Raw genomic sequence first — 56,967 nt, forward strand, 5'->3', positions numbered from 1 at the left:
ACCGTTGGCTCGGACAAGCCGGCGGCGCCCCGCCGGGCGATTCCCGCCGGCCCGATTCCGTCAGGGCGTCTGCCCGACCGCCGGCTTGCCTTTGCGCTCCGAGGGAGACGCGCCGGTCAGCCGCTTGAACATTCGGCTGAAGTAGTAAGGATCGTCTATGCCTACTCGTCTGGCCACCTCCTTGACTTTAATCGGTGAGCGCTGCAGCAACTCCAGCGCGCGCTCGACGCGCAGCCCCATCATATATTCGAAGGGGGAGCGCCCCGTATATTTCTTGAATACCCGCGAATAATGCTCCGGAGTCAGCCCGGCCAGAGCGGCAAGCTGGTTCCTCGTCATTTTCTCCTGCAGATGACCTTTCATATAGACGATAGTGGCTTCGATCGTGTCACGCGTTACAGCTCTTCTCATAACGGCACATCGCCTCCTTCCCCCACTCGTTATCATTGATAATCATTATCAATAAAATTGTAGTGGAATCCGGACCTTTTTGCAAATAAAAAGGCCTCGCCCAGCCTCCCGGACCCGTTGGCCGAGAACCCGACGAGCGCCAGGAAGAAACGATCCGGAATCGCCAGACTTACCTCCTCCAGCACGGCCTTCTCCCGGCTTCAGAGGGTTAACGCCTGTCCCCGGCTTATAGAAGCCTCTTTCGACGATAAGTTCCGTTCGAATCTTCCAGCTCCTCCTCCAGAAACTGCACCAGCCGTTGGAGGAGCTCCAGCGTGCTCCAGCTGAAATGATGCTCCAGCTGCTCAACCTCCTCCTGAACGCGGTGCTCGGGGACGCCGATCCGCAGCAGAAACCGCTCCAGCAGACGATGCCGGTCCAGAAGCTGCTTGCCGACCCGCGCCCCCTTCCCCGTCAAGGCGATCCGCCCGTATTTCTCATACTCGATATAGCCGGATTCCCCCAGCTTCTGCGCCATTTTGGAGGCGGCAGACGGATGAACGGACAACGCGTCGGCCACGTCCGACACTCTCGTATACCCTTTTTCGCGCGACAAAATATAGATTTGCTCCAGGTGATCCTCCATGCCGGGCGTTGTCATCTCGTCCCCTCCGTTTAATTCGATGTCAAGGTCGGTCTCATCCGCTTCGCGATCAGTCCGTGCTTGGGCGAAGCCACGAAGCTGATCATAAAGACCAGTCCGGTCGAGAACGCCATCGAGCCCGAGATCGACGTATCCAGCCACACGGCGATGTAATAGCCTGCAACGGCGGACAGAACGCCGAACAATCCGCTGAGCGCCATCATGACGGCCAGTCTGTCGGTCCACAAGTAAGCCGCGGCCGCGGGCGTGATCAGCATAGCGACCACCATGATGGCGCCTACCGCGTCGAACGCCGCAACCGTCGTCACCGACACGAGTCCCATGAACACATAATGCATCAGAACGACCGGAATGCCGAGGCTGGCCGCAAGCGCCGGATCGAACGAGGTGATTTTCCACTCCTTGTAGAACCCGACGATGGCGACCAGAACGAAGATCAGCACGATGGATAGCATGAATACCGCTTCCGGCACTTGGCCGAACCCGGGCAAATCGATTTTCTCCCAGGGAATAAACGTAATCTCCCCCATCAGCGTATGCTGGACATCCAGGTGCGCGTTGCCCACCTTGGTCGCAATCAATACGACGCCGATCGCAAACAGCGAAGTGAAGACGACGCCGATGGAAGCCTCCTGCTGCACCCCGAGCGAGTGCAGCCACTGTATCAGCACCGCCGTCAGCAGGCCGGCGACGATCGCGCCGATCAGCATGTGCACGCCGCTAAGCTCGCGCGTGACCAGATACGCTGTGACGATGCCGAGCAATACCGTATGACTGATGGCGTCCGCCATCATGGCCATTCTGCGCAGCACCAGCAGGGAGCCGACCAGACCGCAAGAAATTCCGACTAGCGAAGCCGTCAACAGGATCCAACCGGCATAGCTCATGCCGAATTCCCCCTTTCCAACGCATTCTGCCGGCGAGCGGGCGGCTTGCTCAGCTGTCTGCGCTGCCGATACTGCTGAATTCCCGTCACCAGCAGCCCTTTGCGAATGCCGAACGCCAGAGACACGGCGAATAGCGCGGACGCCGCGATGACGATGAACGGGCCGGTCGGCCAGCCTTTGCCGTAAGCGCTGAGCAAGGTGCCGATGACGCCGGAGCCGCCGCCGAAGACCGCCGAGAGAACCACCATCCACCGAAAGGAGTTCGTCCAGTATCTGGCGCTGACCGCCGGGGTAATTAACAGAGCGGCCATCAGAATGACGCCGACGGCCTGAATGCCGATCACGATGACCAGCACAAGGCAGAATACGTACAGGCCGTTCATCCAGCGGCTCGACAATCCGAGCCCCTTGGCGAAGGACGCGTCGAACAAAAACAGCTTCCACTCCTTAAAGCCGACTGCGGCAATGGCTAGCACCAGCAGCGCAAGGCCCGACATGATCCAGACGTCCTTGCCGACCATGGAAGCCGCCTGCCCGAAAATAAAGCTGTCGAGCCCGCTCTGGCTCGCCCCGGCCATCCGGTTGACGAAGGTAAGGAGCATAATGCCGAGACCGAAAAACACCGACAAGATGATGCCCATCGCCGCATCTTCCTTAACGCGCGTAGACGACCGGATCCAGTGAATGAGCAGAGCGCCGACCAGCGAGCTGGCGGCGGCTCCGACGATCATGACGGGCAAGTTCTTCACGCCCATTAAGGCAAAGCCGATAATGACGCCCGGCAAAGCGGCGTGGGACAACGCGTCGCTCATCAGGCTCTGCCTTTTCCAGTAAGCGAAGCAGCCGACGATGCCGGCCGCCGTCCCCAGAATTAGCGTGCTAAGCAGCACCCATTGCGCATTGTGCGACAAGCCGAGCATCATCCGGACTTCCCTCCCCTCCAGCGCAGCGATCCGCCATAAGTCCGATAAATATTGGCCTCGGTAAAGATGGCCTCCGTCGGGCCATGGGCGATGACCGTCCGATTCAGCAGCAGCACATGGTCGAAATAATCCTCCACCGTCTGCAGATCGTGATGGACGACGAGCACCGTTCTGCCCCGGCTCTTCAGCAGGTTCAGCGTCGCCATAATCGCTCTTTCGGTCGCGGCGTCCACCCCGGCCAGCGGTTCGTCCAGGAAATACAGATCGGCGTCCATGACCAGCGCGCGGGCCAGAAACACCCGCTGCTGCTGGCCGCCGGACAGCTGGCTGATCTGCCGCGAGGCGTAATCGGCCATCCCCATCTCCGCCAGCGCCTCCATCGCCTTCTGGCGGTGCTCGCGGCGGGGCCGCCTCAGCCATCCGATCTGGCCGTAAAGCCCCATCAGAACGACGTCAAGCGCATGGGTGGGAAAATCCCAGTCCACCGAGCCGCGCTGAGGCACATAGCCGATTCGCGATTTGACCTGCCGGTAAGGCGAGCCGAAGAACGTCACCTTGCCGGCAAGGCGGGGATGCAGCTCGAGGATCGCCTTGAGCAGAGTCGATTTTCCGGCACCGTTCGGACCGACAATGCTGGTCATCGTCCCGGGCTGAACATCGAAAATCACGTTGTCCAATACTTTGTTTTTCCGATACGAGGCCGACAAGCCATCCACGCTCAACACCGGGAGCATCGCCGTCACTCTCCTTCCGGACTCAACGCTTGATAAATCGTGTTCACATTGTGGCTGTACATGCCCAGATAGGTGCCTTCCGGCGTGCCGGCATCGCCCATGGCGTCGGAGAACAGCTCTCCGCCGACCTTGACGTCCAAGCCTTGCTTATTCGCCCCTTCGATGACGGCGTTGATTGACGCCGGGTTAATGCTGCTCTCCACGAATACGGCCGGAACCTGATACTCCACCAGAAGCTTGACCGTGTCGTCGATATCGGACAGCCCGACTTCGTCCTCCGTGCTAAGCCCCTGCAGGCCGACGACCTCGATGTCGTGCATGCGGCCGAAATACCCGAACGCGTCGTGAGCCGTAATCAGTACGCGCTTCTCTTTCGGAATTTGCGACAGCTTTTCCGCGGCTTCTCCCTTCAGTTCATCCATTTTTTTGAAATACGCCTCTTTATTCGTTTCGAAATAGTCCGCATCCTCGGGCGCAGCTTTTTTCAGCTCTTCCGTCGCGGCATTCAGCGCCTGCTTCCACAGATCGATATCGAACCAGACGTGCGGGTCCGTCGCGCCTTCCTCGTCCAGCAGCAGCTTCTCCGCCGGAATCGACTCGCTGATGGCCAGCACCGGCCTCGATTTGCCGATCTCCTCGAAGACCTTCAGCATGTTCGCTTCCAGATGCAGCCCGCTGTAGAAAATGACGTCGCCGTTCTCCAGCTTGCCGATGTCGCCTTGGGTCGCATTGTACAGATGCGGGTCGACGCCCGGTCCCATTAAGCTTTGCACGTCAACCCGGTCGCCGCCGATGACGGAAATCGGCTCGGCGATCTGAGCGATAGTTGTGATCACGTTTAACTTCTCTCCGCTCTCTTCGCTGCCGCCCGACGGCGCGCTCGGCTGATTGTCCGAGCCGCACCCGGACAGCCACACGGCAAGCGCCAGCAACCCGGCCCCCAAAATCGACCCTTTTGCTTGAAATGCCATTCTCTCCATCTTGTTCTCCTCCCGAATCCGTTCCATGATAATGATTCACTCAACCAAAAGTTTTTCCGTAAGGCAAAACTAATGGATATGTTTAAAATAGTTTCAATCATGGCCGGATGTCAAGAGGTTTTTGATTTTTTCTCCTCGAAACCAGCGGGAATATTCACAAGAGAATCAAATAATGACTGAAATATAAAGGATAATTGAGAGTTTTGATTTCGGTAACTAAAGTTTACCTATGGAAACTTTTTTAATGACGTGATCGATATCTGACGTGTCGGCTCCGGGGTTTGTCCCGAAACGGCCGGTTTCCCTTCCGGCGCTGAGACTCCTGTATGAGGATAAAAGTGTTGGGACGGGGAAACATTAAGGTCAACCTGATGATCCCGGGAGGCTGCCATGTTCTACGCCGTCGGCTTCGCGCTGTTGTTCGCCGGATTAACCTGCATCAATATTCTTTTTTCGTACCAAAGCAAGCATATCGATCCCCATTTCGGTTCCACCCTCAAGTTCCAACTGCTGATGCTGCCTCTCTTTTTGGCGGCCAATCTGTGCATCGGGTACGGGATCAAATTCGGAGTCAAAGCTGCGCATCAGCTGGGGTACGTGCTCGTCGCCGCCAAATGCATGGAGGTTTTCATCTCCGTATGGATGGGCTACTGGTTTATGAAGGAAATCCCTACCTGGAAAACCTGGGTGGGCCTTGGGGTCATTGCGGTCGGAGTCGTCCTGGTGAAGCAAAAGTGAGGTGGCGTTTGGGGGAGAGCCGGCATTCGTCGGCTGGCGCGAGGGATGACGAGCCCCTCCCCCGTCCTGCGCAGTCGCGCGATGCGGGAGAGGGGCCGAGGGGTCTACTCTTGTTGTCCTACCTTGTATACGCGATCGCATACGCGGCGGATCAGGGACTCTTCATGGCTGACGACCAGGACGCCAATGGACCGGCTTTTGCAAATGCTCAGAAACGTATGCCAAATCTGCGCCTGCGTAATGGCGTCCAGCATCGTCGTCATCTCGTCGGCGATAATATATCGGGTAGCCGGATTCAGCGAGCGAACGATGCAGAAGCGCTGCTTCTCCCCTCCCGAAAGCTCGACGGGCCAGCGGTCCAGCCACTCCTTGCGGATCTCGAAAGCGTCCAGAACGTCCTCCGAAGGGATATAGGATTCTTGCAGCACGTCCTTCATGCGCCATTTCGGATTCATCGCTTTCTCCGGGTGCTGATAGATCATCTGAACCGGACGAAAGCCATGCTGCATCATCGGCTTGCCGTCGAGCAGCACGCGACCGGCTCTCGGCTTCACGTATCCCGCCAGCATTCGGGCGAGCGTCGTTTTTCCGCATCCGCTGTAGCCGGACAACCCCAGCACTTCGCCCGGGGCGAGGCTGATGTCGATCTCTTTCAGAATCCAGCGGTCCTTGCGATAATAATAGCCCAACTGCTCACCCGCTAACGCCATGCTCCCCGCCCTCCCTTGTCTGAAATTCCAGATCGAAATCGTTGTGCGGCAAAGCTCGCCACAATCTGCGCGTATATTCGGTTTGAAGCCGCTCGCCGGCGCCTTCGAATGCGTCCGCGGCGGCGATCTCGACCGTCGTTCCGTCCTTGATGACCGCCACCCGGTCGGCGATATCGAGAGCGGACACGATATCGTGAGTAATCAGCATCACTCCCGCCCCTTCGGCGGCAAACCGTTTCAGCTGGCGCAAAATCTCCGCCAGCGCCTCCGGGTGAATGCCGGGCGTCGGCTCGTCGGCGATGACGAGCTTTACGCCTTCCCGAACGCTTGTGGCGAACAGCACTCTGCGGAGCATCCCGCCCGACAGCTCGAACGGAAAAAGCTGTCCGTCGCTAATGCGGAGTCCGTACTGCTCAAACAGCTTCTCCTGATCGGCCTTCGCCCGCTTGGGATCCAATCCGATCTGTACCTGGCGTCCGACCCGCATCAACGGATCCAGAAAATTGACCGATTGCGGAATAAACGATATTTCCCGCCCTCGAAGCTGCTCCTTCCGCCGCTCGGTCAATTCCTCCCCGCGGTAGACGATGCTGCCGCTGCAGATCGCATTGCCCGGCAGTATGCCCAGCACCGCGTGCGCGAGCAGACTTTTCCCGGAGCCGCTGGCTCCGACGACGGCCACAATTTCGCCCTCTCCGATTTCCACATGCATGCCGGCGATCGGCTGAACGATTCGCTTGCGCGTGCCTTTCACATACTGGGAAAACCCGATGGACAGATTCTCCACTTTTAATAGCGCGTTTTTATGAATATCCCGCATAGCGTCCTCCTCATTCGTGGGAGCTGACCGGCTCCGCCAACACCCGAAACTGTTCGCCGATGCTGTCGAAGCTTTTCACAACTGTCACGAGCAGCAGGCCGGGGAAAACGACCAGCCACCATTTTCCGGTCGAAATATGGTTCATCGCTTCCGACAAAATGATGCCTACGGCCGGCGTCTGCGGAGACAGACCGAAGCCTAGAAAGGTCAATGCCGCCTCATGCAGGATGATGTGCGGAAACATGAGCAGAAAGCCGATCAGCACTTGCGGCATAATGGCCGGAATCATATGCTTTCTGGCCACGTACCAGGCGGATTTGCCATAGCTTCTGGAAATCTGGATATACTCGGCGTTCCTGATTTGAAGCACCTCCGACCGAACGACTCGCGCAAGAGCCGTCCAATGCGTCAGCGAAATGCCAAGCACGATGCCGTAGATGCCTCCGCCGGCGATAAAGCAGATCAGAACCATAAAAACCAGATGAGGCATGCCGATAAACAGGTCAATTACCCAGGAAATGACGGCGTCGACCGCTTTCCCGAACGTGGCCGCGCAGATGCCCATCACGACGGCGATCAGCACGCTGATCAGCGATGTAAACGCGCCGATCGCCAGCGATAGGCGCAGTCCCTTGATCGTTCTCGTAAACATATCCCTGCCGAGCCAGTCCGTTCCGAACAGATGGGTCAAACTGGGCGCCATGTTTTTGCCGCCGGCTCCGAGACGAAGATTCTCGTTGCTGAGCGTAAAGCTGAGCAGCAGCAGCAAACCGAGAAAGCCCAGCGAAATCGCCATCGTCAACATCATTTTTTGGCGGACATTCCAGCCCTCCCGCACGTTTTGCAATTATGCCGCCTCCCTTGTTCTCGGATCGACGGCTTTGCCCAGCACGTCCGCTATGAGATTTCCGGCAAATACGAACAGGGAGCTGATCAGAATAATGCCGACCATGAGAGGAAGATCACCCTTCAATCCTGCCGTCGTCAACGTGCTGCCTAGTCCCGGATAAGCGAATACCTGCTCCGCCAGCATCGAGCCTCCGAATAATTCTCCGAAGTAAGCAAACTGAAGAGCGACCGCCGGCAGAATCGAATTGCGCAGCCCGTGATGCTTGAAGATTTGCCATCTGCTCTCTCCTCTGGCCTTGGCGAACAGCACATACTCCGTATTCAAAATATCGATCATTTTCTCGCGCGTGTGCATGGCGACGTTAGCCACGCCCAAAATGCTTAGCGTCGCGGCCGGCAGAACGAAATGATGCAGCCGGTCTATCCATCGAACGTCGCTCTCCATTACGCCGGCCGGAGCGGCCAGGCCTACGGGAAACCACTTCAGCCATACCGCAAATACGATCAGCAAAATAAGCCCCATCCAGAATATCGGAGTGGACACGAGCGTATAGCTGTACCACTTGATCCATTTGTCGATTCGTTTTCCGCGATTCATGGCGGCAACGGCGCCCAGCGCATAGCCGATGACGCCCGACAGCACCCAGGCCGTGCCCATTAATGCCAACGAGGTGAGGAAGCGGCTTTGGATGATCTCGATGACCGGAACGCGATACAGCAAGGAGGTGCCGAAATTGCCTTCCAGCAGCGCCCCCGCCCATGATAAGTATTTCTCCGTCAAGCTCTGATCGACGCCCCAATAGGCTTTGAACTTCTCGATCTGCTCCGGCGAAGCCGAGCCGTCCCCTCCGACGTAGGCGTTCACGGGGTCGATCGGGGACAGATGGATAAGCAAAAACGTTAAGACGGATAGTCCAAACAATAAGGTCAACACTCGAATGACGCGAATGGCAAGGCTAGTAACCAAGCGAATCCTCCTTCGGCAGCTAACTATTGATCCCAGGTCCATTCGGCAATATTGCCGAACAATGCCCACTCGTGACCGTGCGAATGAACCGGCTGCTTGCCGAGGTTCAGCTTTTCATCGGCCAAATACAAATGATCGACGCGAACCAGCCAGACGATCGGCGCGTCGCCGATGCCGCTGAAGCCCGTCTTGCCGTCCCATTGCGCCAATTTCCAATAGTTGTTGGCTTCTTCCTGGGTCGTGGCCGTCAGCGCCTTGTCCAAATACTCGTCGACCTTGTCGTTGCGGTAATTGGACATGTTATGATAGCTCGTATCGATCACCTTGGAGGAATTCATCGTATACAGCTGATGAGGATGGTGTCTTCCGCCTCCCCAGGCGACGGCGGCCGTTTTGCCTTTAACGTATATCTCGTCCCAAGTCGCGCCGATGAGGTGAATCCGGATGCCGAGCTCGCGAGCCTGATCGGCAACGGCCAGCGACAGATCGGTCCGGAGCTGATCGTTGGAGCTGTAGTACATGTCGAATTCCGCCCTGCGACCGTTCTTTTCCACCACTCCGTCCCCGTCCGCATCCGTCCAGCCGCCGCGGGCCAGCAGAGCTTTCGCTCCTTCCACGTCGCCGTCCTCGACTACGGTTTCCTCGTTAAACCATGGCATATTGTCGCACAGGCAATACGCCTTTTTGCCGTAGCCGCCAATCGCCATGTCGAGCAGCTTCTGACGATCCAGTCCGATGTTCAGCGCCTGCCGGATAGCCGGGTCAGCCGTGACGTCGTTCCCGACCTCGACGTCCTTGTCGTTCGTTTTTCCCTTGCCTCCGCCAGGCACGGTCGGAAACATGATTCCCCGGGAATCGATGCTTTCGTAGGCGAGAAGCTTCATGCCGGGAACCTTCTGCTCGGCGAACGTAGGCGGCACATAGACCAGATCGGCCTGGCCGGCCTTCGCGGCGGCAAGGGCTCCGTCCTCCTCGAGCAGCAGGAACGTCAGCTTTTTGAACTGCGGCTTGGCGCCGTACCAGTACGGGTTCGCCTCCATAATGATCTGCTGGCCGTCGCTGTATTGAACGACTTTGTACGGCCCGGAGCCGATCGGGTCGCTGGAATACCGGTCGTCATAATGGGCCTTGGGCACGATCCCGATCTCGGTAAGCTGGCTGACGAAGGTGGAACGCGGCTCCTTGAGCCGGATGACGACGGTATCGCCGTCCGCGATCTCGACGGATTGAACGAAGGACAGATCAAATTTGATGCCGTCTTCCTTCAGCATCTCGTATGTAAACTTGACATCCTCGGCCGTCACGGGCTCTCCGTTGGAGAACTTGACATCGTCCCGAAGAGGGAACGTCCAGGTCAGCGCATCTTCGCTGACGGAATAAGATTGAGCGAGATCCCCGATAAAGTTCAACTCGGCATCGATCGTTAACAGCGAGCTGTGCGTCAACCGAATCTGGGCGTGCGTCCCCCAGCCCTTCTTCGGATCGAACATCCCGACATCGACCTTTCCTACGGCCAGCACCAGTTCCTCCTTCGCGCCCTCCTGTTGCGCCTTGGAGGACTCTCCTTCATCCCCCGTCTTTCCCGAGTCGCAGGCGGCCATCAGCAGCATGAGCAGCAGCGATGTCGACATGACCGACCAAACCTTCCTGTTTCTCCGCTTTTTACGTTCGATGTTCATATGATCCTCCGTCAATAATAGTAATTATTACGATATAATTATCTAATTGTAATGATTACGATTATCAAAGTCAATTGCTTTTTCATCGTGACGGCATGATCGTCGCGGCTGCGATAAGAAAAAGAGCTGCCTCCTCGGTGAACCGAGAGAAGGCAGCTCTTCTTCAAGTCAGTCTCGCAAAAGGATGTCGTTATCCCCTTCGGTCAGTTCCCGCTCGGCGCTCCGTCCTTCCGCGAGCCTCAGAGACAGCCGGGCGCTCATGCCCGCTGGAATCGTCGCGCGCACGCGCACTCCGCCTTCTTCCCGATCCCAGCGGGCATAGACCGGCCCGAACGGCGTCCGAACCCGCGCTTCGGCGTACGTCAGGCTTTCTGGCAAATACGGCCGAATCACTGTGCGCGCAAATCCCGGCGCCTCGGAGCGAATGCCGACGACGTATTCCTGAAGCAGCCTGCCCGGATATCCGTTCCAAGCATGGGAATGGCTTTCGATATCTTCCCAGCCCTCCCACAACGTTTTCGACCCTTGGGCAATCATATGCCCCCAGCCGGGGTACTCCCTGCGGTCGAGCAGCGCAAACGCTTCGGCTTCCCGGCCGTTGTCGAACAGCATGCGCAGCAGCGGCAGCGACAGCACCGTCCGGCACTCCCACCGTTGCTCCGCCACGGATGCGACAGCCGCTGCGCGATCCTCGGCCGGAACGAGGCCCGCGTGCAGTGCGAGCGCCGTCACGCCCTGGTGGGTCTCGGACGATTCCGAGCTGTCGCGAAAACGCTTCTTCTCCGCATCGTACAGAAGCGAAACGATCCGCTCGCTGAGACGGTCGGCATGCGCCGCATACGCCTCGCTCTCGTCCGCGCGCCCGATTAAGCCGGCCGCCCGGCTGACCGCCCTGAGCGCAACAACCAGCTTGATCTGCTGCACCGTCAGAAAGGCCCCCTTGTGCTCGACCGAAGGATACGGCCAATCGCTAATGTGCCAGCCTTTGTCCAGCGGGACCAGCCCGGCGTCCGAATCCCGGATGCCGACGAAGTAGTCGACCATACGGCGGGCCGTTCCGTAGAACTCCCTCAGTACGCCTTCGTCTCCGGAAGCCTCGTACGTCTTCCACATCAGCGTGGCGTAATGAAGATCCCACTCCGGGATTTGCAGATGGAAGTCCGGATGCCCGTAGTTGGTCGGGGCTACGAACGGAAACGTGCCGTCCGGAAGCTGCGCGTCCGCGAAATCGGCCAGCGTCTTCTCCAGGACGCCGACTGCGTCGAAATTGTACAGAAGCGTCTCCGCCTGCAGATCCGTGTCCGCAATGTACTGCGCCTGCTCCCGGTGCGGGCAGTCGACGGTCTGGCCGAGCGTATTGTTTTTCTGCGTGCGGATGCAGGCGGCGTAAAGCTCGTTCAGATGGCCGTCCGAGCAAGAAAATTGGCCGACCTGCGCCATATCCGTATACGCCCAGCAGACGGTCACTTCCCCTTCCGCGATCTCGCGCGGATACCCCGTCACTTCCACATAACGGAAAGCCTTGTACGAAAAGTCCGGCTGCCACGTTTCCAGCTCGTCCCCGCGAATCGTGTATTCGTCATAATAGTTGTCGGAGCGCTCATTCGCAACGTTGTGCTTGACCCGCCCGCTCTCGTCCAGATCCTCCGAATAGCGCAGCCGGACCGTCGCGCCCGCGATTCCCCGCAGCGCCAGCTTCGGCCATCCCGATACGACGGCGCCCGCGTCGAAGACCTGAGCGAATTCCGCGGCCCCTCCTTGCGGTCGAGGCAGCTTGACGCACGCGATCTCCTCCGCGATCGCGCCCTCGGGAATGCGCTGCGCCTCCATCGGCCAGTCGTCGCGCCCGATCCGGGCCGGCTTCGCCCTCGCCGCTGCCCCCTCCTTCCGCCAGCCCGCATAGCGCCACCGCGGATCCCACTTCCGCGCGTCGTAAGCCTCGATCGCTGACACTCTGCGATTTTGCTGATAGGAGGTGCCCGGCGCGTGGGGCATTTCCTTCATCGTCTGCCAGGACGAGTTCGTTTTCACGATCTCCGCGCTGCCGTCCGCGTACACGAGATGAAGCTGCAGCCGGAAGCCAGGAAGCCCGTCGTAATAGTTCTGGCCGCTTCCGCCCAGATAATGGGCGTCCGCCGTCAAGCAGTTCGGGCCGGTCTGCAGCAGCTCCGAGACGTTGTAGGCCAAATACGCTTTGCGCTTCTCCGGATGGGTCGGCGCGGGAGAGACGCAGCCGCCAAGCTTCGTCCCGTTCACGTACACCTTGGCTGTATGGTGCGCGGAGTAATACAGGATCGCCCGCTCCAGCGGACCGCGGACGCGGAATTCCTTGCGGAAATAAGCGAAATCGTTGACGCGGACTCGCCGCGACCTCCATATCCAGTCCGCTTCCCATACCGTCTCAAGCTCATTTGATGCCTCCTCAAGCGCCATCGGGCGCTTGTCCCTCTTCCCCTCGCGTTTCGTCATTTCTTCCGTCCTCCTCTATGCCTTTTTTCCAGATTAGCATGCTTTTTTTCTTTATTTGTAGGGGGGCTAATCGGTTATTAATAGGGCAATCGCATCCTTATTGGCACACCAGCAAAAACGCCTTCGGCGTTCTCCAGACGAAGAATCGCGTTTTTGTCGGAGGTGATTCAGAAAAGAATGGACGGGGAACGCCAAGGTCCAGGCTTCGGCTGCGGATGGTCGATCCTGGAGCGCGGCTTCGTCTCGGAACGAAGGAGAACCGATTTTTTCCCGGCGATAACGCAAAACGGCCCGGAGAAAGCCCCGAGGCCGTTTTGCGTCTTTTTATGACAGAAGTCCCGAATGCCGCAGCAGTCGCAGCAGCAGCACCGCCGTCTCCGCTCTGGAGATTTCGTCTTTCGGCGCCAGCTCCGTCTCGCTTCTGCCGGACACGATGCCCGCTTTCAGCACGGCAGCGACGCCAGGGCGCGCCCAGGCCCCGACTTGGGAGGAGTCGCGGTAGTCCGCCAGTTCCCGTTCGATCTCGGAGGCGGCGAAGTCCGTCCGAACTCCCGCTGCGCTCATCGCTCTGGCGATCAGAGTCATCGCCTCCTCGCGGGTGATGCGGTCCGACGGCCTGAAATTCCCGCCGCCTGCACCGTTAACCAATCCGTACGAATAGGCGACCGACACCGCTTCGGAATACCAGGCCCCTTGGCCGACATCCCGGAAAACCGGCTGCCCGGCTTCGGATTGCATGAGGCCTAACGCACGAACCAGGACGGCTGCGAACTCCGCGCGGGTTATGCTGCGATTCGGCTCGAACCGGTCATCGCCGACGCCGTCGATAACGAGCCGCGATCCCAGTTCATGGATGGCGCTCCGCGCCCAGTGATTTTCCGTGTCCGCGAACGTCCTGACGCTTTCGACCACCAGGAACGTGCCGTTGTACAGGCTGTTGATGCGGGCGTAAGCGATGCCGTCCCTGACGACGATCGAAGTCGGCACCGGAACGAAGGCGCCGTCCGGGCGAACCGCAACCGCGGTCATCCCGGCTCTGCCTCTTTCTGCCGGGAGGGCGATCCATTTCTCCGCATACCCGTCCAGATGGATCGCTTCCACCGTTTGGCCGCCGCTTGATGCGGTGATCGTAAATTTGATCGGCTTGGCTGCCGGCCGGTAACCGGCTTGAAGGGCGGCTTGCTCGATCCGGCCTTCCGTTTCCTTGGACGGCGCAGCGACGGTCATTTTGACGTTAAGGTCTTGAAGGCTGTCTTGCGCGTCCAACTGCGCCGCCAGCCGCTCCAAGCCGATCAGAGCCGCAGGCAGCGTGTACGAGCCTTTCTCCGTCTCGATGACAAGAACGTCGTCTCTGGCTTCCAGCTTCTTCAACGTCTGGCCGCTCAAGGACAGAACCGCGATATCGGTGTCGGAAGGGAACGGAACGATCATTTGAGCGCGGCGTTCCGTCAGAGCGAGCGCTCTCTCCGTCTTGCCGTCATCCAGCGTGATCGTCGTGACCCTCCGCAAGCCCTCTTCCGTCGTGACCGCGGTCGCGATCGCCTCGGACTTGCCGTTAAGGGCGATCGCAAAGTCGGCAGTCCCGGGCTGAACCGGTCCTGTCGGCTCTATCGGCCCAGGCTCAGCAGGATCGGCCGGAGGAGTCGGTCCCGGATTGCCGCTGCCCGATGACGGACTGTACGGCGTGACGGAAGGGGACACCGCCGATTCCGGTCCGCTGCCTGCCCGGTTGACCGCCCTCACCGTAAACGTGTAGGCCGTGCCGTTCGTCAAGCCTCCGACGGAGATCGTCGTTCCCGTGCCCGTCTTCTGGATGCCTCCGGGATTTGCGGTCACCACGTATTGCAATATCGGACTTCCGCCGTCATTGTGTGGAGGAGCGAAGCTGACGGTCGCCATCCCGTTGCCGGCCGCGGCCGTTACGCCGGTCGGAGCCCCCGGGACGCCGATCGGCGTCGCGCTCGCCTCGTTCGACACCGTCGGAACGCCGTTCGGCGTTTCGGCTTGAACTGTAAAGTAGTAGAGCGTTCCGTTCGTCAATCCCGTCACTTCATGCCGATACACCGAGCTGGCGACCGTGACGACCGGCTGGTCGTACAGGCCGGAGACGGTGCTGGCATACACGGAGTAGCTCACCGATTCGGCCGCCGGAGCCCAAGCCAGACGAACGTAGCCGTCCCCGGGAACGGCCGAGGTGATGAGCGGCGCCGTTCCCGCTCCCCCGCCCGAAAGCGTGCGTGCCTCCGCGATGGAGGTTCGGGTTACTTCTCCCATGTCGTTGACGAGCTGCGCATACCACCCATACGACGTATCGGGCGTTAAGCCCTCCCAGACGTGAACGGCTTCTCCGGACGAAAGCCGGCCCGTCCCGATACTGAGATTCGTATAGACGTCGACCTTCAGACTTGTCGTGGACAGCGTCTTCGCGTTCGTATCGAACGGTACGTCCAGCTCGTAGATGTCCTGAGAGCTGGCCGTCACGCCGACGTCGTACGCTGCCAGCTTCGGACTGTCGAAATAATTAAAATCGTTCAGATAAGGAGAATAGGCGTTCATATAGACCTTGTCGTTGTCCAGGTCGAAATAGATCATTTTCAAATATTGCAGACCGCCCTCGGCCGCTCCCTGATAGTCCGTACAGATTTGATACACCTTGCGCTCCTGGATGCCGTCCCCGTCGTCGTCGAAGCCGTCGATCTTAATGGCGGCGCCGAAGTAGTGGCCGTTCAGAACTGCGAAGACGTTCGGATTTTTGGCTACGACTTCCTTCTGGACAAGCTCGCCGGTATAATCCAAGGTTCCGCCCTGCTTCAAATAGCGGTGCAGGGCAAGAATAGCTTTCCTTTCGGGATATTTCGCCAGCACCTCGTTCATCCAGTCGATCTCGTCCTGATAGACGTCCCAGCTCGCATACACGATAATAAAGTCCTGTCCGCCTGCGGAAATCAAATCGTAGTGTCCCAGGTTGTTGCGGTAGGAGCCTCCGTAATAACTGTTGTCCCGATAACGATGCTCGCCGAAGTACTGCCAGTAGCTGTCGTACTCTTCATTGCCGGAAGCCACATCGTGGTTCCCGGCCAGTACGCCGTTCGGCATGCCGGCTTCGTCCAGTATTCTCTGGGCCGCGTCCGCGATCTGCCACTGCTCGTCCCGGTCCCACTCGTCCACCAGATCTCCCGTGTTGATCGTATAGCGGATATCGAAGCGTTCGCGGTTGTCCAGAATCCAGCGGTTCATCTCCGTGTAATGGGACGGCCAGCTCTCAACATAGTATTGCTGGTCCGTGATCCAGGCGAAGCTGAAATCGTACCGGTCCGGCACCCCCGTTCCGTCCCATTCGTAAGCGCCGGTTCCGCTCGGATCGGCTCCGCCGACCGGCGAGCGCTGTCGATCCGCGGAAGGGTGACTGCCCTCGCTGCGATTTTGCACCAGCAGCATCGCTTTGCCGTTCTGAACGTAATCCCCGGCCTTAAAGACGACCTCGATTCGTCCCTGGCTCTCTTCGGCAACGGGCTCCCACCGATCCGTCGCCCTATTCAGCAGGAACATCCGCAAAGTCCCGTTCGCGTCGCTGCCGCCTTCCCAGACCGCCTCGACGAGATCCTCGTCCGTCACTTCCCCGGTCTCGATCTCGAACAATTGATAGGGCAAACCCTTGCCGCTGATCGAGATCAGGCTGTCGGCGCCGCCCGCCGCTAGCGGATAATCGCCGGCGCCGGAATAGACTCGGATGCCGCCGTTCTGGACGGACAATCTTCTCGCCTGCTTGAACTCTACGCTCTCGTGCCGCTCCGCGGTTCCCTCCGCCCGAACCGACAGGCTGACCGAAGTGCTTGTGCTTGGCCCCGCCTCTCCGACGGTAACGCTCGGAGCCGAGACGTCGACGTGGAAGTTGACGGACTTCCGGGCGGCATGTCCCGCATGATCCGTATAAAGAACCTCCAGCGTGTACGCGCCGCTCGTCAGATCTCGGCCCGAGATCGCGTACGGAAGCGGAATGCTTCTGCCGTTCAGGGTCGCCTCGGTTCCGGCGGCGTCGATCCCGCTTCCTTCATCGTGAGCCGACGGGGATACGACGTCGCCGCTTCTCAGCGTCTGCCCTTCGCCGATGCCCGGATCGACAACGGGAGCGGCATTGTCCACCGTTACGACTACATGCTTGGATCCGGACGCGGCAACCGCGCTTATCGTATGCTCTCCGTCGGCAAGCTGCCTCGTATCCCAGCGCATGCCTTTCGCCTTCAGCTTTTCCTTGGGAATCGTAAAATGAACGTCCAGCGTCGAAGCGCTGTCGCCGATGACGTACGCATTGTTGTACGCAATGCCGTTGTCCGGGTACAGGAACGTGCCGTCCGGCAAGTACAAAGCCATCTGGCTCATCGTGAAGGGAGCGTAGACGCCGGATGCCTCGAAGGGACTTCCCTCCGTGCCCGCCCGCAGCGTGACGGTCACCTCGTAATCTCCGTCCGCTTTCGGCGTAAAGCGCGAGCTGTCGATTCGAGCCGCTTTCTGATGTACGTTCGCCCAGCTCGACAGCAGCTTGATGACGTCTCCGCCGACGGTGATCGCGTTTTTGTAGTAGGAGGTCAGCCCCTCCGCCCTGTAGGCGAAAAAAGCGTCTCCGTCCAGCGCCGGCTCTGCGGCCTGCTCCTGTCCGTCGATCAGAATACGGAGCTCCGCGCTCTCGTCCTCCGCAGCCGACGCTTTCAGGTTGAGCGTGCCGCTTACGATCCGGCCGGTCTCGACGTTCAGCTCGACTCCGTCCGCAGCCGGACTTCTCCGAATGAGAACCGTATACTCCGCCGTATCGTAATGGCGGAACGCATTGTAGGCGCGGATGTAGAAGCTCACCCGGTCATGACCCAGAAACTCGCTGGCCGGAATCGAGGTGATCAGCTGCTTGGGAATGCGCTGCCTTTTCTCCATCTTGACCCTGTACGTCGGTTCGTCGTCGAACTTGTAATACGTTTCAATCGTATGAACGCCCGTCCCGGTATCGTACAGATCGAAGGCGACGTTCAAAGCTTCTCCCTCGTCGATCGAGGGCGGAATCTCGTCTCTGGGCTTCAGCACCATCGTGCTCGGATCGTCCGGGAAGCCTCCGTAATAATCGAACGGAACTCTTTCGGAGGGAACCTGCCAAGGAGCGACCGTTCCCGGGGTCGGGGGGCCGTCGATATCGGCTTTGGCCATGCGAATGCCGTTGTCCCGGCTGTACGTATAATGGATCGAGGCCGTTCTCGACGTATCGTCCAGTTCGTCCTCATGGTACGTCGCGACGACGATCGGATTCTCGTAGACGTTCCCGAGCTTGATCGTTCTCTCGACATCCGGACTCATCCCGGAATAGTCGACTTTAATAATCGACTTGTTCTCCTCCAGATTTACGCCGTAGTGCTGGTTGAATTGCTCGACTGTTTTGCCGTCGTTGTTAATCCAGACGACCAGCGTCCGCCCCGATTCGATCGGCAGCGAGCTCGCGTTCAGCGTCCAGTGCCGGTAGGACAACCCGGACGGATACTCGTAAAACACGTTATTAAAAGCAAAATTGATCGTCTTGTCGGAATTGTTGTAAAACTCCAAGTAATTGTAGCCGGTGTCCTCGGTTTTCAGCTCGGTCATCAGCACCTGGGGCTGCTTCGCCGGGTCGTAGACATAGTCGACCCGGGCGGTCTGAACCGCAGACTGCGCCGACTTGGTGTCGTTGTGGGCTTCGATGTACCAGCTCAGCGTCTCCCCCCCAGAGCTGGGCGCGCGGGACGGTCGCCCCGAACGTCGTGCCGCCTTGATGGCTCATCGGAATTTTGCGGTAGTTGGTCGCATCGCTTTGCTTGAGGAAAAGGAACGCCCGGGTCGCGTCGACGATGTCTGCCGACAGTGTGAACGGCTCTCCGGCCGCAAGCTCCTCCTTGGCCGACAGACTGCCGAAGACCGGCGTATTCGGGATCGGGGGCGGCGTATGCTGCTCCGCCGCGACCGCTCCGGGCGAGGGATCGGCCTTGGCTTTGTAGGGGAGCATGCTCACGCCTTCGGGGGGCATCCGGAACTCGATGCATTGGCCGTCGGCGGAATCCGTCGCCGGCGTAAAGGCGGCTTCGGCGACCAGATTGCCGCTCTTGTCCTTGATCCGGAAGCTTCCATTATATGTATTATAGAACCCCAGGCTGGAGGTCGTATTGATCATGTACACCGGAACGCTGTCGTCCAGTTGGAAAACGCTGCGGAAATCCTCGATCGTCGGAGTCTCCCCGGACGTCGCCTTGCTGTAGCGAGTCGCCAGGAACCCCCACAGCACGACGCTGCCATGGGCGGGAACGATGACGTCTCCCGTCGACTGGTATAGAGGCAGGCTGTATTCCCTGTTGGCTGAATTTCGAAAATGGTAAAGGTCGTAATTCGCTGAAAAATTGACCGGGTTGTCGGTAGGATTATAGATTTCGACGAATTCCATGACGTCAAAATTAGAGACGCCGGCGGGCACCCAATGGGAGCGGTCGATATCGTCGATATAAGCTTCCGTGATGATCAGCTCCATCGCGGCCGATTGAACCGTCGAGGCTTCTGCCGCCCGCATCTCCCCCGTCCAGGACAAAGCCGGAAGCCATAAAGACGAAGCCAAGAGCAGCTTCCAGGCTCTTGCCAGGGCGCTCTTCCAGTTAGCAACCAAGTCGTTCATCTCCTTCTGTCGGATAAAATGTTCATCTGCGTGCGAGGTCGGCTGGCTGGCTCCTTGAGCGCACCGCCGACTTCTGAGCATGTGGATACGAACAGTCGTTCAATCATGTTGGTGCAGACCGGCAACGAGTTCGGCGATAGAGGCGGCATGAACGTCCCGCGAGACCGCCGAAGAAGTCGCCCTGCCCGCTCGCCCCCCGCTTGCGCAGGCGATAAGCGGGCAGCGCAAAAAAGCGGCTGTCCGTCAACTGAAATTCCGTTTATGGACAGCCCCCGACTCTCTTGCTTGGGATGCGGCGCTTGCTATGGCCGAACACCCGTCTACTTCCTCGGCCGCTCGCCTATTGCCGAGACGTTTGTTCGTCGTTGTATATTTTTGTTGCCTGCTCGATCCAATCGTTACCGCCTTCAGCCAGGTACTTCTTCTTGAAGTCCTCGTACAGCTGATCGACATTTCCTTTCGCCAGGATCGCTTTCGTGCGGAACTCTTTTTCCATGTCCTTCAGAATCGTGCCCCGGTCGATTTCGATCTGCGGCATCTTGTAAATATGCGCCTCTTCAATAAGATGCTCTTCGGCCAACTGTCTGCCCTGCTTGGTCTGGTCGTTAAACAGCGCCTCTCTCATCCCGTTCATTCTGTTCAGAAGCACGGAATACATATAGCCGCCGACGTCTCTCAGCTTCACGGCATCCTCGTAAGGAGAAATCCACTGGAACTCGCCGTTCTCGTATTTGTACTGGGAGCCTTCGATTCCCGCCCAGGTCAGGGTGTCGCCCTCTTCGCTGACGAGGAAGTCGAGCATCTTCATGGCCGCCTCCGGATCCTTGGCCTTGCTGGAGATCACCGTGTACAGATTGCTGTCCGCCACGTTGGGATTCAGGTATCCGCCGTGCCCGTCCGGTCCTTTGATAACCGCGTACTCAAATTCGGGAGCCGGCGATTCGACGTATCGGCTCAGCCAGTTTTGCGTAATGCCGTCGGCATTGAAATTGTAGGCGCCTACCTTGCCGTTCCACAGCTTCTGGAACGATTGCAAAGTCGGAACGGTGGCGAACTCCGGATCGATCAGACCTTCGTGATAAAGCTTGTTGAGATATTTAACGGCGTCCAAATAACCCGGAGCGAGCATCCAAGGCGTCACCTTGCCGTCGACGAGCACCTGTCTGCCCATCGGAACGTTGTAGGCTCCGAAAATGTGCGCCCACGTCTGATCGACCTGGATCGCCAGCCCTACGCCGATCGTATCCTTCTGACCGTTATTGTCCGGATCGTCGTTGACGAAGGCTCTGAGAACGTTTTCATACTCCTCCAGATTCGTCGGCATAGGCAGCTTCAGACGGTCCAGCCAATCCTTGCGAATCGCCAGCGCGCTGCCCGGCACGAAACCTTCCGGAATGCCGTATGCCTTGCCGTCGACGTACGCGCCGCCTTTCAGGTAGTCCCCTCTGTTTTCTTTAATGTTGGGAGCATGCTGCTCGATCAGCTCGTCCAGGGGAAGAATCGCTCCGTTCGTAATCAATTCCTGGATTTTCGTCCTGCCTACCGTGAAAATATCCGGCGCCTGACCCGAGACCAGCAGCGTGTTCAGCCGCGTCTCGTAATCGTCGTTGCCTACCGTTTGGACTTGCAGGTTAATGCCCGAGCGCTTGCGGATTTCTTCGATCACCGGATTGTCCTCCGGAAAATCGGTCGTCTTGGACAGCAGCGCCGTCACGGTCGGGGGAGCGGACGAGGCCGCCGGCTCCGCCTCCTCCTTGCTGTTCGAGCCGCTGCAGGCCGTTACCAGCAGCGCGGTCGCAAGCACGTAGGCGAAAGGAACGCCGATTCGAGAAACTTTTCTTTTTTTCATGCGGAACCCTCCTTGAGTTTGACCAATCCATTCCATTCGGTTCATGCTCTTCCATTCGAATCGAAAGCTAGCCCTTTACCGCTCCGATTAACACCCCCTTAACGAAGTACTTCTGCAGGAACGGATATGTCAGCAGCATCGGAAGCATCGTGGCGATGATCGTCGCCATCTTGACCGACTCCTCCGAGATGTTGGTCACGACCGCCGCGTCGTTCATCGAGCGGGTCGACTCCATCGCGCTGAAGTTCATCATCGTCCTCAGGAACAAGGTCAGCACTTGCTTGTCTTGCGAGTGGATGTACAGCACCGCGTCGAAGAACGCGTTCCAGTGCCATACGCCGTAGAACAGCGCGATCGCCGCGATGACGGGCATCGACACCGGCAGAATGATCGACACCAGCGTGCGCATCGGCGAAGCTCCGTCGATGTTGGCCGACTCTTCCAATTCGGGCGGAATGCTCTGGAAGTAGTTTTTCATGATGAAAAAGTTCCAGGCGCTGATCGCTGACGGAAGAATCAGAGCCCACAGCGTATCGACCAGCCCGAACGAGTTCACCAGCAAATACGTCGGAATCATGCCGCCGCTGAACAGCATCGTGAAGAAAATGATCAGCGTAAGGGGCGTTCTCCCGATAAATCTGCGAATGGAGAGTGGATACGCCAGCATAGCCGTTAGCAGAATATTGACGAACGTGCCCACGAAGAGCCGGAATAGAGAATTGGAATAGGCCTGAAAAATCATCGAATTCCTGAACAGCATCAAGTAGGAGTCAAATGAAAACCCTTTCGGAAACAGGAACAGGCCGCCGCTCATCGCTTTCTTCGGATCGCTGATCGAATACATCAGCACATGCCAGAACGGGTACAGGGTAAGTAGCGTAAACACGAGCAGCGCCGCATATAGAATCCACCGTCCCCAGTTCAGGCCGCCTCCGGTTGTCATTTTTCGTTCCCCCTTAGATTAGTCCGCTGTCTTTGTCTATTTTTTTGGCGATATAGTTGGTCAGGAGGACGAGCGTCAGTCCGACCAGCGACTTGAACAGCCCGGAGGCGACGGCCAAGTCGTATTTGGCGTCTTCGAAAGCGAGCTTGTACAGATAGGTGTCCAGAATCTCGCTGACCTGGTAAACGGCCGGATTATACAGCGCATACACCTGCTCCAGTCCGACGTTCAAGAAGTTCCCCACATGGAAGATGAGCAGGATGACGATCGTTGTCCGCAGCCCCGGGAGCGTAATGTGCCAGAGCTGTCTCAGCTTGCCGGCTCCGTCCGCCTTGGCCGCCTCGTACAGGTGGGGATCGATCGTGACGATCGTGGCCAAGTACAGAATGGTCCCGAAGCCCGCCTCCTTCCAGATGCTCGACAGAATCAGCACCCCGCGGAAATGCTCCGTGCTGCCCATCAGGTTCGCGACAGCGCCGTCGTAGCCGAGCCACGAGGCGATCTCCTTCACGACGCCCGTCGTGGGAGACAGGATGGCGTACAAAATGCTGCCGATGACGATCCAGGAGACGAAGTGCGGCAAGTAGATGACGGTCTGAATAAAGCGCCTGTAGCCGGAGTGCACCACCTCGTGAATGAGAAGTGCCAGCAGGATCGGCGCCGGAAAGACGAAGATCAGCTGATAGAATCCGATGATGACCGTATTGGCCAGCGCTCTCCGGAAGCCGGACATGTCGAACAAGGTGCGGAAGTTATCGAAGCCCACCCAGTCGCTGGCGAAAATCCCTTGATAAATGTTGTAGTGCTTAAACGCGACCACCAGGCCGTACATCGGACCGTAGTGGAAGACGAGGAAAAACAGAATTCCCGGAACCGCCATCATATAGAGCAGCTTGTCCTTCTTCAGCCGCTCGAGGACCGACCGCCAGACGGACGGCCGATCCGCAGTCGCATGAGGCGAGCCGCTCGACGAAACTTGCAAAATGATCCCTCCTTAACCGCAAACAACGATCAGCTCGACATCAAGGCGAGCAAATCCAGCTTGGCTCCTTCGCTGTGCAGATGTATGACTTTCTCCAGCGCCTCGGCGTCCTGATTTTGAAGCGCTTCGATGATTTTCCAGTGCTGGCTGACGATGTTGTCTACGCGATTGTCGCCGTAGCCGAATTTTTTGCGCAGCGAACTGATCAGTCCCACGTACTTCTCGTAAATCTGCAGCGCCTCCGGGTTGTTGCTGCTGGCGTAGATCGCCGTATGGAATTCCCGGTCCAGTTGAACGATCTCGTCCGCCCGAATGCCGCTCTGGATCATGGCCTCCATCTGACCGTTGATTTCCTTCAGCCGATTCAGCCCGGACAGCGTCAGATTCGGCATGCTGCGCCGGGCCAGCAGCCCCTCGATAACGCCGCGGATTTCGTAAATGTTCCGCAAATATTCCGGAGTCAAAGACTTGACGCTCGCTCCCTTATGCGGAAGCAGCTCGATAAAGCCTTCCCCCTGCAAAATCTGAAACGCTTCCCTCACCGGCATCTGGCTGACCCCGTACCGTTCCGTAATCTCCGCGATCGTAATGCGCGCCCCGGCGGGAATCTCCCCGGACAGAATGCTTTCCTTGATCATTTCCTTCACTTGGGAATAGGCGGTTACTTTCGAGCTTTTCGTCACATTCGCACCTCATCTCTACAATTTGGAACTTTTAAGATTCCTCTTGTTCGTATAATGCCACAGCAACCTGCTGCGGCGCTAATTCATGAGGCATGGACAAGAAGGTTTCCTCGATCGTGGACACCTCGATCAGCCGATATCCCGCCGCTTCGATCCGGATATCCGCTTCAAGGGGCGTGTCGTTCCACAACACGACGGCAAATCTGCGGCCGCCGCCGAACGCTTTGGCGACGATCGCCGGATTCCGGTTGACCAAGCCTTCCGTGTCCTGAAACTCGCCGTTGCCGAGCACCTCCCAATACTTGGCGCGAAGATCCGCGACTTGTTTGGCATACTCGCGTTCGGCGGCGTACCGGTCGGCCAGCAGCTCCTCGCGGTCTTTGTCGTAGCGGATTTCGATCTCGTAGCGCAAGCCGAACGCGAGCGCGTAATTCGCGACGCGAGGCGCGATGTACGGATACGGATTGCGGATGGTGACCGCCGTCTCCGGGAAGCAGTATCGGAACAATTCCGGGTAGTTGATCCTCTCGGCGATCTCCTCGTTCGTCTCCGTATCCCGGCGATTGGATTCTCTGGACGGCTCCGCGAACATTCCGTGAAGGCAGTCCGCATACCCGGAATACAGGTCGGTCACATGCTCCGTGAAGAAGGCGTACTCGCCGTCGATCTCCTTCGTGCGAGTCTGAATATCCTCCAGCAGCCGCTTCCTGCCCTGAGACATGGAGAGCGAGGGCTTGCCCAGCGCATGCGGGTGCTCTTCGTTAAAGCAAGGATAAGCGGGCATGCCGCCAATCTGATCGAACAATACGCCGTCAGCGCCGAACGATGCGATGAAGTCCGTCTTCTCCTTCATTAATTCCCGCCACTCCGGGCAAGAGGGGCACGAGATCGAGAACGATTTGCTCGTGTAGCTGGTCAGGAAGGAGCTATGGTGCGACTTGTTGTAAAATTCGAAGTACGGCTCGTTCCAGCGGCTTTTGGATTCGAGGCGATCCCCGCCGTTCTTATAGAAGTCGGACGAAATATCGATCAGATGGCCCTGCTGGTAGAGCGTGACTTTGCCGCCCGCCTCCTGTACGGCCTTGATGTTCGCCTTGAGCGTCTCCGCGCCGCCCAGCGATTCGCTTGCGTACACATGCGGATACTGGTTGTCGTGACCGCTGTCGTACCAGCCGAACAGACCGAGCGTGTCGCAGCCGTGCGCCCGGGCGATCTCGAACAATTCGGGCAGCTCGTCGTACGTCCACATTTCCGTTCCGTACTGCTGTTTGTTGATAACGAGAAAGTAGCCGTTCATATCCTTGACCCATTGCGGCGTCTTCGCCCGGTGCCGCCATTGCCCGGCCCATGCGGCATATTCCCGCGCGCCTCGGTGCCAGGTGCCCGTGTAGAGCTTGAGGACCGACTCCGGCGACTGCCAGATTTCGTCCCTTTTGACGAACGGCATTTTGGCTATAGCCAGCGTAATCGCGCCTGGGCGGCTCGGGCTTCCCTTCACCAGCCATTCGGAAGTATAGAACTCGGAATCCCTGCCGGACAAATACAGCGTCTGGTCTCTGTCGACAAGCGCCATCCACTGCATGCTTCCGCCGTGCGGATGACCGCCGGGATAATTCAAATGCAAGGTGTTGGAATGCTTCTCCCGGGTTTCCGTCATGTTCGCCAAATATTGGCCTACGTTGGCGATTTTCTGTCCGCATTGCTGCGGCCATAGCAGTGCGGGCTTCCCGCCGGCCAGCGAATGAATCGTACCGATAATCGGATATTCGAAATCGGTAATCAGCACCTCGTCCCGATTGTCGATCTGCGCCCGGAAGATCAAATCCTCCCCTTGCAGGGACACGACAAGCTTGATTCCGATATTCGCGGTCGCACCGCGAGTCTTCAGCCGGTCGACCGCAAACTCGAGGCTGTCTTCCTTTTGCGTAACCGTATAGCTCTGATCGCCGGAAAATACGGGATTTTCCCAGTCCTCGCCCCGTTTGAATACGAGCTTGAAGCTATCGGCGGCGGGAGTGGAGATCACATTGCCCCAGGCGCCTTTGCGATTGGCAAGTCCGATCAATCTTCCTTGAGCGTCGAAGCTTGCGGACAGTTCTTCGTTTCTTAATTCGTACATTCGCAGGTCCCCCTAGCCGTTGTTGTCCGTCTCTGACTCGGGGCCGGCATGGCCCCGGCCTTGCTTTCGTTCTGACCGTCAGTCCATGCCGTTCACGGCCAGCGTCAACGCTCGCGTGTTCGGAAGCGGAGAGGACAGCTTGTAGGGCTCGATCAGCCACAGCGTAAACCCGTATGGCTCAAGCACGGCGGAAATGTCGACGCCCTTCTCGTCCCCGCCCGTCCATCCGTTCCAGCGGTTGGTCAATCCCAGCTCGGTGCAGGCCGGACCCGTCAGCCGGTTGTTGTTCAGGGCGTCCACGCGATATTCCGTAATCGTGACGCTGTCCTCGCGAAGCCGCCTCAGCATCAGATCGACCGCCATCGGCTTGTCGCTCGGGTTGGTGGCCAGCACGGCATAGCCGGTCTCGTCCCCGGTCGCGGCGATGCGGTTCCGGTGCTCTCCCGATATTTCCAGCTCGTTTTTCTTGAGCAGGCGCAGCATTCGCATCGCGTTCCCGTTGGGCGTCGAAGCGTACCTGCCGTCCTCCAGCCGCAAATATTGGGTGAACGACATTTGGTAGGACGGATTGTGGTAGGTGCACCAGGGAAAGATGTGCATGCCGGGCAGCTGCGTGGACAGAAAGATGGCCGAAAGCACGCCCGAGGCATTCCGCAGACTGTCCGTCCATATGCCCGTCGTCTGCGTAAACCCGTACTCGTCGACGAAAATCGGCAGATCGGGCAAACCGAGCTCCTTGATCCAGGCGTGGTGCATCTCGTAGAACACCTTCATCCGATTCGGATGGCCGTTATAATCGTGCATGGAATAGAAGTCGATCTGGCGGCTCTCGCTTCGATCGTCGGCCAGGTGCTGCAGAAACTCGCGCCAACGGTGCGGACGGTCCATCACCGCATTGATCGCGGTGCCGCCGATGCCGAGGGGAACGTCGTACCGATGGCGTTCGTTCAGCCTTTTGACGACGCGGCAAGCCCTCGTGTACAGCCTGTAATAATGGGTCGTGTCGATTCCTCCGAAGACCTCGTAGTCGCTCTCGTTGCAAGGCTCGATATAACGGATGTTCGGGTACAGATCTTTGTAATGCTCGATGACCCGCTCCAGCACTTCCTCGTATTTCTCCAGAGAGACGACGCCCGTCAGCGTCTCTCTCTCGTATCGGCGAAGATTAAGGAGAATCTCGTCGCTGTGGCGGCTGTGCGCGGACAAATACTCTTGAATGCGCACCTCCGACGGAACCGTCGATCCCCAATCGTATTCATGATGCCGGGGATCGCCCTCGTAGCGGTTGACGCCGATCTGGTAGTTCCAGTCGTATTCGTCCGTACGGTAGTCCCACACCTCGTCGAGCGTCACCCAGCATCGCATTATTCGAGGCCGGCCGTGCCGCTCGGCCCAAAATTCGGGGAAGTCGGCCGGAGGCGCGAACCTCAGCGTCGAGTTCTGGTAGCCCTCCACGCGCGGCCACTCGCGAACCGCTTTGTCGGTATGGATCTTTACTTTTGGCATGCTAGTTCTCCTCCTCGGGAAATGACGGTCCAAAACCGGACGCTTTCCTTTTTCTTCAGACGGATATACCCGTCGGGTCGATTCAACCCGTTCACGGGGCCGCTCTGGGGCTCGACGCACAGGAAGCCGCGATCCCCGCCCCCGTTATACAGCACCCATTGGGTGAACCGCTCGGACACGCGATAGCAGTAGTCGCCGATGCGCGCCGTATGCCCCGCAGCCGTGTAGAAACCCGAGATCGGCGCGCCGCCCGGGATGCCCCCCCGAACGAATTCGCGCTCCCGCTCGTCCAGCTCCAGCAGCTTCCCCGTGGGAATATGACGGTCGCTCGTCTCCCAACGTTGGCCGATCGGCACGCTGAACGTCGCGGGCTCGGCAAAAGCGGTATGCAGGCCGAGCATGACGGGAATATCGGCGCTCGAGGTATTCAGGATCTCGATCTGCTGGCGGAAGCCTTCTTCTCCCAATGAGAAAGCGACGGTCATTCGGAACGGAAACGGGTAGCGGCCGCCGTCGTTCTCATGCACGCATACGATCTGTCGATCGCTTAGGGCCGCAACCGCAAAGGGCGCATCCGCCAGAAAGCCGTGAATATGGTTGCGGTGGCGCGGCTCGTTGATCTCCAGCCGATAGAGGGCTCCGTCGAACGTAAACGTTCCGTCCTCGACTCGGTTGGGAGGCATCAGAATCGGAGTTCCGTACAGGCAGGGCGCCTCCCTGAGCTGCTCCGCGCTGTCCGGAGCGCGCAGCACGTCGCGGTCCCGGTCGCGAAGGCGAATGGCGTTGGCTCCGAATTCGGGAAGCACGACGGCGCTCCAGTCCCGGTATTGCAGTTGCACGCTGCTCCCGATCATGGCGTTCCCTTCCTAGAAGTAAGGTTCGGATTCCGGCGGACGGATGTCCGTCAGCGTTCCGCTGTAATGTCTCAAATCTCTCGGGACGTACGGATATTTCCCGATCTCCTCCTCGCGAAGCTCGATGCCAAGGCCGGGCGCGTCCGGAATCTTCATGTAGCCGTCCTCGAACACCAGCCGCTCGTCGGTCATCTCCCTGCGCCACGGGACGTCCGTCTCCATAATCTCCAGATAAAAGAAGTTCGGCGTGCAGGCCGCCAGCTGAAGCGTCGTCGCGTTGGCCACGGGACCGCTCGGATTGTGCGGCGCGAACGGAATATAGCTGCTCTCGGCCATGGCGGCGATTTTGCGGCATTCCAGCAGCCCTCCCGCGTGGCTGACATCAGGCTGGACGTAATCCAGCGCCTTTTTCTCGAACACCTCGCGGAATGCGTATCGCGTATACAGCCGCTCTCCTCCGGCGATCGCCACGTTGGACTTCCGCTTGACCTGGATCATCGCGTCCAGATTGTCCGGCGGAACCGGTTCTTCGAACCAGACCGGCTTAAAAGCTTCAATCTCCCGCGCAATCTGAACGGCGGTCGGAACGTTGAAGCGGCCGTGTCCTTCGACGAACAGATCGATGCCGGGACCGACAGCGGACCGGACGGCCGCCATGCAGGCGAGCGCGTTGTCCAACTCCTCGTTGGTGATAGTCATGTAGGCTTGACCGAACGGGTCCCATTTCAGCCCTTTAAATCCGCGTTTGACCGCCCTCTTCGCCGCCTCGGCGAACTGCTCCGGCCGTTTGGCTCCGGCGAACCATCCGTTGGCGTATACCTTTACCTTGTCGTGGTACTTGCCCCCGAGCAGCCGATGGACCGGAACGCCGAGCGCTTTTCCGTTAATGTCCCACAGACCGGCCTCGACCGCGCTCAGCGCCGACATCAGCACCGGGCCGCCTCTCCAGTAGGCGTCGCGGTAGATGTTGTGGTAGTGGAGCTCGATTTGCGTCGGGTCCTTGCCGATCAAATACCGCTTCAGCTCCTCGATCGCGCCGACAACCGCTTGTTCCTTGTATTCCAGCGTCGCTTCCCCGACCCCGGAGATTCCTTCATCCGTGATGATCTTGACGAAAATCCAGTTCGTTCGATAGCAAAATACGGTATATGTCTTAATATCCGTAATTCTCAATCGGTCTCCCCCACATTCTGTTTGTCTATCTGAAATACAGGCCTCCGTTAACGTCGATCGTCGACCCGGTAATGTAGCGCGCCTCGTCGCTGGCCAGAAACACGACGGCGGCCGCGACGTCGTCCACCGTGCCGAGCCCTAGCGGGACGCTGCTTCGCAGCTCTCCCAGCCGCTCCTCTCCATGCGTGCGCCGCAGCAGCTCGGTATCGATGATGCCCGGGGCGACCGCGTTCACGGTAATCCCGTAAGGCGCCGCCGTCCGGGCCAGCGACTTCGTCAGGCCGAGCATGCCGCTCTTGGAGGCGGCGTAGTGAACGTGCCCGTACACGGCGCCTTGATGAGCGACTACCGAGCTCGTCTGCACGATTCGTCCGGCGGAGCGCTTCATCATCAGCTCCATCGCATATTTCGAGCAGAGGAAGCAGCTCGTCAAATTCGTATCCAGCACCTGGCGCCAGCTGTCCAGGTCCGTCTCCGCGATCGTCTCCGCCCGGGAGATTCCCGCGTTATTCACGAGAATGTCCAGCCTGCCGAAGCGTTCCTCGATCCGGGAGAACATGGCCTTCACGTCGCTCTCCCGGCTGACGTCGGCCTGGACGAACCCTGCTTGCCTGCCCAAGCCTTCGATTTTCTCTGCGATTCCGCGCGCTTCGTCGCCCGCTTCATGCGAATTGAGAACGACGTCCGCCCCGGCTCTGGCGAGCCCTATCGCGATTCCTTCGCCGATCCCTCTCGTAGAACCGGTCACCAGCGCGACCTTGCCGTCTAGTCGAAACAATGCGCAATCCTCCTTATGCTCCTTGTTAGCCGCAGAACGGAAAAGCCCGCATGCCCGTCACTGAAGTTCGAATTCGAAAGACGCCCCCGGAATGCGGATATTGCCGCAGCGTCGCCTCGTCCAGCCGAATTCGGGCCGTCGTGACGTACAGGTCCCGCCGGTCCGGTCCGCCGAACGCGCAAGAAGTAACGCGCGGAGCGGGGATCGGAATCGACTCCAGCCGTTCGCCCGTGCGGGGATCCCATCTGGAGACTTGGCCGCCGTCCCAATGCGCGATCCAGAGCATCCCCTCTTCATCCGTCGTCATCCCGTCGGGAACGCCGTCCTCCTCGCGGAAGCGGACGACCGTCTCGGGATGACCGATCTCGCCGGTTGCCGGGTCGTAATCGAAGGCCGTCACCTGCCTCGTCGGGGAATCGATCCAGTACATGCGGGTATGATCGGGGCTCCACCCCAGCCCGTTGGATACGCTTACGCCGGCTTTCATTCTGCGAAGCTCGCCGCTGGCGTCCAGCCGATAGAGCGAGCCTGCCCCCTGCTCCCCGTTCAAATTCAGCGTTCCGACCCACAAGCGGCCGGACGGATCGCATTTGCCGTCGTTAAACCGATTGTCGGTCCGCCCGTCCTCATTGTTCGCCAGCCGGTCCAGAGCGCGCGTCCGCAAATCCAGAACGTACAGGCCGTCCTGCAAAGCGACGACCACGCTCCCGGCGGTCCGGGGCGCAACCGTTCCGACCTGCTGCTCCAACTGAAACGTCTGATTCGCGTTTTCCGCCGGTCTGAACAGGTGAAGCCTCTTCTCTGCAATATCTACCCACCATAAGCCGTTCAGCGCTTCATCCCAGCACGGCCCCTCGCCCAAGGTAGCCTGTGCGTCCAACACCAGCTCGGGCCTCATCCTACCCCTCCGTACAGTATATAATTTTTAAGATTGTATCAAATCCATGTTCATTGTATATAATACGCGCTAAAGTTGTCAACGCCTTCTGATCAAAAAAAAGACCCCATCCTCCGTCGTTTGACGGATATAGAGGTCTTTCCTGGGAGTGATAGAGGTGCCGGGACGCCGTGCGGGAACGCGTCTTCCGTCTCCTCTGGCGCGGCGCTAGCTTCCGAACTGCGCCTGATGCAGACGGCTGTATACGCCTCCTGCGGCAACGAGCTCCCGATGATGTCCTTGCTCGGTAATGCCTTGAGCGGTGACGACGATGATGCGGTCCGCATCTTTGATCGTCGCCAGACGGTGAGCGATGACGAGCGTCGTCCTTCCTTTGGACAGCTCTGCGAGAGATTGCTGGATGGCCAGCTCCGTCTCCGTATCCAACGCCGAAGTGGCTTCGTCGAGAATGAGAATGGGCGGATTTTTCAGGAACATCCGGGCAATAGCCAGCCGCTGCTTCTGGCCGCCGGACAGCTTGACGCCCCGCTCGCCGATGAGGGTGTCCAGCCCGTCCTCCTGAGACCGGATGAACTCCTCCAGGCGCGCCCGTCTCGCCGCTTCCCAGATTTCTTCTTCCTTGGCGTCGAGCTTGCCGTACAGAATGTTCTCGCGGATCGTCCCGTTAAACAGGAAGACGTCCTGCTGAACGATGCCGATCTGCCGGCGCAGCGATTCCTGCGTCACTTCGCGAATGTCGGTTCCGTCGATGCGGATTGTCCCGCCGTCGACCTCGTAGAATCGAGGCAGCAGGCTGCACAGCGTCGTCTTGCCCGCGCCGGACGGCCCGACGAAGGCGATCGTTTCTCCCTTGCGAACGGTCAGGCTCACCTCCGACAGCACCTTCTTGTCCCCTTCGTACCCGAAGCTGACTTTGTCGAACTCGATCTCGCGCTTGAAGTCGCTCAGCTCCACCGCGTTCGGAGCGTCGGCTACGTCCGGAGCCGTGTCCAGCAGCTCCACATAGCGCTTGAAACCGGCGAAGCCTTGCGGGTAGCTCTCCACGATGGCATTGATCTTCTCGATCGGCCGGAAAAATACGTTGGTCAGCAGCAGAAAGCCGACAAACTCTCCATTGGAAAGCTGCCCCTGGATGACGAACCAGGTGCCGCACACCATGACGAACAGCGTGACGAAGCGCATCATCATATAGCTGATCGAGCCGTTCTTGGCGATCAGCTTATAGGATACGAGCTTCGTCAGGCGGAAGCGTCCGTTATTCTCCGCAAACCGCCGTTCCTCGAACGTTTCGTTGGAGAACGCCTTGACGACGCGGATGCCCCCTACGTTGTCCTCGACGCGGGCGTTGAAATCGCCGATGTCGCGGTACAGCTGGTGAATCGCCTTCGTCATTTTGCCGTTGAAGTACACGACAACCCAGATGATCGCCGGAACGACGACGAAGGTCAGCACGGCCAGCTTCCAATTAATCGTCAGCATCAGGACAAAGGAGCCCACGAGCGTCATGACCGCAATGAACAGATCCTCCGGTCCGTGGTGCGCCATCTCTCCGATCATGTTCATGTCGTTGCTCAGCCGGCCGACCAGATGCCCCGTCTTCGTATTGTCGAAAAAGCGGAACGACAGCTTCTGGATATGCGCGAACAGCTTGCGCCGCATATCCGTCTCGATATTGATGCCAAGCATATGGCCCCAGTAGTTAACGACATACATCAGCACGGTGTTCAGCGCATACAGGACCACCAGTCCGATCGACGCCCAAATAATCAGATCCCATTTGCCCCCCGGCAGCAGATCGTCGATGAACGAATTGACGACCATAGGAAAAGCCAGCTCCAGCAAGCCGGCAATAATCGCGCAGCCGAAGTCCAGCATGAACAAGCCTTTGTAAGGACTGTAATATGCGAAAAAACGTCTAATCAAGTTATCCCTTTCTCCTTCCGTACAGCAAGGCTGTTTCGATTGCTTTTGATAATGATTCTCAACATTGGGTTGATTGTATCAGAAAAGAAGGAGGATGGGAATGGAGCTTTTCCGATTACTTCAAGATCATATCCGTCAGCATCTCGATCTGATGCTCAATAGCGATCGGATCGTCGAAGAACAAGTCGTAGTAGGAGATTTTGTGGACCCGGTTGTTTTTGACCGCGTCTGCTCCAGCTCAACAAGGCCGACCCCCTGCAGCGCTAGGCCCATGGAGGCTTGTCATCGGTTCGACATTCCCTGATGTATGCCGATTATAATTGAGATCGATTTCCAAAGAAGTGAAGCGAAGGATAGAAAAAGAAAGTTGACCGATCCCTTAGGGTCCGCGATATGATATTGGCGAGGTGATTCGGATGCGGATACAAGAGGTATGCAGGCAGTTAAACGCGACGAAAAAAGCGGTGACCTACTACGTGGAGCATGGACTGGTCAGCCCCGCCGTGCTGGATAACGGATATCGCGACTTTAGCCCCGAGGATGTCGAACGTTTACGGAAAATTAGCATCTTGCGCAAGCTGGGACTGGGCACGGACGAAATTAAAAACGCGCTCGCGGAGCAGGGAGAATTGTTCCTGCGGGAAAAACTTGTGCGGAATGAACTGCGGCTGGCTCGCGACGGCGCGCGCCAATCTCTATTGCAGCGGTTAAGCGAAGGAGGGGACTGGCAGGAAGCGGAAAGCGCGCTGCAGGCTCTGGAGCGGCAGGCCGAGGCGATCGACAAGCTGCTGCATGCCTTTCCCGGAGATTTCGGGCAGTTTATCGCCCTGCATTTTTCCCCATTTCTCCAGGAGACGCTCACAACCGAAGAGCAGCAGTCGGCATACGAGGAAATCGTCCGCTTTCTCGATGACGCCGCCGGCTTCTCCCTCCCTCCGGAATGGCAGGCGTGGCAGACGGAACAGCCGGTATCGATGTCGCCCTCCGCTTGGAGGGCGCTGTCGGCGGAAATGATTCGCGCCGCTCGGAACCCCGGCCCATTTATGGACGAGCACGACGAAAGGATTTCCGCCTATCTGGCGTTCAAGCAATCGGAGGAGTATCGGCATTCCCCCGCCTTTCGGCTGCAGCGGGCGCTGCGCGAGTTTCAGCAGAGCGTCGGCTATCACGAGCGTTTCATACCGGCAATGAAGCGATTAAGCCCTTCCTATCGCGAGTATGCGCGGCAGCTTGAGCAAGCGGCGGACGTCCTGCGCGAGAAATATCCCGAGACGGAATGAAAGGGGGCGCGCCGCCAGCCCTATTCGATGACAGGCGCGTTCTCGGACAAGCCGGTCCACTGCAGGCTTCGTTCATACAGCTTTCTCTGGAGCGGCTTGTCGTAAGATACCGGAACGGTGGATCCGACGCGGCGGTTGCCGGCGAAATACTTCCCGCTTGACGAACCGGCTTCCGGCGACGCGGCCAGGTGCAGAATGAGCCGGGCGCCTTGCTCGGGAGAGCTCATGAACAGCTTCGCCAGCGGGCGAATGAAGCCCGGGACGCCTCTCGTCGATTGCGGCGTATAGATCACGCCCGGATGGAGCGCGTTAACGGTAATTCCGCTGCCCGCCAACCGCTCGGCCATGAAATACGTCATCATAATGACGGCAAGCTTGGCTGTCCGGTAAGCTTTGAAGCTCGAATACGACGTCGGCCGGACCGCTTCTTCCAGATCGAGCCGCTTGGCCTGCATGACGGAGGCGACGTTCACGATACGGGCCGAGCCGGAAGCTTTCAACTGGTCGAGCAGCAGGTGCGTCAGCAGGAACGGGGCCAGATAGTTGACGGCGAACGTCATCTCGAAGCCGTCCACGCTCGTCTGCTGTCGGCCAAACAGTCCGCCGGCGTTGTTGACGAGCACGTCCAGCCTGTCCCAACGGCTGCGGAACGCCTTGGCCAAATCTCTGACGGATTGCTGGGAAGACAGATCGGAGACGAGAAGCTCGATCTGCGCGTTGCCGGTTAGCTCGATCAGCTTCCGCTTCGCTTCTTCGCCGCGCTCCCGATGGCGGCAAACCATAACGATACGGGCCCCCTGCTCCGCAAGCCCTTGGGCGGCGGCGAAACCGATGCCCGAGTTGGCGCCGGTAATCATGCAGATTTTCCCCTTCATTGTTCCGTCTCCTTCCGTTGATCGTACATCGCCAGAACCCGCTTCGCAGCGCAGCTTCTCCATGCCAGCTCAAGCCGCCCCTTCAGTTCGTCCGTACCGATCGCATCCAGACGAACGAGAACGTACGGATAGTTCCGGTAATGATCCGTGATAAAGTAAACCTCGGGGTGAGCCTGCATGAGAAAATCCCGGCTCTCGAGGTCTATTCTTAATACGAGTGTAACACGATCTTCATGCAGCCTGGCCAACAGCTTCTTGCCAACTCGGAAGGCCGGCGTTCCGTAAGCGGTGCCTTCCTCTACTTCGGGCAGAGAACGGGTCAAGCGACGAAGCCGTTGAAAATCATCTGCGTGCGGAATAGCGATCCCCTCCCAATCAGAATCGATGAAATCCTGCGAATGGCTGAGCATTCGTGAGAGAAACCCTTAAATACGAGAGATGTTGTCAGGTTAAGCAAACGGTCAACAAGCGGCCTTGCAGGAATCGTCCCAGTTGCCGGCGGAGCCCCGACAGTCATCGCGAACAAAGGCCAGCTCGCGCCAACCCCCACGTCAACCCCCGCCAGTCCAGGCCAACACACGCCAACCCCCGCGAGCCCCCGCCAGCCCAGACCAACCTACGCACTCCGCGAGCCCCCGCCAGCCCACTAACGTAACGGTTGCCAGCGCCGCTAATTGTGCCCTTTTCGCAGTACGGAGGTTGTAACGGTTGCGGCAGCGGCTATTTCAGCCGAAAACGCGCGTTTCGCTCGATAACCCCAAAATAAGCGCGGTGGCAACCGTTAGCTTTTCCTTTTTCGGGAAAACGATCGATTAAGCGCCACTGCAACCGTTAGACGTTGCCGGCAGGTTGCGCGCCTTCGATCGCATACGATCGGTCGCATCCCATCGACCGTATGCCGTCGATCGCATACGACAACGGCTTAACCTGACAACATTGCGATCGCCCCATCTACCCATTCGGCGCTGATGCGTCAGCTTATTCGCAAATCGAGCACAATCCGGTCATGTCTGATGCTTCATAGGCTGCCGCTTGCCGTACGTCAATGAGCGCCATAACCATTCGACAGGTCCGAAGCGGTACCTTCGAAGCCATAACCGGCTTCCCCAGACTTGAGCCGCGAAAAGGAGCAGGGATAGCGCAATTCCGTACGAAGGCGCGACTTGTCCGTACCATCCGAGACCATAGCTGTAAAACAGGAAGGTGCATACGACGGACTGCAACAAATAATTGGTAAGCGCCATCCGTCCCGCATCCTGCAGCGGAGCGAGAAGCAGTCTCCAGAAACGCCTCCGGCTCAGCAGCAGCAGGCTGGCCATATAGAATACGGAGACAGCCGGGCCGGCTATCAGTATGCCTGCCCAATGCGCGTTGTTAAATCCGCTTTGCCCGGCATCCACAGTATGATGCAGCCAAACCTGAAACGCCAGAAACAAAAGTCCGATGCAGCCGCTCCACAGCCCGATTTTACGGATCGCAACGGCATGAAGGTCCGGATTTCGAAGCCACCCCTTCCGCCAGGCGTATGCCCCAAGGAGAAACATAGCGAATGTTAAGGGAATCGTCAATAAAGAACTGTTCTGCACATGCGAGAGATCCAGAAGCCGTTGTCGAAACATCTCCTCTAAGGTTCCGCTGCTGTAAATCTCGTTAGCGTCGCGGATCAACCGGAGGGCATCGACCGTTGACGGCCCCTCGGGGAGTCCCCATCGAACGATCCCGGGCGCGAAAGTATGAAGCGCAATCCATGCGGCGGGAATCAGCAACAGGCCGAGCGACCAATACAGAAGCGTATTCGGCTTGCGTCTGTAGAAGGCGAGAAGGGCAAAACCCAGCATGGCGTAAACGAGCAGAATGTCGCCGAACCAAATGAAGTAGCCATGCAGAAGACCGATTAGCAGCAAAACGAAAAGCCGTCTTAGGTAAAGCGCCGTGCCTCTTCGCCCTTTTTGCTCGGCCCTTTGGAGAAAAATGATGAAGCCCGCGCCGAACAAAAAAGAAAACATAGAAATAAACTTGTAATCCACGAAAATGTAGATCAGCAGCTTTGCGATTCGATCGCCCGTCGCGGCCCACCATTCAGCATCCAGCATGTTCATATATAGATAGGGCGACGAATACAACGGCATATTGGCGATTGCAATTCCAAGCAGCGCCAGCCCGCGTATCCAATCGAGCTGTGCGAATCTCATGGCTGTTCGATATCCTTGAAGCCATATTCAGCGGCCAGATCGGCGACACGCAAGGTTCTGCCAGAATAGCGCCTTACTTCAGGATCCCCGAATAACGCCTTGACCGCTCGCCCCGAAAACTCGACGGAATCGCTTCCCGGCGGCCGCTCGCCCATCGCGGATACGATGGCCTCGGTACGCGTAAATCCGGGCGAGAGCGCAAGCGCGGTAACCCCTTGCGGCTCCAGATCGTAAGCGAGCGAATAGGCAAGCCTGCTCACGCCGTTCATGGCCAGATCGTAGAACAGGTTGCCCATTCTTTCCTTATTCGGATCCGTATACCCCGTCAGAATGACCAGGCCTTTCCGTTCAAGGAGAAGCGGTGCGGCGTACCACGCGGTAACCAGATGGCTTCGAACGCCGATATCGACCATGTTCCGCCAGTTCTCGAGAGAGAGCCTCCAGAATGGCCCGCTCTGGAAGGGAAGCGCGTTTCCGTTGCAAGCATTCGCAACCAACAGATCGATCCCTCCGCGCTCGTCTTGAATACGCTTGAACAACGCTTCGACCGCACGATCGTCCGCGTGGTCCAGGGGAACCGCAATGCCTCTGCCGCCCCTTTCCGTCACTTGCTCGGCGGTATCTTCAACCGTGCCGGGCAAAGATGACTTTCTACCGCTGCGGGATTCAATGTCGGTCACATAGACCGTAGCCCCCGTTTCGGCCATGACCCATGCAATGCCGCGTCCGATCCCGCGCGCGGCTCCGGTGACGACGACAACAGCCTCATTGCTGCGCTCGGTCATTCGTTCTCACTCCCCATCTCGTATTGAAGAGCATCGTCCAATTGAGCAACGACGCCTACCGCCGGAACCGGAGCTAGTTCGCCGACGATCATTTGCCTGACCGCGAACCCGGCGCTTATCAAGCGGCTTTCGGTACGTTCCGCAATCTGCTTAAGCTTGCTTGCCGCCGGGGGTTGATTGAATACGTACAGGGCGCCGCCGGGCAGCAAGCTTTCTTTAATAATGTCCAAGCCGCAATTGCTGTTCGTCCAGAACAGATTGACATTAATCGCGAATATTTTATGAAAACGTTCTCCGTTCAAATCCGCTTCGTGCAGAGAGGCCGTGATAAATTTCGCCCTGCCGGCCGCGATATGCTCCGCATTCTTTTTTTCGGCGATGCGGATCATACTGTCCGATTGATCGATGGCCGTGACGCTGCCATCGGTCAAGCTTCCGCAAATCAGGGAAACCGCCGTTCCATGCCCGCAGCCGATCTCAAGCACGCGATCGGACGGGGCGATCGCAAGCGCATCAACGGCCCATTTTACCCGATCGGGGAGGGTCGCCGCCATCATCAGGCCCCTCGTTCGATAGACGCACGGTCCGACAGAATCTCTTGAAGCCGAAGCAAATTCCGAATCCAATTGTCCTGATGGCATTCTCTTTCGGATTCAGGGACAGAGGTATGATTGAGGCATAACCAAGTGCCGTCGCCATGCGGAGTAAGCGTGATCTCGACCCATGAAGACCCCGGAGGGTGAATGGCGCTATCTACCCACCCCCATGTGAAAACGATCCGCTCGAACGGTTCGATCGCCTTGAACGTTCCGACGATCTTGTCGCGTCCGTTCATGTCGATCCGAATTTCGCCTCTCTCCTCCGGTTCCACCGTCGCTTGCTTCCCCAGCCATTGACAAAGCTTGCCGGCCTCCGTGAAATAAGAAAAGACGGTGCCCGGCTTTGCCTCGATGAACATTTTACGCTCAACGATTCTATTGCTCATGATCCTTCCCCCTCTCTTCGGCTTCGGCCAGATGCTTCAGCATGCCGAGATGATCGTCCCAGAATTGCCCCAAATACTGCTGTAAACTCTCAAAGCCCTCCTTCCGCAAGTAATAGATTCTGCTGTTCTTCCGCTTCTCAACCCCGACAAGCTTCGCCTCCAATAGCACCTTCAAATGCTGGGACACGGCGGAAGCGCTGATCTCGAACAAGGAGGACAGATCGCCTGCCGTCCGCTTGCCGTGCTTAAGAATTTCCAGCATCCTTCTTCGTTTCGGGTCGCCAAGCGCAATAAAAATGTGATTGATCATGGAGCAATTTTAGCAAAAACTTAATTTAGTGTAAACTGAAATAGTGACGATTCGCCTATTTGATCCCCAGATGCTCGCGCAAAGTCGTGCCTGCATACTCTCTTCTGAACAGTCCTCTGTCGGCCAGTCTCGGCACCAGCTCATCGAGAAACAGCTCCAAGGAACGAATCGAACCGCCCGGCAGGGCAATTACGCCGTCCATGGCGCCGGCCTCGAACCTGGCGACGATCTCCTGCAGCACATCCTCGACCGTTCCGGCCGCCACCCAGTGCGCAGAACCGATCACCTCCGGCCGCGACAGCAGCTCCTCCACGGTCGGCTGCCGCTCCTCGATCAGCCTGCGCAGCAGATCGGCATGGGTCCGGCTGCGCACGGGCCGAGCGGGATCGGGCAGCAAATCGGCCGTAACGCGCCGATCCGGCGGCAATCCTTCGAGATCGAGGCCGAGGATCGACCGGACGGATGCGAGCCGCCGCTCCATGCTCAGATGGGCATGCGCCTCCCGGTACATCATCTGCGCCTCGCTTCTCGTGTCGGCCAGGAAAAAATACAGCCCCGGCAGCACCCGCACCGCGTCCGGAGAGCGTCCGTGCGCTTGGGCCCGATTCTGCAGATCCCGGCGCAATTCTATGCCCGAAGCCATGTCGGGCGTCGACGCGAAAATCGCGTCCGCTACCGAAGCGGCGAAGCTCCGGCCCGAATCCGACGCTCCCGCCTGAAACAGCGGCGGCGTCCCCGCCGGGTGAGCAGGCACGTTAAGCGGACCCTGGACGCTGAAATATTCGCCGTTATGGCGGATCGAAGCAACCCTTTTGCCGGAAGCGGCTTGATCCGGCGCGCGGCCGGCAAGCGCCTCGTACGGATAGCTGTCCCAGAGCTTGCGCACGATGTCGGTGAACTCCGCCGCTTTCGCATATCTTTCTTCGGACGAAGGCATCGGGGAATCGGTAAAATTTTCGGAGCCGTCGATGGAGGTGACGATATTCCATGCGGCGCGCCCATTGCTGAGCCAGTGTAAGGACTGGATCTGCCGGGCGACCACGAACGGAGGATTAAACGTGGTGGACGCGGTCGTCACCAGCCCGATTCGTTCCGTCTCGCGGGCAATCGAAGCCAGCATCACCGTCGGGTCGAGACTGGCAAAGCGGGGAGAATACTCCTCCCCCTCTGCGTGAAGATAAAGGGCGTCCGGCTTGAACACGAAATCCAGCCTCGCTTTCTCCGCCATTCTCGCCAGCTCGACATAAAAATCGCTGGAAAACTGCTTCTCGGCGCTCTCTTCGCTTTTTCCTTTCCGCCAAGTGGCGGATAAGGACAATCCGATGCAAAGCTGTCTTGTTTCGCGCAACTTCCCTCAACCTCTCTTTTTATCTTATAATCGATAATGATTCTCATTATTGATTAGTAGTTTAGCAAGGGGAGAGGAAAATAGGAATGCACAATTTGCCAACCGATCATGCATCATTATTGAACGGAGAAAATTGACGAGCGAGCCTTCCCGCTGCCGATTCCGGCGTTGGATTGACGTATTCCGTGGGAGACACGCCGAATTTCTTCTTAAATATTCTGCTGGCCCGGCGCGCTTCCGCTCTCCCGGTGCTTGCAGCCTGTCAGAATCTGGTCCATGACGCTTAGAAACAATTGCTTCACGCGAAGCCTTCCGATTCCGTCAAGCGTGCGCGCGCTCTGATGAAGCACCGACAGCAGCTCCGTTACCCGCGGATTGGCCGCCGGCTCCAGCAGGAAATGACGGTCGCATTCCCGGCTGCCCCCGGCTTCGTCAAAGCTGTAAAGAACGGTGTAATACTCGTATTCGGACGGGCTGGTTACCTGAGCGTCAAGCCGCATGCCCGGAGCCGCATGAAACACCGATCCCTGCTGCAGCTCGTACACCGTTCCGTCCACGCTCATCATCGCTTCTCCGCGAACGACGAAAAGAAAGCCGTGCTTGACCGTTCGGAACTCGCGCAGTACGCTTTTCGGCTGGAACACCAAACGGTAAACCTCTTTGATCTCATAGGAGCCGCCGGCATAAATGTCGGCCAGCTTGTCCGCGCTCGTCATCGCCTGCACCTTCTTCCCCTCATCGCTGTCCTCGGCTTTTTATTTTCAATATACAATAATGCCCGAATAATGTCCTCCAGGAAGCGAATCGGCAAATACGACCGCCATTCCTTAACAAGACTTAAGAACTGCCGGCGACGGGTTATGCTATATTTACGTTATAAAGCACAATAAGCACGCAGGTGATGGGAATGTCTTCAAGCACGACGATTTTACTGGTAGACGACGAGAAAGAAATCATTAAGCTGATGGAGATTTATCTCCATAACGAAGGGTACAAGCTGCTGAAAGCCGGCGACGGCTTGACCGCGCTGGAGCTGATGGACGCCAATCCGGTGGACCTGGTCATCCTGGACGTCATGATGCCGCATCTGAACGGGATCGAGACCTGCATCAAAATCCGCGAACGGTACGACGTGCCGGTTATTTTCCTGTCCGCCAAAAGCCAGGACATCGATAAAATCTCCGGCCTTAGCATCGGGGCGGACGATTACGTCACGAAGCCGTTTAATCCGCTCGAACTAATGGCGCGCGTGAAGTCCCAGCTGCGCCGCTACAACCGGTTCAAGCGCCAGCTGAACCAAGACGGCAGCGTCATCGAGATCGAAGATCTGGTCATCAACTTCATCAATTATACGGTCATGGTGGACGGCAAGGAGGTCAAGCTGACGCCGCGAGAATTCGCCATCCTGCGGCTGCTGGCCGTCCATCGCGGCGCAGTGCTGAGCATGGACACGATCTACGAGAAAGTCTGGAACGAGCCGTTCATGGAATCCAAAAACACCGTAATGGTCCATATCCGCAAAATTCGGGAGAAAATCGAGAAGGACCCGCAAAATCCCCGGTTGATTAAAACGGTGTGGGGAATCGGCTACAAGATGGAATCGACCACATGAGCATGAAGGGGGGCCTGCAGATTGAACGTCAAATGGATGCACTCGCTTCGATGGAGGCTGCTTTTCTATAGTTTGGCCAGCGCCGGGATGACAGCCGCCGCGCTGTACGCCGCCAATTTTCTCGTTGCTCTGCTGCTGCAATCCGCGCTTCGCGCGCCCTTCGCCTTTGTGATCCATACCGTCGGCTCTCTGCCCGTCTTCATTGCGGCCGGAATCGCTCTGTACGTCTCCGCCTTTTTCCTGCTCAGCCACGGAACGATCCGCAGGCTGGAGAATCTGTACCGCTCTTTGCGGCGCATGGAGGAGGGCAGCTTCGAGGTGCAGACCCCGCCCCGCTCCGCCGACGAGATCGGCCGCCTTCAGGAGCTCGCCGGACGGTTAAGCGGACAGCTTAGCCGCGATCTGAAGCGAATTGCCGCCGGCCTTCAGGAGATCGCCGACGGCAACTTCGAGCGTCCGATCGAGACGATGGACGCTTCCGGCGAGCTCGCCGAGGTGGCCCGCAGCATCAACGCGATGGCCGCCAAGCTGCACCGCTCCATTCTCGACGAGCGCTATGCCGAGCAGACGAAAAACGATCTTATTACAGGCGTCTCCCACGACTTGCGAACGCCGCTCACCTCGATCCTCGGCTTCCTGGAGGTCATTCATCAGGACCGCTACCGGGACGAGGTGGAGCTTCGCCACTACACGGACATCGCCTACAATAAGGCGCTCAGCCTCAAGAAGCTGATCGACGATCTGTTCGAGTATACGCGGATCAACAACGGCATGCCTCTGAGCGCTGCAGATTTGGATCTGGTCGGCTTCGTTCGGCAGTTGGCCGAGGAGTTCGTTCCGCAGCTGGAGGAGGCCGGCATGATCTGCAGAATCGATGCCGAAGTCGAGACGCTTCCCCTCTCGGCAGACGGCGACCTGCTCGTTCGCAGCTTCGGCAATCTGATCGCCAACGCGATCCGGTACGGCCGGCCGGCCCCCTATATCGACATCGCCGTCCGCCGCTCCGACGAGGAGGCGATCGTGGAGATCGCCAACTACGGGAACCCGATCCCCGAGCGGGATCTGCCGTTCATCTTCGACCGGTTTTACCGGGTGGAGCGCTCCCGTTCCCAGGAAACCGGCGGAACCGGCCTTGGCCTCGCCATTACGAAGAGCATTATCGAAGTCCACGGCGGCACGATCGACGTGTCCAGCAGCCCGGACAAAACGGTATTTACGACCCGGCTGCCGCTGTAGTCGAACCCTCTCACGACTCAAAGATTTTTTGCGCCGACGTCTTTACTTTTGGCCCGAACTGGCTTACTATGTAATCGATAAATTCATATTCATCGCTTAATCCTCTTTTATAGAGGAGCGGGGGAACCAAAGAAGCGGCAGCGCTTCAGGGGTGAATTCTCTCTGAATCCGGAGAGAACGGGGACTCTCAGACCCGAATCCGACAGCTAACCTCGTCAGCGTCATTGAGAGAGAGCCTTCATACATCTTTGGTTTGTCGTTAAGGTAACTACAACCGAAGCTTGGTAGCGGACTTCTCTGCTCCAGGCTTCTTTTCTTGTGTATTTTAAAACTTATGAACCCCGGCGCTTCCCGGAAAAGGAGTATGTTCGATGACTAGCGGCGAGAAAATCATGGTATGCATGGATCACGGTTCCCATGGCGAAAGGCTGATCGGGCGCGGCGGCAAGCTGGCCGGTCTGCTGCGGTGTCCGCTGTATGTGCTGAGCGTGATTCCCGTTCGCTCGGAGACGCTCGATCCGGAGAGGGAGAAGGAATTGGCGATATGGCGGGCCCGATGCCAGGAGCTCGGAGCGACGTTCATCGTCAAATCGCGCAAAAATCGAAAAACGGCCGAGGTGATCGCGGAGGCGGCCAGGGAGCATCGCATTACGCAGCTGATTCTCGGACAGACAGGCCAGACGCGCCTTCAGGAAATGATGCACGGCTCCCTCGTTCACGAGCTGATCAACCGGGTCGGAGAAGTCGACGTGCACGTCGTGTGCGACCGTTCCGGCAGCGCGCACTGATCTGTCATCGGATTGCCCGACAGCAGGCCGGCGCGGTACGAAAACAGGGGAGACCGGACGGCCGCAAGCCGCCCGATCTCCCCTTCCGTCGCCCGCAAACGCCGCTTACGGCCGTCCGTTCTCCGGGGAGGGCGCCCCTTCTTCCTTCTTCCTCAGCGCCTTTTCCCAGTCGTCACGAACGCTTTTTCCCCACAGCTTGACGCCGCTGCGGTAGGCGGCGCGGCCGTTCAGATGCCCGGCAACCGGCGAGGTCAGAAATACGAACAGAATGCCGAGCAGCAGCTTGGCGCTGACATGCCCCTCGAAAAGCGCAAAATACAGAAACGCGCCGGCCAGTACGCACAGCACGCCCAATGTGGCGCTCTTGGTCGCGGCATGCGAGCGCAAGTAGACGTCGGGCATCCGCACCAGGCCGAAGGCGCCCAGCAGGCAGAAGATTACGCCGATCAGAACGGCCAGCACCACGGCGTATTCAACGATCGCTGTCAGCGTCTCCACGTTCCATCACCACTCCCCGTTCGATATATCTTGCAAAGCCGACCGTCCCGATAAAGGTCAGAATGCCGATCACCAAAATCAAATCCAGATAAACCTGAGTCCGCTGCAGCAGGCTGAACACCGCCGCCATCGCCAGCATATGGATACCGATCGTATCAAGCGCCGCGATCCGGTCCGCCGGAGAGGGACCTTTCAGCAAGCGATACAAGCAGGCAAGCATCCCTGCGGCTAGAAGAATCAGACTGAACTGCAGCAAATAACCGATCATGCATGCCTCACCTCCAATATCGCCCGTTCAAAAGAATGCTTGATCTGCTCCGCCAATTCCTCCGCATCCTCGATGTCCATCGCATGGATAAACAGCGTCCGGCTGTCTCTGGACACCTCCAGCGTCAACGTGCCCGGAGTCAGACAAATCAGGCATGCGAGAATCGTAACCTCCCAGTCCGATTGGAGCTCCGTCCGAAAGGTAAAGATGCCTGGCCGCATGTTCAGCCGGGGCGATACGACGTGCTTGGCGACAGCATAACCGGAAACGAATAATTCCTTCATAAAGAGCAGCAGAAGCTTCGCGATCGCCCACAGCTTTTTGACATAGAGAGGCTGGTGAAAAAAACGGCGAAAAGCGATCAGAATGAGAAGCCCCATCGCATAGCCGACGATAAAGCCCGCCGCCGTCCAATCATTATTCAAAAACATCCAGGTGATGGACAACAACGCATTGAGCAGCAGTTGAAAAGCCATAGGCCACTATCCTTTCATGACAGCATCGATATAGACGGCAGCATTTCCAAGCACCTCGCTTGCCTGCCTGACCCAACCGTAAACCCATTCTCCGCCCAGTCCCATGGCCGCAAGCAGCCCGAACATGGCCAGCGCTGCGGCCGACATGCCGGTCACGGACCGACGAGTCGAGCCCGATTCGTTCCGGTCAGCCCCGGCCTCTTTTTCCGTCCCCCAGAACGCCATCCGAAAAATGCGCAGCAGCGAATAAAGGACAAAGAAGCTGGAGGCCAGTCCGATCCCGAACAACGCGTACGCCTCCTCCTCCATTCCGCTGCGCAGCAGCAGCAGCTTGCCCGGAAAGCCGCTAAGAGGCGGAATGCCTACCAGAGCCAGCATCGTGCCGAAGAACAGCCAGCCCAGAAGCGGATGGCGCTGGATCAAGGCGCCCATCTCCTGCAGCCGCTCGGTGCCGGATGCCGCAATGAGCCAGCCCGCGAGAACGAACAGCAACGTTTTGGCCAGCATGTCGTGCAGCAGGTAGAAAACGACCCCGTCCCAGGCGTGCGCGGCGCCCAGCGACAAGCCGAAAGCGACAAACCCCACGCCGATAATGACGTTGTAATTAATAATGCGCGGCACGTCCCGATAGGCCGACGCCCCGATGCTGCCGAGAATCATCGTCGCGGCGGCCATGCCCCCGATCCATGCCTGCGTCACTGGAGAATCATGGTAAAAGATGAGGCTGAACGTGCGAATAATCGCATACAGCCCGACCTTGGTCAGCAAGCCCCCGAACAGGGCGCGCACGGCTGCGGGCGGCGCGCTGTACGAGCCGGGCAGCCAGAAGAACAGGAACAGGCCCGCCTTCAAGGAAAAAACGAGCAGCAGAAGGACGGCGATGACGTCCAGCATGCCGTTCTGCCCGACCTCGGCTACGCGCTGCGACAGATGCGCCATATTCAGCGTGCCGAGCATGCCGTACAGATAGGCCATCGCCGCGACGAACAAAGCCGACGACAGAATGTTGGCCATCATGTACTTCAGCGTCTCTCTCAGCTGGCGCTTCGTGCCGCCCAACACCATCATGGCATAGGAAGCGATCAGCATCACTTCGAAGCAGACGAACAGATTAAACAGATCTCCGGTCAGGAAGGACCCGTAGATGCCGACGAGCAGAAACTGGAACAACGGGTAGACGTACATCCGTTCCCGCTGCTCGTCGATCGTCCGAAACATGAACCATAAGCAGAAGGCGCTGATGACGGACGTCGTGAAGACGAGCAAGCCGCTCAGCATGTCCGCCACGAAAACGATGCCGTAAGGCGGCGCCCACCCGCCCAGATGAAGCGTCTGAATGCCGCTGCGATCGATCTGCAGCAGCAGCAGGATGGCGGCGGCCAAGTTAAGCAGCACGCCGATAAAGGCGATCGTCCGCTGAGCGGCCAGCCTGTTGGGCAGGAAAACGAGAATAATGGCCGTCAGCAGCGGGATGAGCAGCGGAAGTACGACGCTATTGTTCATGGTCCGACTCCCCCTTCATCTCTTCCATATCGTCGGTGCCCAGCGATTGATAGGCCCGGTAAGCAAGCACGAACAAAAAAGCGGTGACGCCGAAGCTGATGACGATGGAAGTCAAAATCAGCGCCTGCGGCAGAGGATCGGTGAAGGCGGTTTTGCCGTCCTCCATAATCGGAGCCGCCCCCTGTTTTAGTCGAGCCATCGTCATTAACAGCAAATGAACGCAGTGCGACAGCACAATCGTGCCGAGAATGATGCGAAATACGGTTTTCGACAGCATGAGATAGACCGCCACCGCAAACAGCAGGCCAATGGCCAGCGCCGTAATCAGCTCCATTACCGATCCTCCTCCTTCCCGATCGTCAAAATAATCGTCATCGTCACGCCGACGACGGACAAGTATACGCCGAGATCGAACAGCACCGCCGTAGCCAGCTCCGTATCTCCGAGCAGCGGCAGGTCAAAGTGATCGAACGTGTGACTCAAAAACGGAACGTCGAACAAGAAGGAGCCGACGCCGGTCAACACGGCAATAAGCAGGCCTGCAGTCGTCAGCAGGCGGAATTGGATCGGCAGCACCTTGCGGATGACGTCCAATCCGAAGGCGATCGCCAGCAGCACGAGCGCCGCCGAGGTCATCAGCGCGCCAATAAATCCGCCGCCCGGGTTGTTGTGTCCGGCCAGGAACAGATAAAGCGAGAAGGCGACGATAATGAACACGACGACCTTGGACACCGTCTTCAGGATCACATCGTTGCTTCGATAGTCCGGGATGCCGACCGGGGGCAGCCGCCCTTCCTTCGCTCCCCCCTGTCCCGTCCGTTCCGCAAGCCGCAGTCGGATCATCGAGTAGATGCCCAGCGAGGCAATGCCCAGCACGGTAATTTCCAGCAGCGTATCGAAGCCGCGAAAATCGACCAGGATGACGTTGACCATATTTTTTCCGCCACCGAGGCGGTAGCTTTCGTTAACGAAGAAGCTGGAGATCGACTCGAACGCCCTCGACCCGCTGGCCCCGATGACGATCGCCGTCATGACGATGCCCGCTCCCGCCGCGATAGCCGCATGGAGCCACCTTCTTCGCGGAGGGTTGCCCTGCAGATTGTCCTTGGGCAAATAGCGGAAGCAGAGCAGGAACAGCGCGACCGACACCGTCTCGACAATCATTTGCGTCAGAGCCAAATCCGGAGCGCGATAGAGAACGAACAGCATAGTGACCATATATCCGACAGCTCCGGTTACGAGGATGGCGGCGATCCGGTTCCGGATCCAGGGAACGGTCAGCGCCGAGGCCGCCATCACCAGCACGACAACAGTTTCATAGACCGACGCCGGCGCCAGCTCCATATCCGTCCACCCGATGTCGCCGGCGGTCAGCAAGGTGATGCCCAGCGCTGCGATAAAGAAGACGAAAATATAAACCAAGTAGCGGCGGATCGATCCGGTCATATACCGGTCGGTCAACTGACGCGAGAAGCGGTCCAGGGACCGCAAGCCGCCGTCGTACAGCTGGTTCACGTTCAGGCCGTCCGACCACGTCTTGTTATGGAGCTGAAGCCGCCGATAGAGCAGCACGATACCCGTACCGACGGCAACGACTCCGATCGTCATGAACAGCTCGGTCGTCCAGCCGTGCCAGAATTGGAGATGAACGTCGAACCGCTCTCCATCGGCCAGCAGCAGCGGATGAATCGCCGCCATCGCCGGCTCGACGAGACTGGGGCCCAGCAAGTTAGGAAACACGCCCGTAAGGATCACGAGAGAAGCCAGAATCAGCGGAGAAAAAAGCAAGCCTACCGACGCCTCATGCGGCTGCACGTCCAGCTGATCCTTCTGCAGCTTCCCGCCGAACGTCCGCACGACGAGCACCATGCTGTAGGCGAACGTAAATACGCTGGCGATCCAGGCCACAACCGGCACAAGTCCTCCCCAAACGGTTAGATGGCCAAGCTCGAACTGCCGGATTTGCAACATCGCCGTAAAAAACATTTCCTTGCTCAAAAATCCGTTAAACGGAGGCAGTCCGGCCATAGAGCCGGCTCCGATTAGGGCGAGCGTAAAGGTGACCGGCATGACGGCCATCAGCCCGCCCAGCTTGCGCAGGTCGCGCGTTTTCGTCTCGTGATCCACGATGCCGACGACCATGAACAGCGCGCCCTTGAACATCGCATGATTCAACAAATGGAACAAGGCGGCGGCCGTCGCTTTGGCGTAGAACTCTCCTCCGGCTTCCCCCGTGTAGTAGGCCGACCCGAGCCCCAGCAAGCACATGATCAGCCCCAGCTGGCTAATGGTCGAATAGGCGAGCATCGCCTTTAAATCTTTCTGTTTGATCGCCTGGAAGGAGCCGTACGTCAGCGTGACCAGACCGATGCCGGTAACGAGCCAGAACCATTGCGCCTGCATGGCGAATACGGGCGTCATGCGGGCGACCAGGTACAGGCCGGCTTTCACCATCGTCGCCGAATGCAAATACGCGCTTACAGGCGTCGGAGCTTCCATCGCGTCCGGCAGCCAGATGTGGAACGGAAATTGAGCCGACTTCGTAAAGGCGCCAAGCAGAATGAGCACGAGGGCCGGCACGATGAGCGGATCGGCGGCGAGCTGGGACAGCTGCGGCAGCATCTCCCGCACGCTGAACGTTCCCGTCATGACGTAGAGGAGAATGATCCCCGCCAGCATCGCCAGTCCGCCGAATACCGTAATCAGCATCGATTTCTGCGCGCCGTATTGGGATCGATCCCGATGATGCCAGAAGGCGATCAGCAAAAACGAGGAGATGCTGGTCAACTCCCAAAAGCCGTACAGCACGATCAGGTTGTCCGACAGCACAACCCCCAGCATCGCTCCCATGAAAATCAGCAAATACGTATAAAACGAAACGATCGCTTCCTTGCTCTTGTCCAAATAAAAAATGGAATAGAGAACAACCAGCCCTCCGATCCCGCTGATCAGCAGGGCGAACAGCAGCGAAAGACCGTCCAGATATACGGTGAAGTCAAGCCCGATCGAAGGCATCCAGGCCATGCTTTCCATGACGGACTGCGTGCCTATAAGCGGGAGCTGCATACAGAAATAAATAAACAAGAGGACGGGAATCGGCAGAACGATCCATCCCGTATGAAACGCTCTCAGACGGCCGCCGATAAACGGCAGCAGTCCGGCCCACGCCAATGGGAGCAGTATAGCAGAGTGAAGCCAAGACAATCGTGTTTCCTCCTTCTATCCCTTACATGGATTATTTTTTCCTTTTTTCCACCTGCGGATGCAGAGGCGAAAAATAAAAAAAGAGCCTGTCTGTTGGCAGGCTCCTCCGGATACTACATCAGTATTCAATTCTCTCGTTCGTCCATCTTTCACCTTAACAAGAATACTTCTTTCTCTTTCATTTGTAAAGCTTTTTTGAGGCCAGAGCCTGCTCCGCGTATAATGACCGGCCTGCCGAGGGAACACTCTATCTATAAGTAAGCCTGCCGCCGGGACGATAGAGTCTCGTCGAAAGTTGAACGGAGGAGTTTCCTATGCCTATACGTCAAATTACGGTGAGCGCCCTCCTCTTCGCTGCGATGCTGATTGCGGCCTACTATCTCGATCAGCGGATGGCGGACCGTTCGGAGATCGAGCTGCGCGAAGTCGAGCCTTCGGGCTACGCCGCCAAAACGACCTCCTCCGGAGGAGGAAGCGTTCCATTCTCGCCAAGGGAATACGTGAGAATCGTGAAATAACCCGGCAAGTCGAGCCGCCGAAGTCGGGCGGTTTTTTGTTGCGCTTTTTTTATGAATGAATTAATATTTTATTCATAAATTCACAAGTAGGTGATGAATATGCCCCGTAAATTCGATCCGGACGAAAAGTCGCGGATTCAACGAAAATTGCTCGAAGCCGGCCGTTCTCTCTTTGCGAAATACGGCTTCAAGAAAACGAATGTAGGCGAGCTGGCGAAGGCAGCGGGAATCGCCTCGGGCACGTTTTATTTATTTTACCGTTCCAAAGAGGAGCTGTTCTTCGAGCTGATGGAAGAGGAGGAGCGAAGCATCCAGCAAGCGGTTCTCGCACGGCTTGAGAACGCTTCGGAGAGCAAGGACGCGATTCGCCTCCTGTTTAAGGAGGGCTTTCGATTGATGACGGAAAGTCCGATTCTTCGCGAGGTTCTTCTTCCCGAACAACTGGAGGCCGTCATGCGCAAGCTGCCCCCGGAAAAAATGGAACGCAATTACGCTATGGATGTCCGGAAGCTGTCGCCGCTGATCCGGCGATGGCAAGAAGACGGCGCATTGCGCGCGGACATGAGCCCCGAGATCATCGTCAGCATGCTGCGTTCTCTTCTGCTGCTCTCGCTTCATAAGCAAACGATCGGAGAGTCCGTCTACGAGGCGACGATGGAGGCTCTGATTGGCGCCGTCGCCGACGGGCTTTCCGTCGAAAAAGAGGGAGGACGACCGCATCATGATCGAGGTTAGCGGATTGACGTATGCTTACCCGTCCACGCGTCGGCATGCGCTGCGCGGACTCGACTTTCGCATCGGTCGAGGCGAAATCTTCGGTTTCCTTGGTCCCTCCGGAGCAGGCAAGAGCACGACGCAGAACGTCCTCATCGGCAAGCTCCGGAAATACGGCGGTTCCGTCCGCATATTCGGACAGGAGATCCGTTCCGCCAGTTCGGACTATTACGAGCGAATCGGAGTCGCGTTCGAATTCCCCCATTTTTACGGACGGTTTACTGCACTGGAAAACCTGACTCATTTCGGCGCTCTCTACCGAAGCCGAAGCGTCGACCCGATGCGGCTGCTGGAACAGGTCGGACTGGAGGAAGCCGCCCATACGAAGGTCGAACGATTCTCCAAAGGAATGAAGATGCGGCTGAATTATTGCCGTTCCGTGCTGAACGACCCGGATCTGCTGTTTCTCGACGAACCGACCTCCGGGCTTGATCCGGCCCATGCCGACAAGCTGAAGCGGCTTATTGAAGCCCGGCGCGCGGCAGGTACGACGGTCTTGCTTACGACGCATAACATGCAGGCCGCCGAGCAATTGTGCGACCGGGTCGCCTTCATCGTAGACGGGGAAATCCGGCTGATCGACACTCCGCGCCATTTGAAGCTTCTGGGCGGTGAACGCAAGGTCAGGGTCGAGTATGAGCAGGGCGACGCGCGGTTAACCGAGGAGTTCCCGCTTGAAGGCATCGGAGCCGACGAAAGATATCTGGCTTTGATCCGCTCGCATCGCATTGTAACCATGCATACGCTGGAAGCTTCGCTGGAGGACGTATTTATGACGGTTACGGGGAGAGCCCTCCGATGAGGACGTGGAGCATGTTGTGGTTCGACGCGCGGTTTCAGTGGAGGCAGCGGTTTTATTTCGTTTATCTGTTCGTATGCGCGGTTTATATCGGCCTCCTGCATGCGATACCGGATTCGTATGCGAGCGGCGCGCTGGTTCTGCTTACGTTCTCCGATCCGTCTGCGCTCGGCCTTCTGCTCGCGGGAGGCATCCTGCTGCTGGAGCGGGCTCAAGGCATTTGGAACAGTCTGTTCGCGACGCCCGTTCGACTGTGGGAGTATTTGCTGGCCAAATGTCTGTCCCTCGGCTTGTTGTCTTTGGCGGCTGCGTTCGCGATTCATCTTTCCGTTAAAGGTTGGCCGATGGCCCCGATCTATTTCTCGCTTGGCGTCTTGCTGACCTCATGTTTCTTTACCTTGATCGGCATTGCTGCCTCGCTACACAGCCGGTCGATCAACGGCTTCCTGATCCGTTCGCAGGCGTACTCGCTCGTATTTGCTCTTCCCGTTCTCGGATATTTGAACGTATTCGATACGCCGCTCTACCGGGTTCTCCCCTCCCAAGGCTCCCTGGTGCTGCTGTCCGGCGCGATTCGCCCTCCTTCGCCGGGAGAAGCGGGATACGCCGTCGCCGTACTCGTTGTCTGGGTTGGGCTCGCCGGATTTTTCACGCTGCGTCTGCTAAACAGGACGGTAAGACACTTAGATGGAGGGCATCGCAATGAATAAGTATCGAACGCTGCTCTCCGGCGATATGCGAAGCTTGGCCAAAGACCCGATGCTCCTGCTCGTTCTGATCGGGCCGCTGCTGCTGATCGTATTCACCCGATGGGGATTGCCTCCGGTTTCGGAGTGGCTTTCGTCTGAAAACGGCTTTGACCTGCTCGCGCATTCGGCCTTCATCTCGGTACTCATGCAGGCGCTGATCGCGCAATTAATCGGCGTTGCGGCCGGATTGCTGATGCTGGATGAACGGGACGAACGCATCGTCGATTATTATGCCGTTACGCCGCTTCGCAAAAGCGGGTATGTCGCCTACCGTCTCGTTCTTCCGGTTCTAATCTGCGTCGGCATGTCGCTTCTGTTCGTTTCCTTCTCCGGCATGTCCGGACCGACGGGCGGCCGCACGCTTCCGCTTCTTCTGTTCGTGATGGAAGCGCCGTTATTCGCCCTGTTTCTCGTTGCCTTCGCGGCCAATAAAGTCGAGGGCTTGGCTCTGTCCAAGCTGATCGTCCTGACGCTTCTCGGTCCGATTAGCGCTTGCTACGTCGCCGAGCCTTGGCAATGGGTCGCCGGGTTTCTCCCGACCTATTGGCCTGCCAAGCTGAGCCTTGAGCTTGCCGCAGGTGCCGGCTGGCAGCGGCAGGCGCTTCTATTCGGGGCCGGGCTTGCCCTTCGTTCGCTGCTGCTGTACGGATTGCTGCGGCGTTTTCTCAGCCGCGTCGAGTAGCGAGAACAAGCCAGAGAACAGACCAAAGAACAGGCGCTTGACCTAAGACGACGGCCGTTCGCTGGCTGCCGCGCGCACCTCGGGCAGCAGCAAATCGCATACGATTCGATGTTCCTCTCTCGTCAAGTGCACCCCGTCCTTGCCTTCCGCACGGAGGTGAACGGACAGATCGACGAGGCGGCACCCTTCCCGCTCCGCAAGCCGTCGATAGCAGCCCGGCAGCTGCGCGTATTTCTCATGCGCTCCGGCCAGCATGTCCGCGAATGGCGTATGTGCGGCGATCGGCGGAGGAACGACCAGAACGATCTCCGGCGCGCCTCCGGACGGGCCGCACCCGCTCTTGCGAACCGTATCGATCAGCAAGCCCATTCCTTCCGCGATGCGATCCGGCGACGCCTGGAACCTCGCTTTCAGATCGTTCGAACCGAGCGCCAGCAGGACGACGTCGATCGGCTTGTGACTATGCAAGCAGGGAAGCAGATAAGTATAGCCGTTCTTATAAGCGCCCTCGACCGGATCGTCGAAGACGGTCGTCCGTCCGCTCAGCCCCTCCTCGATCACACGGTAGCCCGCGCCGAGCCCGCTTTGAAGCCGCCCGGTCCATCGTTCCCCAATCCCGAACCGGATGCCGTCCGTATCCGGGTTCCATCCCCACGTGTTGGAATCACCGTAGCATAAAATCGTTTTCATTTTTTGTCCTCCCGGTCATCGAAGTTCGTTTTTTCTTTTTCCGAGCCGCCTCGGGCGGATTTGCGATACGTTCCCGGCTGCATGCCCGTATGCTTGCGGAATACCTGGCTGAAATACCGTTGATCTTTGAAGCCGACGCATTCCGCGATTTCGTACGTTTTCAGGTGGCTGTCGGATAGCAGCGCCTTGGCCTTCTCCATCCTCGCCGCCGTCAGGTAGTCGTGAAACCCTTCCCCGGTCTCGTTCTTGAATAAAGCGCAGAAATAGTACTTGTTGATGAAGTAGCGCTGCGAGATCTCCTCCAAGGACGCGGTGGCGCAATGGTCCTGCACGTATTGCTTCACCCTGACGACCAGCTCCTTGCCGGTCAGCGCCCGTCGGTTCGTACGGCTGCCGCCCTCGCAGCAATCGACCAGCTGCAGGAGAGACCGCCGAATGCGGCCAAGCTCCATCTCCTCCAGATCCCGCTTCAGCTGGAAGAGAATATCCCGGACCTCCGCGTGTCCGCTCCCGCCGATCGTCTCGAGCGTTCGCAGCGCCTGTCTGATCTCTCCTGCCGTGCGGATTCATCTCGGTGTACTGCGCCCAAATCTCTTCCTGCTGCTGCTGCCACTCCGGCTGCGTCGCCATCACTTCAATCTCCACCGGCAGCTTGTCGCCCTCGCCCTTCGCCGTCTGGCCGGCGGAAGGCGAAGCTTCGTTCGTCCCTGCGCTTCTCGCGCATGCCGACAAGAGCAGAGCGCCGGTCAGGACGAACGCCAGCAGGCCGCCTGTCCATTTTCTGACCATCGAATCCCACCTCTTCATCGATTGTTCTTACGTCTTCAATGTAGAACAATCGCAGAGCGGGGAACATCCGAATTATTTAACAGGAATGTGGAAAAAATCGTGTAAGCCGCCTTGAGCGGCGGAGCGTCCCGTCACGCCTGATCCAGGCAAAGCAGCCAATCGCATCCTCTGCCGCTGGACGGCGGCTGGAAGCGCCGAACGCCGCCGCCCTCGATCTCCCCGATCGGCCGAGACGCGCCGGTGCGCGCGCAATACCAGCTCGCCAGCAGGCGATCGGCGCCGATCCGCCCCACATTCGCTTCGACCGGCAGCCCGTTCGGGCAATAGACGATCCCGTAGCCGGGGCCTCTGGCAGCCGTCATATAGTTGGAGCCGGTATACGGATTCGCGATAAGCTCCTGATCCGGCTCTCTTCCGTTCATGTCCCTCGATTCGAACAATCTCCTCAGATGCCGCATCTGCTCGGCTCCCGGGCGCCGCAGCGCGTCCTTCCAGCTCATGATGAAGGATTCGCCCGAGCCGGCGAATTCGCCGGTCCCGCTCGAGCCGTCATACATCGCCCAGACCGAATGATGCCCGTAGGTGTGACCGAACCCGCCGGCCAGCACCGCGTAATACGCCGCCTTGCGCACGTCGGCTTCGTCGAAATAGCCGTTGTCGCTGTGAAAGCCTCGCGGAATATCCTCATAACAGGGCTCGGCGTCCAGCGTCGGCTTGACGGGCAGCTTGGCGTAATCCTGCTGAACCAGCCTGTAGTTCGTCCGTTCCCCCATGCTGTGAGAAGATTGGATCATATTGAAGTCGAGCCACGGCTCATGATGCACGTGCAGCGAGGAGGAGACCCCACCGTTCGGGTGGAAGGTGATCAGATGGCGCCCCTCATCTCCTTCCTTCAAGCCGCGTGCCAGTTGATTCGTTATATCAAAATGAAGCCGGGTATGCAGCGGACGGTCTCCGCCGAGCACCCATACGATGTTCGAGGCGCGCTTGTAGCGCGACCCGAGCCACCGTCCATAGGCGTAGGCATTGTCCGGGGTGAAGATCTCCGGCCCCGTGCCCCACATCCGGTTGAACTTGTCTCCCCAAGTCGGCAGTAGCGCAACATAGATTCCGCAGTCCGCCGCCGTCTGCACGATGTAGTCCACGTGATCCCAGTAGGAATAATCGCCTTCTTCATCCGGCAGCGCCGGATCGACCCGGCCGTCCGGGCGAACCGTCAGCGGCTTGCGGCCGTACACGTTGCCGGTCGTCCCGTTATCGAACTCCGCCAAGGCGACGGCCTGCACCACATTAAACGACTGCTCCGCTCTTGTTCTCAAGTAGAAGTCGGCATCCTCCCGGTTCAGCTTGTGGAACAGCTCCCACGCGGTGTCGCCAAGCCAGAAGAACGGCGTGCCGTCGGCCTTCTCCAA

General features: G+C 58.3%; 54 protein-coding genes and 1 riboswitch (1 of these 55 cut by a window edge). Of the genes, 10 read left to right on the forward strand and 44 right to left on the reverse strand.

What is annotated here, in order from left to right:
• Positions 1-60: 60 nt before the first annotated feature.
• From ACFO3S_RS02875 to ACFO3S_RS02905, 7 genes are read right to left on the reverse strand one after another with little or no spacing between them, the layout of a single operon-like run.
• Positions 61-411: a helix-turn-helix domain-containing protein gene (locus ACFO3S_RS02875; RefSeq protein ID WP_378092010.1), complete on the reverse strand. Its 351-nt coding sequence runs from the start codon at positions 409-411 to the stop codon at positions 61-63.
• Positions 412-443: 32 nt separating this feature from the next.
• Positions 444-596, reverse strand: a complete 153-nt coding sequence (locus ACFO3S_RS02880; RefSeq protein WP_378092012.1) for a hypothetical protein — start codon at positions 594-596, stop codon at positions 444-446.
• A 41-nt stretch (positions 597-637) separates the two neighbouring features.
• A complete protein-coding gene (gene mntR, locus ACFO3S_RS02885; protein ID WP_378092014.1) occupies positions 638-1,051 on the reverse strand; it encodes a transcriptional regulator MntR in 414 nt (137 codons plus the stop codon).
• Between the two features lie 14 nt (positions 1,052-1,065).
• Positions 1,066-1,941 carry a metal ABC transporter permease gene (locus tag ACFO3S_RS02890; RefSeq protein WP_378092016.1) on the reverse strand — a complete coding sequence of 292 codons (876 nt, stop codon included), beginning with the start codon at positions 1,939-1,941 and terminating at the stop codon, positions 1,066-1,068.
• Positions 1,938-2,864, reverse strand: coding sequence for a metal ABC transporter permease (locus tag ACFO3S_RS02895; protein ID WP_378092018.1), 927 nt, complete (start codon positions 2,862-2,864; stop codon positions 1,938-1,940). The genes ACFO3S_RS02890 and ACFO3S_RS02895 overlap by 4 nt, the downstream gene beginning before the upstream one ends.
• Positions 2,861-3,598 (reverse strand): metal ABC transporter ATP-binding protein, encoded by a 738-nt coding sequence (locus tag ACFO3S_RS02900; protein ID WP_378092020.1) that lies wholly within the window; start codon positions 3,596-3,598, stop codon positions 2,861-2,863. The genes ACFO3S_RS02895 and ACFO3S_RS02900 overlap by 4 nt, the downstream gene beginning before the upstream one ends.
• A gap of 5 nt (positions 3,599-3,603) precedes the next feature.
• On the reverse strand, positions 3,604-4,578 hold the full coding sequence (locus ACFO3S_RS02905) for a metal ABC transporter solute-binding protein, Zn/Mn family (protein ID WP_378092022.1): 975 nt from the start codon (positions 4,576-4,578) through the stop codon (positions 3,604-3,606).
• 390 nt (positions 4,579-4,968) lie between these two features.
• Between ACFO3S_RS02905 and ACFO3S_RS02910 the strand changes: the two genes are divergently transcribed.
• Positions 4,969-5,316 (forward strand): hypothetical protein, encoded by a 348-nt coding sequence (locus ACFO3S_RS02910; RefSeq protein WP_378092024.1) that lies wholly within the window; start codon positions 4,969-4,971, stop codon positions 5,314-5,316.
• Positions 5,317-5,420: 104 nt separating this feature from the next.
• Here ACFO3S_RS02910 and ACFO3S_RS02915 read toward each other — a convergent pair whose 3' ends face one another.
• The 19 genes from ACFO3S_RS02915 to ACFO3S_RS03005 all read right to left on the reverse strand — a co-directional run bounded on the left by ACFO3S_RS02915 (position 5,421) and on the right by ACFO3S_RS03005 (position 33,194).
• Positions 5,421-6,026 (reverse strand): ABC transporter ATP-binding protein, encoded by a 606-nt coding sequence (locus tag ACFO3S_RS02915; protein WP_378092025.1) that lies wholly within the window; start codon positions 6,024-6,026, stop codon positions 5,421-5,423.
• A complete protein-coding gene (locus ACFO3S_RS02920) occupies positions 6,010-6,846 on the reverse strand; it encodes an ATP-binding cassette domain-containing protein (RefSeq protein WP_378092027.1) in 837 nt (278 codons plus the stop codon). Before ACFO3S_RS02920 ends, ACFO3S_RS02915 begins: the two co-directional genes overlap by 17 nt.
• A 10-nt stretch (positions 6,847-6,856) precedes the next feature.
• Positions 6,857-7,684 carry an ABC transporter permease gene (locus ACFO3S_RS02925; protein ID WP_378092248.1) on the reverse strand — a complete coding sequence of 276 codons (828 nt, stop codon included), beginning with the start codon at positions 7,682-7,684 and terminating at the stop codon, positions 6,857-6,859.
• Between the two features lie 9 nt (positions 7,685-7,693).
• Positions 7,694-8,662, reverse strand: a complete 969-nt coding sequence (locus ACFO3S_RS02930; RefSeq protein WP_378092029.1) for an ABC transporter permease — start codon at positions 8,660-8,662, stop codon at positions 7,694-7,696.
• A 23-nt stretch (positions 8,663-8,685) separates the two neighbouring features.
• Positions 8,686-10,341 (reverse strand): ABC transporter substrate-binding protein, encoded by a 1,656-nt coding sequence (locus tag ACFO3S_RS02935; RefSeq protein ID WP_378092031.1) that lies wholly within the window; start codon positions 10,339-10,341, stop codon positions 8,686-8,688.
• Between the two features lie 168 nt (positions 10,342-10,509).
• The gene (locus ACFO3S_RS02940; RefSeq protein WP_378092033.1) at positions 10,510-12,810 is read right to left on the reverse strand and encodes a family 78 glycoside hydrolase catalytic domain; all 2,301 of its coding nucleotides are present in this window, start codon (positions 12,808-12,810) and stop codon (positions 10,510-10,512) included.
• 324 nt (positions 12,811-13,134) lie between these two features.
• A complete protein-coding gene (locus ACFO3S_RS02945) occupies positions 13,135-18,432 on the reverse strand; it encodes an S-layer homology domain-containing protein (protein WP_378092035.1) in 5,298 nt (1,765 codons plus the stop codon).
• Positions 18,347-19,477 carry a lamin tail domain-containing protein gene (locus ACFO3S_RS02950; protein WP_378092037.1) on the reverse strand — a complete coding sequence of 377 codons (1,131 nt, stop codon included), beginning with the start codon at positions 19,475-19,477 and terminating at the stop codon, positions 18,347-18,349. The genes ACFO3S_RS02945 and ACFO3S_RS02950 overlap by 86 nt, the downstream gene beginning before the upstream one ends.
• Positions 19,478-19,826: 349 nt before the next feature.
• Positions 19,827-21,335, reverse strand: coding sequence for an extracellular solute-binding protein (locus ACFO3S_RS02955; protein WP_378092039.1), 1,509 nt, complete (start codon positions 21,333-21,335; stop codon positions 19,827-19,829).
• Positions 21,336-21,402: 67 nt separating this feature from the next.
• On the reverse strand, positions 21,403-22,278 hold the full coding sequence (locus ACFO3S_RS02960) for a carbohydrate ABC transporter permease (RefSeq protein WP_378092041.1): 876 nt from the start codon (positions 22,276-22,278) through the stop codon (positions 21,403-21,405).
• Positions 22,279-22,291: 13 nt separating this feature from the next.
• A complete protein-coding gene (locus tag ACFO3S_RS02965) occupies positions 22,292-23,260 on the reverse strand; it encodes an ABC transporter permease (RefSeq protein WP_378092043.1) in 969 nt (322 codons plus the stop codon).
• A 29-nt stretch (positions 23,261-23,289) separates the two neighbouring features.
• Positions 23,290-23,943, reverse strand: a complete 654-nt coding sequence (locus ACFO3S_RS02970; protein ID WP_378092045.1) for a GntR family transcriptional regulator — start codon at positions 23,941-23,943, stop codon at positions 23,290-23,292.
• Between the two features lie 31 nt (positions 23,944-23,974).
• A complete protein-coding gene (locus ACFO3S_RS02975; protein WP_378092047.1) occupies positions 23,975-26,062 on the reverse strand; it encodes a DUF6259 domain-containing protein in 2,088 nt (695 codons plus the stop codon).
• 78 nt (positions 26,063-26,140) lie between these two features.
• Entirely contained in the window at positions 26,141-27,568 is a 1,428-nt protein-coding gene (locus ACFO3S_RS02980; RefSeq protein ID WP_378092049.1) for a hypothetical protein, read from the reverse strand.
• Entirely contained in the window at positions 27,556-28,422 is an 867-nt protein-coding gene (locus tag ACFO3S_RS02985) for an aldose 1-epimerase (RefSeq protein ID WP_378092051.1), read from the reverse strand. The genes ACFO3S_RS02980 and ACFO3S_RS02985 overlap by 13 nt, the downstream gene beginning before the upstream one ends.
• A gap of 12 nt (positions 28,423-28,434) precedes the next feature.
• The gene (gene dgoD, locus ACFO3S_RS02990; RefSeq protein ID WP_378092053.1) at positions 28,435-29,595 is read right to left on the reverse strand and encodes a galactonate dehydratase; all 1,161 of its coding nucleotides are present in this window, start codon (positions 29,593-29,595) and stop codon (positions 28,435-28,437) included.
• 25 nt (positions 29,596-29,620) lie between these two features.
• Positions 29,621-30,373, reverse strand: a complete 753-nt coding sequence (locus ACFO3S_RS02995) for an SDR family NAD(P)-dependent oxidoreductase (RefSeq protein ID WP_378092055.1) — start codon at positions 30,371-30,373, stop codon at positions 29,621-29,623.
• A 25-nt stretch (positions 30,374-30,398) separates the two neighbouring features.
• Positions 30,399-31,271 (reverse strand): SMP-30/gluconolactonase/LRE family protein, encoded by an 873-nt coding sequence (locus tag ACFO3S_RS03000; protein WP_378092057.1) that lies wholly within the window; start codon positions 31,269-31,271, stop codon positions 30,399-30,401.
• A gap of 207 nt (positions 31,272-31,478) precedes the next feature.
• A complete protein-coding gene (locus tag ACFO3S_RS03005) occupies positions 31,479-33,194 on the reverse strand; it encodes an ABC transporter ATP-binding protein (protein ID WP_378092059.1) in 1,716 nt (571 codons plus the stop codon).
• Between the two features lie 416 nt (positions 33,195-33,610).
• Here ACFO3S_RS03005 and ACFO3S_RS03010 point away from each other — a divergent pair, with 416 nt between their 5' ends.
• Positions 33,611-34,474, forward strand: a complete 864-nt coding sequence (locus tag ACFO3S_RS03010) for a MerR family transcriptional regulator (protein WP_378092061.1) — start codon at positions 33,611-33,613, stop codon at positions 34,472-34,474.
• A gap of 20 nt (positions 34,475-34,494) precedes the next feature.
• Here the strand turns inward: ACFO3S_RS03010 and ACFO3S_RS03015 are convergent, their stop codons facing one another.
• From ACFO3S_RS03015 to ACFO3S_RS03055, 9 genes are all read right to left on the reverse strand, one after another.
• Entirely contained in the window at positions 34,495-35,349 is an 855-nt protein-coding gene (locus ACFO3S_RS03015; RefSeq protein WP_378092063.1) for an SDR family oxidoreductase, read from the reverse strand.
• Positions 35,346-35,759 (reverse strand): MmcQ/YjbR family DNA-binding protein, encoded by a 414-nt coding sequence (locus ACFO3S_RS03020; RefSeq protein WP_378092065.1) that lies wholly within the window; start codon positions 35,757-35,759, stop codon positions 35,346-35,348. The genes ACFO3S_RS03015 and ACFO3S_RS03020 overlap by 4 nt, the downstream gene beginning before the upstream one ends.
• A 594-nt stretch (positions 35,760-36,353) precedes the next feature.
• The gene (locus ACFO3S_RS03025) at positions 36,354-37,541 is read right to left on the reverse strand and encodes a DUF418 domain-containing protein (protein ID WP_378092067.1); all 1,188 of its coding nucleotides are present in this window, start codon (positions 37,539-37,541) and stop codon (positions 36,354-36,356) included.
• The gene (locus ACFO3S_RS03030) at positions 37,538-38,326 is read right to left on the reverse strand and encodes an SDR family oxidoreductase (protein WP_378092069.1); all 789 of its coding nucleotides are present in this window, start codon (positions 38,324-38,326) and stop codon (positions 37,538-37,540) included. Before ACFO3S_RS03030 ends, ACFO3S_RS03025 begins: the two co-directional genes overlap by 4 nt.
• On the reverse strand, positions 38,323-38,883 hold the full coding sequence (locus ACFO3S_RS03035; protein ID WP_378092071.1) for a class I SAM-dependent methyltransferase: 561 nt from the start codon (positions 38,881-38,883) through the stop codon (positions 38,323-38,325). The genes ACFO3S_RS03030 and ACFO3S_RS03035 overlap by 4 nt, the downstream gene beginning before the upstream one ends.
• Entirely contained in the window at positions 38,883-39,311 is a 429-nt protein-coding gene (locus tag ACFO3S_RS03040) for an SRPBCC family protein (RefSeq protein WP_378092073.1), read from the reverse strand. The genes ACFO3S_RS03035 and ACFO3S_RS03040 overlap by 1 nt, the downstream gene beginning before the upstream one ends.
• Positions 39,301-39,621 carry an ArsR/SmtB family transcription factor gene (locus ACFO3S_RS03045; RefSeq protein ID WP_378092075.1) on the reverse strand — a complete coding sequence of 107 codons (321 nt, stop codon included), beginning with the start codon at positions 39,619-39,621 and terminating at the stop codon, positions 39,301-39,303. Before ACFO3S_RS03045 ends, ACFO3S_RS03040 begins: the two co-directional genes overlap by 11 nt.
• A 55-nt stretch (positions 39,622-39,676) precedes the next feature.
• Positions 39,677-40,969, reverse strand: coding sequence for an NtaA/DmoA family FMN-dependent monooxygenase (locus ACFO3S_RS03050; RefSeq protein WP_378092077.1), 1,293 nt, complete (start codon positions 40,967-40,969; stop codon positions 39,677-39,679).
• A gap of 209 nt (positions 40,970-41,178) precedes the next feature.
• On the reverse strand, positions 41,179-41,685 hold the full coding sequence (locus ACFO3S_RS03055) for an AraC family ligand binding domain-containing protein (protein WP_378092250.1): 507 nt from the start codon (positions 41,683-41,685) through the stop codon (positions 41,179-41,181).
• Positions 41,686-41,876: 191 nt separating this feature from the next.
• Between ACFO3S_RS03055 and ACFO3S_RS03060 the strand changes: the two genes are divergently transcribed.
• From ACFO3S_RS03060 to ACFO3S_RS03070, 3 genes are all read left to right on the forward strand, one after another.
• A complete protein-coding gene (locus tag ACFO3S_RS03060; protein ID WP_378092079.1) occupies positions 41,877-42,581 on the forward strand; it encodes a response regulator transcription factor in 705 nt (234 codons plus the stop codon).
• Between the two features lie 21 nt (positions 42,582-42,602).
• On the forward strand, positions 42,603-43,817 hold the full coding sequence (locus ACFO3S_RS03065) for a sensor histidine kinase (protein ID WP_378092081.1): 1,215 nt from the start codon (positions 42,603-42,605) through the stop codon (positions 43,815-43,817).
• An 83-nt stretch (positions 43,818-43,900) separates the two neighbouring features.
• Positions 43,901-44,053, forward strand: a riboswitch (cyclic di-AMP (ydaO/yuaA leader).
• 135 nt (positions 44,054-44,188) lie between these two features.
• Entirely contained in the window at positions 44,189-44,605 is a 417-nt protein-coding gene (locus tag ACFO3S_RS03070) for a universal stress protein (protein ID WP_378092083.1), read from the forward strand.
• Between the two features lie 105 nt (positions 44,606-44,710).
• Here the strand turns inward: ACFO3S_RS03070 and mnhG are convergent, their stop codons facing one another.
• From mnhG to ACFO3S_RS03100, 6 genes are read right to left on the reverse strand one after another with little or no spacing between them, the layout of a single operon-like run.
• A complete protein-coding gene (gene mnhG, locus ACFO3S_RS03075) occupies positions 44,711-45,094 on the reverse strand; it encodes a monovalent cation/H(+) antiporter subunit G (RefSeq protein WP_378092252.1) in 384 nt (127 codons plus the stop codon).
• A complete protein-coding gene (locus ACFO3S_RS03080; protein WP_378092085.1) occupies positions 45,078-45,371 on the reverse strand; it encodes a Na(+)/H(+) antiporter subunit F1 in 294 nt (97 codons plus the stop codon). The genes mnhG and ACFO3S_RS03080 overlap by 17 nt, the downstream gene beginning before the upstream one ends.
• A complete protein-coding gene (locus ACFO3S_RS03085; RefSeq protein ID WP_378092087.1) occupies positions 45,368-45,847 on the reverse strand; it encodes a Na+/H+ antiporter subunit E in 480 nt (159 codons plus the stop codon). The genes ACFO3S_RS03080 and ACFO3S_RS03085 overlap by 4 nt, the downstream gene beginning before the upstream one ends.
• Positions 45,848-45,853: 6 nt before the next feature.
• The gene (locus ACFO3S_RS03090; protein ID WP_378092089.1) at positions 45,854-47,350 is read right to left on the reverse strand and encodes a Na+/H+ antiporter subunit D; all 1,497 of its coding nucleotides are present in this window, start codon (positions 47,348-47,350) and stop codon (positions 45,854-45,856) included.
• On the reverse strand, positions 47,340-47,684 hold the full coding sequence (locus ACFO3S_RS03095) for a Na(+)/H(+) antiporter subunit C (protein ID WP_378092091.1): 345 nt from the start codon (positions 47,682-47,684) through the stop codon (positions 47,340-47,342). Before ACFO3S_RS03095 ends, ACFO3S_RS03090 begins: the two co-directional genes overlap by 11 nt.
• On the reverse strand, positions 47,684-50,554 hold the full coding sequence (locus tag ACFO3S_RS03100; RefSeq protein WP_378092093.1) for a Na+/H+ antiporter subunit A: 2,871 nt from the start codon (positions 50,552-50,554) through the stop codon (positions 47,684-47,686). The genes ACFO3S_RS03095 and ACFO3S_RS03100 overlap by 1 nt, the downstream gene beginning before the upstream one ends.
• 314 nt (positions 50,555-50,868) lie before the next feature.
• Between ACFO3S_RS03100 and ACFO3S_RS03105 the strand changes: the two genes are divergently transcribed.
• The 5 genes from ACFO3S_RS03105 (at position 50,869) to ACFO3S_RS03125 (ending at position 54,076) form a co-directional block, all read left to right on the forward strand.
• Positions 50,869-51,072: a hypothetical protein gene (locus tag ACFO3S_RS03105; protein ID WP_378092094.1), complete on the forward strand. Its 204-nt coding sequence runs from the start codon at positions 50,869-50,871 to the stop codon at positions 51,070-51,072.
• A gap of 99 nt (positions 51,073-51,171) precedes the next feature.
• Positions 51,172-51,807 (forward strand): TetR/AcrR family transcriptional regulator, encoded by a 636-nt coding sequence (locus tag ACFO3S_RS03110; protein WP_378092096.1) that lies wholly within the window; start codon positions 51,172-51,174, stop codon positions 51,805-51,807.
• The gene (locus ACFO3S_RS03115) at positions 51,794-52,648 is read left to right on the forward strand and encodes an ABC transporter ATP-binding protein (protein ID WP_378092098.1); all 855 of its coding nucleotides are present in this window, start codon (positions 51,794-51,796) and stop codon (positions 52,646-52,648) included. Before ACFO3S_RS03110 ends, ACFO3S_RS03115 begins: the two co-directional genes overlap by 14 nt.
• Positions 52,645-53,355, forward strand: coding sequence for a fluoroquinolone export ABC transporter permease subunit (locus ACFO3S_RS03120; RefSeq protein ID WP_378092100.1), 711 nt, complete (start codon positions 52,645-52,647; stop codon positions 53,353-53,355). The genes ACFO3S_RS03115 and ACFO3S_RS03120 overlap by 4 nt, the downstream gene beginning before the upstream one ends.
• Complete coding sequence (locus ACFO3S_RS03125) at positions 53,348-54,076, forward strand: hypothetical protein (RefSeq protein ID WP_378092102.1); 729 nt, start codon at positions 53,348-53,350, stop codon at positions 54,074-54,076. Before ACFO3S_RS03120 ends, ACFO3S_RS03125 begins: the two co-directional genes overlap by 8 nt.
• A 42-nt stretch (positions 54,077-54,118) precedes the next feature.
• Here ACFO3S_RS03125 and ACFO3S_RS03130 read toward each other — a convergent pair whose 3' ends face one another.
• The 3 genes from ACFO3S_RS03130 to ACFO3S_RS03140 form a co-directional block, all read right to left on the reverse strand.
• A complete protein-coding gene (locus ACFO3S_RS03130; RefSeq protein WP_378092104.1) occupies positions 54,119-54,766 on the reverse strand; it encodes an SGNH/GDSL hydrolase family protein in 648 nt (215 codons plus the stop codon).
• Positions 54,763-55,218: a helix-turn-helix transcriptional regulator gene (locus ACFO3S_RS03135; protein WP_378092106.1), complete on the reverse strand. Its 456-nt coding sequence runs from the start codon at positions 55,216-55,218 to the stop codon at positions 54,763-54,765. The genes ACFO3S_RS03130 and ACFO3S_RS03135 overlap by 4 nt, the downstream gene beginning before the upstream one ends.
• Positions 55,219-55,686: 468 nt before the next feature.
• Positions 55,687-56,967: the 3' portion of a glycoside hydrolase family 140 protein gene (locus tag ACFO3S_RS03140; RefSeq protein ID WP_378092108.1), read on the reverse strand. The gene runs 48 nt beyond the window's last position; the window shows 1,281 of its 1,329 coding nt (coding positions 49-1,329); the start codon falls outside the window, past its right edge; its stop codon occupies positions 55,687-55,689.

Source organism: Cohnella hongkongensis (genome assembly GCF_042654645.1).
GTDB lineage: Bacteria > Bacillota > Bacilli > Paenibacillales > Paenibacillaceae > Cohnella > Cohnella hongkongensis.

What these genes read in the sequence shown, in the direction of transcription:
- ACFO3S_RS02875 (WP_378092010.1), bottom strand. Translation starts at nt 411, where the DNA reads ATGAGAAGAGCTGTAACGCGTGACACGATCGAAGCCACTATCGTCTAT.
- mntR (WP_378092014.1), bottom strand. Translation starts at nt 1,051, where the DNA reads ATGACAACGCCCGGCATGGAGGATCACCTGGAGCAAATCTATATTTTG.
- ACFO3S_RS02890 (WP_378092016.1), bottom strand. Translation starts at nt 1,941, where the DNA reads ATGAGCTATGCCGGTTGGATCCTGTTGACGGCTTCGCTAGTCGGAATT.
- ACFO3S_RS02895 (WP_378092018.1), bottom strand. Translation starts at nt 2,864, where the DNA reads ATGATGCTCGGCTTGTCGCACAATGCGCAATGGGTGCTGCTTAGCACG.
- ACFO3S_RS02900 (WP_378092020.1), bottom strand. Translation starts at nt 3,598, where the DNA reads ATGCTCCCGGTGTTGAGCGTGGATGGCTTGTCGGCCTCGTATCGGAAA.
- ACFO3S_RS02905 (WP_378092022.1), bottom strand. Translation starts at nt 4,578, where the DNA reads ATGGAGAGAATGGCATTTCAAGCAAAAGGGTCGATTTTGGGGGCCGGG.
- ACFO3S_RS02910 (WP_378092024.1), top strand. Translation starts at nt 4,969, where the DNA reads ATGTTCTACGCCGTCGGCTTCGCGCTGTTGTTCGCCGGATTAACCTGC.
- ACFO3S_RS02915 (WP_378092025.1), bottom strand. Translation starts at nt 6,026, where the DNA reads ATGGCGTTAGCGGGTGAGCAGTTGGGCTATTATTATCGCAAGGACCGC.
- ACFO3S_RS02920 (WP_378092027.1), bottom strand. Translation starts at nt 6,846, where the DNA reads ATGCGGGATATTCATAAAAACGCGCTATTAAAAGTGGAGAATCTGTCC.
- ACFO3S_RS02935 (WP_378092031.1), bottom strand. Translation starts at nt 10,341, where the DNA reads ATGAACATCGAACGTAAAAAGCGGAGAAACAGGAAGGTTTGGTCGGTC.
- ACFO3S_RS02940 (WP_378092033.1), bottom strand. Translation starts at nt 12,810, where the DNA reads ATGACGAAACGCGAGGGGAAGAGGGACAAGCGCCCGATGGCGCTTGAG.
- ACFO3S_RS02945 (WP_378092035.1), bottom strand. Translation starts at nt 18,432, where the DNA reads ATGACCGAGCTGAAAACCGAGGACACCGGCTACAATTACTTGGAGTTT.
- ACFO3S_RS02955 (WP_378092039.1), bottom strand. Translation starts at nt 21,335, where the DNA reads ATGAAAAAAAGAAAAGTTTCTCGAATCGGCGTTCCTTTCGCCTACGTG.
- ACFO3S_RS02960 (WP_378092041.1), bottom strand. Translation starts at nt 22,278, where the DNA reads ATGACAACCGGAGGCGGCCTGAACTGGGGACGGTGGATTCTATATGCG.
- ACFO3S_RS02975 (WP_378092047.1), bottom strand. Translation starts at nt 26,062, where the DNA reads ATGTACGAATTAAGAAACGAAGAACTGTCCGCAAGCTTCGACGCTCAA.
- ACFO3S_RS02980 (WP_378092049.1), bottom strand. Translation starts at nt 27,568, where the DNA reads ATGCCAAAAGTAAAGATCCATACCGACAAAGCGGTTCGCGAGTGGCCG.
- ACFO3S_RS02985 (WP_378092051.1), bottom strand. Translation starts at nt 28,422, where the DNA reads ATGATCGGGAGCAGCGTGCAACTGCAATACCGGGACTGGAGCGCCGTC.
- ACFO3S_RS03000 (WP_378092057.1), bottom strand. Translation starts at nt 31,271, where the DNA reads ATGAGGCCCGAGCTGGTGTTGGACGCACAGGCTACCTTGGGCGAGGGG.
- ACFO3S_RS03010 (WP_378092061.1), top strand. Translation starts at nt 33,611, where the DNA reads ATGCGGATACAAGAGGTATGCAGGCAGTTAAACGCGACGAAAAAAGCG.
- ACFO3S_RS03015 (WP_378092063.1), bottom strand. Translation starts at nt 35,349, where the DNA reads ATGAAGGGGAAAATCTGCATGATTACCGGCGCCAACTCGGGCATCGGT.
- ACFO3S_RS03020 (WP_378092065.1), bottom strand. Translation starts at nt 35,759, where the DNA reads ATGCTCAGCCATTCGCAGGATTTCATCGATTCTGATTGGGAGGGGATC.
- ACFO3S_RS03025 (WP_378092067.1), bottom strand. Translation starts at nt 37,541, where the DNA reads ATGAGATTCGCACAGCTCGATTGGATACGCGGGCTGGCGCTGCTTGGA.
- ACFO3S_RS03030 (WP_378092069.1), bottom strand. Translation starts at nt 38,326, where the DNA reads ATGACCGAGCGCAGCAATGAGGCTGTTGTCGTCGTCACCGGAGCCGCG.
- ACFO3S_RS03035 (WP_378092071.1), bottom strand. Translation starts at nt 38,883, where the DNA reads ATGATGGCGGCGACCCTCCCCGATCGGGTAAAATGGGCCGTTGATGCG.
- ACFO3S_RS03040 (WP_378092073.1), bottom strand. Translation starts at nt 39,311, where the DNA reads ATGAGCAATAGAATCGTTGAGCGTAAAATGTTCATCGAGGCAAAGCCG.
- ACFO3S_RS03045 (WP_378092075.1), bottom strand. Translation starts at nt 39,621, where the DNA reads ATGATCAATCACATTTTTATTGCGCTTGGCGACCCGAAACGAAGAAGG.
- ACFO3S_RS03055 (WP_378092250.1), bottom strand. Translation starts at nt 41,685, where the DNA reads ATGACGAGCGCGGACAAGCTGGCCGACATTTATGCCGGCGGCTCCTAT.
- ACFO3S_RS03060 (WP_378092079.1), top strand. Translation starts at nt 41,877, where the DNA reads ATGTCTTCAAGCACGACGATTTTACTGGTAGACGACGAGAAAGAAATC.
- ACFO3S_RS03070 (WP_378092083.1), top strand. Translation starts at nt 44,189, where the DNA reads ATGACTAGCGGCGAGAAAATCATGGTATGCATGGATCACGGTTCCCAT.
- ACFO3S_RS03080 (WP_378092085.1), bottom strand. Translation starts at nt 45,371, where the DNA reads ATGATCGGTTATTTGCTGCAGTTCAGTCTGATTCTTCTAGCCGCAGGG.
- ACFO3S_RS03085 (WP_378092087.1), bottom strand. Translation starts at nt 45,847, where the DNA reads ATGGCTTTTCAACTGCTGCTCAATGCGTTGTTGTCCATCACCTGGATG.
- ACFO3S_RS03090 (WP_378092089.1), bottom strand. Translation starts at nt 47,350, where the DNA reads ATGAACAATAGCGTCGTACTTCCGCTGCTCATCCCGCTGCTGACGGCC.
- ACFO3S_RS03095 (WP_378092091.1), bottom strand. Translation starts at nt 47,684, where the DNA reads ATGGAGCTGATTACGGCGCTGGCCATTGGCCTGCTGTTTGCGGTGGCG.
- ACFO3S_RS03105 (WP_378092094.1), top strand. Translation starts at nt 50,869, where the DNA reads ATGCCTATACGTCAAATTACGGTGAGCGCCCTCCTCTTCGCTGCGATG.
- ACFO3S_RS03110 (WP_378092096.1), top strand. Translation starts at nt 51,172, where the DNA reads ATGCCCCGTAAATTCGATCCGGACGAAAAGTCGCGGATTCAACGAAAA.
- ACFO3S_RS03115 (WP_378092098.1), top strand. Translation starts at nt 51,794, where the DNA reads ATGATCGAGGTTAGCGGATTGACGTATGCTTACCCGTCCACGCGTCGG.
- ACFO3S_RS03120 (WP_378092100.1), top strand. Translation starts at nt 52,645, where the DNA reads ATGAGGACGTGGAGCATGTTGTGGTTCGACGCGCGGTTTCAGTGGAGG.
- ACFO3S_RS03125 (WP_378092102.1), top strand. Translation starts at nt 53,348, where the DNA reads ATGAATAAGTATCGAACGCTGCTCTCCGGCGATATGCGAAGCTTGGCC.
- ACFO3S_RS03130 (WP_378092104.1), bottom strand. Translation starts at nt 54,766, where the DNA reads ATGAAAACGATTTTATGCTACGGTGATTCCAACACGTGGGGATGGAAC.
- ACFO3S_RS03135 (WP_378092106.1), bottom strand. Translation starts at nt 55,218, where the DNA reads ATGGAGCTTGGCCGCATTCGGCGGTCTCTCCTGCAGCTGGTCGATTGC.